Origin of the sequence: Alkalicoccus daliensis (assembly GCF_900103955.1) — a bacterium.
In the GTDB taxonomy this organism is placed as follows: Bacteria; Bacillota; Bacilli; order Bacillales; family Salisediminibacteriaceae; genus Alkalicoccus; species Alkalicoccus daliensis.
In genome coordinates this window covers 173,015-219,099 of the sequence record NZ_FNIL01000005.1, presented here as the reverse complement: position 1 = coordinate 219,099, position 46,085 = coordinate 173,015, and the positions used below count along the sequence as shown (strand labels likewise).

37 protein-coding genes and 1 riboswitch are annotated in these 46,085 nt (G+C 43.0%); of the genes, 10 read left to right on the top strand and 27 right to left on the bottom strand.

The window, feature by feature from the left end; all coding sequences use genetic code 11:
• Positions 1-208 precede the first annotated feature (208 nt).
• The 3 genes from BLP92_RS10480 to gltB all read right to left on the bottom strand — a co-directional run bounded on the left by BLP92_RS10480 (position 209) and on the right by gltB (position 7,354).
• Positions 209-433, bottom strand: a complete 225-nt coding sequence (locus tag BLP92_RS10480) for a hypothetical protein (protein ID WP_090842911.1) — start codon at positions 431-433, stop codon at positions 209-211.
• A gap of 669 nt (positions 434-1,102) precedes the next feature.
• Complete coding sequence (locus BLP92_RS10475) at positions 1,103-2,590, bottom strand: glutamate synthase subunit beta (protein WP_090842910.1); 1,488 nt, start codon at positions 2,588-2,590, stop codon at positions 1,103-1,105.
• Positions 2,591-2,761: 171 nt separating this feature from the next.
• Positions 2,762-7,354, bottom strand: a complete 4,593-nt coding sequence (gene gltB / locus BLP92_RS10470; protein WP_090842909.1) for a glutamate synthase large subunit — start codon at positions 7,352-7,354, stop codon at positions 2,762-2,764.
• Between the two features lie 839 nt (positions 7,355-8,193).
• Here gltB and BLP92_RS10465 point away from each other — a divergent pair.
• Entirely contained in the window at positions 8,194-9,624 is a 1,431-nt protein-coding gene (locus BLP92_RS10465; RefSeq protein ID WP_139148945.1) for an NAD-dependent succinate-semialdehyde dehydrogenase, read from the top strand.
• A 64-nt stretch (positions 9,625-9,688) separates the two neighbouring features.
• Here the strand turns inward: BLP92_RS10465 and BLP92_RS10460 are convergent, their stop codons facing one another.
• A complete protein-coding gene (locus tag BLP92_RS10460; protein ID WP_090842907.1) occupies positions 9,689-10,489 on the bottom strand; it encodes an ABC transporter ATP-binding protein in 801 nt (266 codons plus the stop codon).
• 227 nt (positions 10,490-10,716) lie between these two features.
• On the opposite strand from BLP92_RS10460, the gene BLP92_RS10455 reads away from it, so the two are divergent.
• Positions 10,717-11,613 carry an AEC family transporter gene (locus BLP92_RS10455; protein ID WP_090842906.1) on the top strand — a complete coding sequence of 299 codons (897 nt, stop codon included), beginning with the start codon at positions 10,717-10,719 and terminating at the stop codon, positions 11,611-11,613.
• A gap of 290 nt (positions 11,614-11,903) precedes the next feature.
• Here BLP92_RS10455 and BLP92_RS10445 read toward each other — a convergent pair whose 3' ends face one another.
• The 17 genes from BLP92_RS10445 to BLP92_RS10370 all read right to left on the bottom strand — a co-directional run bounded on the left by BLP92_RS10445 (position 11,904) and on the right by BLP92_RS10370 (position 32,179).
• The gene (locus BLP92_RS10445; protein WP_090842904.1) at positions 11,904-13,439 is read right to left on the bottom strand and encodes a methyl-accepting chemotaxis protein; all 1,536 of its coding nucleotides are present in this window, start codon (positions 13,437-13,439) and stop codon (positions 11,904-11,906) included.
• Between the two features lie 329 nt (positions 13,440-13,768).
• Entirely contained in the window at positions 13,769-14,227 is a 459-nt protein-coding gene (locus BLP92_RS10440; RefSeq protein ID WP_090842903.1) for a DinB family protein, read from the bottom strand.
• Positions 14,228-14,751: 524 nt separating this feature from the next.
• Entirely contained in the window at positions 14,752-16,188 is a 1,437-nt protein-coding gene (locus BLP92_RS10435) for an alanine/glycine:cation symporter family protein (protein ID WP_090842902.1), read from the bottom strand.
• 1,650 nt (positions 16,189-17,838) lie between these two features.
• Positions 17,839-18,912, bottom strand: a complete 1,074-nt coding sequence (locus BLP92_RS10430) for a siderophore ABC transporter substrate-binding protein (RefSeq protein ID WP_090842901.1) — start codon at positions 18,910-18,912, stop codon at positions 17,839-17,841.
• 32 nt (positions 18,913-18,944) lie between these two features.
• On the bottom strand, positions 18,945-19,703 hold the full coding sequence (locus tag BLP92_RS10425; protein WP_090842900.1) for an iron ABC transporter ATP-binding protein: 759 nt from the start codon (positions 19,701-19,703) through the stop codon (positions 18,945-18,947).
• Complete coding sequence (locus BLP92_RS10420) at positions 19,700-20,647, bottom strand: iron chelate uptake ABC transporter family permease subunit (protein ID WP_090842899.1); 948 nt, start codon at positions 20,645-20,647, stop codon at positions 19,700-19,702. Before BLP92_RS10420 ends, BLP92_RS10425 begins: the two co-directional genes overlap by 4 nt.
• The gene (locus BLP92_RS10415) at positions 20,637-21,590 is read right to left on the bottom strand and encodes an ABC transporter permease (protein ID WP_090842898.1); all 954 of its coding nucleotides are present in this window, start codon (positions 21,588-21,590) and stop codon (positions 20,637-20,639) included. Before BLP92_RS10415 ends, BLP92_RS10420 begins: the two co-directional genes overlap by 11 nt.
• A 452-nt stretch (positions 21,591-22,042) precedes the next feature.
• Entirely contained in the window at positions 22,043-23,821 is a 1,779-nt protein-coding gene (locus tag BLP92_RS10410; protein WP_090842897.1) for an ABC transporter ATP-binding protein, read from the bottom strand.
• 14 nt (positions 23,822-23,835) lie between these two features.
• Entirely contained in the window at positions 23,836-24,978 is a 1,143-nt protein-coding gene (locus BLP92_RS10405) for a nucleotidyltransferase domain-containing protein (RefSeq protein ID WP_175444249.1), read from the bottom strand.
• Positions 24,959-25,435 (bottom strand): lasso peptide biosynthesis B2 protein, encoded by a 477-nt coding sequence (locus tag BLP92_RS10400; protein WP_090842895.1) that lies wholly within the window; start codon positions 25,433-25,435, stop codon positions 24,959-24,961. The genes BLP92_RS10405 and BLP92_RS10400 overlap by 20 nt, the downstream gene beginning before the upstream one ends.
• Before the next feature lie 2 nt (positions 25,436-25,437).
• On the bottom strand, positions 25,438-25,725 hold the full coding sequence (locus BLP92_RS10395; protein WP_090842894.1) for a lasso peptide biosynthesis PqqD family chaperone: 288 nt from the start codon (positions 25,723-25,725) through the stop codon (positions 25,438-25,440).
• A gap of 2 nt (positions 25,726-25,727) precedes the next feature.
• Positions 25,728-26,645, bottom strand: coding sequence for an HPr kinase/phosphorylase (locus tag BLP92_RS10390; protein ID WP_090842893.1), 918 nt, complete (start codon positions 26,643-26,645; stop codon positions 25,728-25,730).
• Positions 26,646-26,767: 122 nt separating this feature from the next.
• Complete coding sequence (locus BLP92_RS18340; protein WP_139148944.1) at positions 26,768-26,935, bottom strand: paeninodin family lasso peptide; 168 nt, start codon at positions 26,933-26,935, stop codon at positions 26,768-26,770.
• Positions 26,936-26,940: 5 nt separating this feature from the next.
• The gene (locus BLP92_RS10385; protein ID WP_090842892.1) at positions 26,941-28,860 is read right to left on the bottom strand and encodes an asparagine synthase-related protein; all 1,920 of its coding nucleotides are present in this window, start codon (positions 28,858-28,860) and stop codon (positions 26,941-26,943) included.
• A gap of 222 nt (positions 28,861-29,082) precedes the next feature.
• On the bottom strand, positions 29,083-29,925 hold the full coding sequence (locus tag BLP92_RS10380; protein WP_090842891.1) for a hypothetical protein: 843 nt from the start codon (positions 29,923-29,925) through the stop codon (positions 29,083-29,085).
• 116 nt (positions 29,926-30,041) lie between these two features.
• Positions 30,042-30,332 carry an MTH1187 family thiamine-binding protein gene (locus BLP92_RS10375; protein ID WP_090842890.1) on the bottom strand — a complete coding sequence of 97 codons (291 nt, stop codon included), beginning with the start codon at positions 30,330-30,332 and terminating at the stop codon, positions 30,042-30,044.
• Between the two features lie 314 nt (positions 30,333-30,646).
• On the bottom strand, positions 30,647-32,179 hold the full coding sequence (locus BLP92_RS10370; RefSeq protein WP_175444248.1) for an FAD-dependent oxidoreductase: 1,533 nt from the start codon (positions 32,177-32,179) through the stop codon (positions 30,647-30,649).
• 154 nt (positions 32,180-32,333) lie between these two features.
• On the opposite strand from BLP92_RS10370, the gene adh reads away from it, so the two are divergent.
• The 3 genes from adh (at position 32,334) to BLP92_RS10355 (ending at position 34,821) form a co-directional block, all read left to right on the top strand.
• On the top strand, positions 32,334-33,854 hold the full coding sequence (gene adh, locus BLP92_RS10365) for an aldehyde dehydrogenase (RefSeq protein ID WP_090842888.1): 1,521 nt from the start codon (positions 32,334-32,336) through the stop codon (positions 33,852-33,854).
• Positions 33,855-33,919: 65 nt separating this feature from the next.
• Positions 33,920-34,276, top strand: a complete 357-nt coding sequence (locus BLP92_RS10360; protein WP_090842887.1) for a DUF779 domain-containing protein — start codon at positions 33,920-33,922, stop codon at positions 34,274-34,276.
• A gap of 41 nt (positions 34,277-34,317) precedes the next feature.
• Positions 34,318-34,420, top strand: a riboswitch (SAM riboswitch).
• A 107-nt stretch (positions 34,421-34,527) separates the two neighbouring features.
• A complete protein-coding gene (locus BLP92_RS10355; protein WP_090842886.1) occupies positions 34,528-34,821 on the top strand; it encodes a hypothetical protein in 294 nt (97 codons plus the stop codon).
• A 56-nt stretch (positions 34,822-34,877) separates the two neighbouring features.
• Here the strand turns inward: BLP92_RS10355 and BLP92_RS10350 are convergent, their stop codons facing one another.
• Positions 34,878-35,324: a hypothetical protein gene (locus BLP92_RS10350; protein WP_090842885.1), complete on the bottom strand. Its 447-nt coding sequence runs from the start codon at positions 35,322-35,324 to the stop codon at positions 34,878-34,880.
• Positions 35,325-35,804: 480 nt separating this feature from the next.
• Between BLP92_RS10350 and BLP92_RS10345 the strand changes: the two genes are divergently transcribed.
• The 3 genes from BLP92_RS10345 (at position 35,805) to BLP92_RS10335 (ending at position 39,852) form a co-directional block, all read left to right on the top strand.
• Complete coding sequence (locus tag BLP92_RS10345; RefSeq protein ID WP_090842884.1) at positions 35,805-37,559, top strand: LytS/YhcK type 5TM receptor domain-containing protein; 1,755 nt, start codon at positions 35,805-35,807, stop codon at positions 37,557-37,559.
• Positions 37,556-38,281 (top strand): LytR/AlgR family response regulator transcription factor, encoded by a 726-nt coding sequence (locus tag BLP92_RS10340; protein WP_090842883.1) that lies wholly within the window; start codon positions 37,556-37,558, stop codon positions 38,279-38,281. The genes BLP92_RS10345 and BLP92_RS10340 overlap by 4 nt, the downstream gene beginning before the upstream one ends.
• Before the next feature lie 128 nt (positions 38,282-38,409).
• A complete protein-coding gene (locus BLP92_RS10335) occupies positions 38,410-39,852 on the top strand; it encodes a carbon starvation CstA family protein (RefSeq protein ID WP_090842882.1) in 1,443 nt (480 codons plus the stop codon).
• Between the two features lie 338 nt (positions 39,853-40,190).
• Here BLP92_RS10335 and BLP92_RS10330 read toward each other — a convergent pair whose 3' ends face one another.
• Positions 40,191-41,801 (bottom strand): M20/M25/M40 family metallo-hydrolase, encoded by a 1,611-nt coding sequence (locus BLP92_RS10330; RefSeq protein ID WP_090842881.1) that lies wholly within the window; start codon positions 41,799-41,801, stop codon positions 40,191-40,193.
• A 103-nt stretch (positions 41,802-41,904) separates the two neighbouring features.
• Positions 41,905-42,330: a hypothetical protein gene (locus tag BLP92_RS10325; protein ID WP_090842880.1), complete on the bottom strand. Its 426-nt coding sequence runs from the start codon at positions 42,328-42,330 to the stop codon at positions 41,905-41,907.
• Positions 42,331-42,485: 155 nt separating this feature from the next.
• Between BLP92_RS10325 and BLP92_RS10320 the strand changes: the two genes are divergently transcribed.
• Both BLP92_RS10320 and BLP92_RS10315 read left to right on the top strand, forming a co-directional pair.
• Entirely contained in the window at positions 42,486-42,998 is a 513-nt protein-coding gene (locus BLP92_RS10320; RefSeq protein ID WP_090842879.1) for a GNAT family N-acetyltransferase, read from the top strand.
• An 81-nt stretch (positions 42,999-43,079) separates the two neighbouring features.
• A complete protein-coding gene (locus BLP92_RS10315; RefSeq protein WP_090842878.1) occupies positions 43,080-43,319 on the top strand; it encodes a hypothetical protein in 240 nt (79 codons plus the stop codon).
• 131 nt (positions 43,320-43,450) lie between these two features.
• Here the strand turns inward: BLP92_RS10315 and BLP92_RS10310 are convergent, their stop codons facing one another.
• The 3 genes from BLP92_RS10310 to ectA form a co-directional block, all read right to left on the bottom strand.
• Positions 43,451-43,846, bottom strand: a complete 396-nt coding sequence (locus tag BLP92_RS10310; RefSeq protein WP_090842877.1) for an ectoine synthase — start codon at positions 43,844-43,846, stop codon at positions 43,451-43,453.
• Between the two features lie 36 nt (positions 43,847-43,882).
• The gene (gene ectB, locus BLP92_RS10305) at positions 43,883-45,175 is read right to left on the bottom strand and encodes a diaminobutyrate--2-oxoglutarate transaminase (protein ID WP_090842876.1); all 1,293 of its coding nucleotides are present in this window, start codon (positions 45,173-45,175) and stop codon (positions 43,883-43,885) included.
• 76 nt (positions 45,176-45,251) lie between these two features.
• Entirely contained in the window at positions 45,252-45,755 is a 504-nt protein-coding gene (gene ectA, locus BLP92_RS10300) for a diaminobutyrate acetyltransferase (protein WP_090842875.1), read from the bottom strand.
• Between the last annotated feature and the right edge of the window lie 330 nt (positions 45,756-46,085).

Below are 46,085 nucleotides of genomic sequence, written 5' to 3'. Positions count from 1 at the left end.
CCTTCTGGAAGGTCACGAAGCACGAGCGGAATCGATCCTGGTTCTTCAAGACAGCATGGCGGTCTCTGCCCTGCTGTCTGTGGATCAATGGAAGCCGTGCCCTGTGAGGAGAAATTAGTCGAGAACAAGCCCTTGGGCAAGCCTCTCCGAAAGTGAAGCAGTATGATTACTTCTTTTTCGCAAAACTTTTATTTTCAAGGTAGCTTTTTTAAGAATTTTCTTCGTTTGTCCCGTTTAATTCATCGTTCTCCACGTTGATATCTACTTCGATATTGTTCGTGTTGTTCCCATCCTCAGGTTCATCATCGCTTAACATAGGCAGCAGGAAGTTTACGATAAATAATAAAACTATTACTATAAGTAATGTTATAAGTGCATATTTAATAAAAACAGTGCGGCTGCCATTTCCTTTTCCAAATGAGCTTTTCCCCATAAAGCTCCCCCCTCCCCTTTATTTATGTATATATCTATTTCTTTCCTTAATCTAATCATTCAAAACCTCTGCGGAATTGATTTTATACCTTTCAGGCTATAAAAATTTATATATGGAGCCAATTTCATAATTACATTTTTAAAGAGAATTGACGAACGTTCATTGCCATTAAACATTTAATGTTCGTTTTTAATATGTGTTCCGAAGTGACAGACGGTGACTCCCGGAGGATCAGCGCAGTCTGAAGATCCAATAGGACGAAAGTTTTTTATCGTCCTATTTAGCTGAAGACAAGCCCTCGGGAAAGCATCCGTCTATAACGAAGAAACCTTCTATTATTCGTTTTAAATTATCTGATTTCGTGTTATGAAATTGGCTCATGAGGAAGCAGCTGTTATCCGTCGATCATTCTTCTAGACTAGTTTGCTGCTTCACCGGACCTGGCTTTGACAAATTTCGATTACTGCACTAATCCTGCATTTTTCCACTATAGTGAACAATAATGCAGAATTACACTGCAGGGGTTGACTAAGACTGTGATACATTGATTATTCAGCGCTGACAGCGATCATCTTTACTCATGCTCCCGGTCCTTCGGCAAAGAAAATCCACCGGCAGAAGACCGGTGGATTTATGGCATGAAGATTTTCAAGCAATTCTATTGTAGTCCTACGGAAGCTGTGTGTGGCCCATTAGGAAGCGGTCACACTCTCTTGCAGCGCCCCTGCCTTCATTAATCGCCCATACTATGAGACTCTGTCCCCGGCGCATATCGCCTGCGGCAAATACACCGTCTACATTTGTCTTGAAATCATCATACTGTGCACGCACTGTAGAATTCGTTTTCGTTTCTACATTCAGAGCCTCTATAAGACCCTGTTCCGGTCCTTTGAAACCAATTGCAATAAGCACGAGGTCCACCGGCCATACTTTTTCTGATCCTGGAATTTCTTCACGGATCTTATTGCCTTCTTCATCAAATCGAAGAGATACATTTACTGTATGCACTTCTTTCACGTGGCCTTCTTCATCACCAACGAATTTTTTCGTCATTACTGCATAAGCACGCGGGTCATCTCCAAATACGGAAGATGCTTCTTTTTGTCCGTACTCAACGCGGTGAATTGTTGGATACTGCGGCCAAGGGTTCGCAAGCATATCACGTTCATTGCCTTTTTTATCATAAATGTCAAACTGCACAAGGCTTTTGCAGTCATGACGCACCGAAGTAGCGATACAGTCTGTTCCTGTATCTCCACCGCCGATAACAAGGACATTTTTGTCTTTTGCAGAAATATAATTTCCGTCTTCCAGTTTTGAATCCAGAAGACTCTTAGTATTTGCATGAAGGAAATCCATGGCATAGTGAATTCCTTTTAAATCTGTATTCTCTGCTGGTACATCCCGGTGGATGGTAGCTCCGCCGGCAAGAATAGTAGCGTCAAAATCTGATTGAAGCTTGTCTGCCGGAAGGTCTTTTCCTACTTCTGTGTTTGTAAAAAACTCAATGCCTTCTGCTTCAAGAATTTCAATACGGCGCTGAACTATGGAATAAGGCAGTTTCATTTCCGGAATACCGTAAGTAAGCAGTCCGCCTAAACGGTCATGACGCTCAAATACACTTACGCTATGCCCTGCTTTATTCAGCTGATCTGCTGCTGCAAGTCCTGCTGGACCTGAACCGACGACAGCTACACGCTTCCCTGTACGCTGCTTCGGCGGATTCGGCTGTACCCATCCTTCTGCAAAACCTTTTTCAATGATAGATTTCTCTACAGAACGGATCGCTACAGGCGGCTCATTAATACCGAGCACACAGGCACCTTCGCAGGGTGCCGGGCAGGCAAATCCAGTAAATTCAGGAAAGTTATTCATTTCATGTTCTTTTTCCAGTGCTTCCTTCCACTGTCCGCGGTATACCATATCATTCCATTCCGGAATAAGGTGATATACTGGACAGCCAGTCGTTACTCCTGCGATTTCCATTCCTGTATGACACGTAGGTACACCACAGTCCATACACCGGGCTCCCTGAATCTGTGCTTCTTCATCTGACATCGGAAGCGCATACTCGTCCCAATCATTTGTTCTTTCAGCAGGGTTACGCTCAGGTATCGTCTGACGATCGTATTCCATAAATCCTGTAGGCTTTCCCATCGTAGCACCCTCCTTCATTTATTTTCCCGGACGAGCCGAGTTATTTTCACACGATATCCGGGCACCCGAAAAGCATCAGGTGTCCGGCCGATAAAGTGTGCATTCTGCTATATTATGAGACAGGGGCAAAGTATTCTGCCCTGCCGCATTACTTCTGAAATCTGGTGTTGGTTATTTCGCAGCAACTTTTGGCTTTTTGCTGTCTTCAAAGGCTGCCATTTCAGCGTCAAACTGGCTGAGTCCCTGCTTGAGGTGATAGTCAATGCGTTCCTGCATTTCCTGATACGCCTGCGGGATAACTCTGATAAATTTCGGTGCATAGTAATCCCAGTTGTTCAGAATCCGCTGTCCTTTACGGCTGAGCGTGTAGTCTACGTGCTTCACGATCATTGCCTTCAGCTCTTCCATCTCTAAAGGATCATCCACCCCGGTCAGGTTCACAAGCTCTTTATTGCACTTTGCATAGAATTCGCTGGATTCATCCAGTACATAAGCAGTACCTCCGGACATTCCCGCTGCAAAGTTACGGCCTGTTTCTCCAAGGATCACCACTTTACCTCCGGTCATATATTCGCAGGCATGGTCTCCCACACCTTCTACAACCGCTTTAACACCACTGTTACGTACGCAGAAACGTTCTCCTGCGATACCGCTGATGTAAGCTTCTCCGCTGGATGCACCGTAAAATGCGACGTTACCAATGATAATGTTTTCTTCCCACTTGAACGGAGATTTACGGGAAGGACGGGCAATGATTTTACCGCCTGACAAACCTTTCCCGATAAAGTCATTTGCGTCTCCTACCAGCTTCAGCGTCATACCATTCGGCACGAAAGCACCGAAGCTCTGACCAGCAGAACCTTTGAAGGTTAAGCGGATAGTATCTTCCGGAAGTCCTTCCAGTCCATAGCGGCGTGTTACTTCACTGCCAAGAATAGTTCCTACTACCCGGTGGATGTTACGGATGGAAGAAGTCCCTTTGACAGGGGTACCATTTTCCAATGCTTCTTCACAGAATGGAAGCAGTTCCTGATGATCCAGTGATTTCTCCAGTGCATGATCCTGTTTACGGCTTGCATAAACAGTCTGGCCCGGTTTCACTGCAGGCTGATGAAGCAGCTGCTCCAGATCAAGGTACTTCCCTTTCCAGTGATCTACATTTTTATTAATTTCAAGGACATCTGTACGTCCTACCATCTCATTAATCGTACGGAACCCTAGCTCTGCCATCAGTTCACGAGTTTCCTGTGCGACAAAACGCATAAAGTTTTCCACTGCGTCTGCAGTTCCAATAAATTTCTTGCGAAGCTCCGGATTCTGTGTCGCAACCCCAACCGGACAAGTGTCCAGGTGGCATACGCGCATCATGATACAGCCAAGCACAACAAGAGGAGCAGTTGAGAAGCCATATTCTTCTGCACCGAGAAGCGTTGCAACAATTACGTCGCGCCCTGTCATCATTTTACCGTCTGTCTCTACGACTATACGGTCACGAAGTCCATTTAAAAGAAGCGTCTGGTGTGTTTCAGCTAAGCCGATTTCCCATGGGAGGCCAGCATGCTTCAGGCTTGTTCTTGGAGCAGCTCCTGTACCGCCGTCATAACCGCTGATTAATACCAGGTCTGCACGGCCTTTCGCAACACCTGCTGCGATTGTACCAACACCGCCGGAAGAAACCAGTTTTACAGAAATACGTGCCCGCGGGTTAGCATTCTTTAAGTTGTGAATTAACTCTGCAAGGTCTTCAATCGAATAAATATCGTGGTGCGGCGGTGGTGAAATCAGTTCTACTCCAGGAATAGAACCACGCACTTCTGCAATCCACGGATATACTTTCTTTCCAGGCAGGTGTCCGCCTTCTCCCGGCTTCGCACCCTGCGCTACCTTGATTTGGATTTCATCAGAGTTCACCAGATAGTGACTCTTCACTCCAAAACGACCGGATGCTACCTGTTTAATGGAGCTTCGTCGGGAATCGCCGTTTTCATCCGGAGTGAAACGTTCCGGATACTCGCCGCCTTCTCCGCTGTTGCTGGCTCCGCCAATACGGTTCATTGCAATTGCCAGCGCTTCATGCGCCTCCTGGCTGATCGCACCAAGTGACATTGCACCCGTTTTAAATCTCTTGCAGATGGACTCTACAGACTCGACTTCTTCCAAAGGCACTGCATCTCGCTTTTTAAAGGAAATCATGCCGCGGAGTGACTGCAGATTATTTTTCTCATCTGTGATTAACCGCGAATATTCTTTAAAAGCTTCATAGTCATTGGATCTTGTCGAATGCTGAAGCATGTGAATTGTTTTCGGATTGTACTGATGATCTTCTCCATTTTGTCTGTACTGGAATTCATCACCAATTTCTAACTTCTTCGCTCTTCCTCTCATTTCTTCAAACGCAGGAATGTGTCGCAGCAGTACTTCCTCTGCGATTGTTTCCAGGCCAATACCATCGAGCTTGGCAGAAGTTCTTGTGAAATGACGGTCAATTACTTCTTTCGAAATACCAACAGATTCAAAGATCTGTCCTCCACGGTAACTCTGAATAGTAGAGATACCCATTTTCGACATAACCTTTACAACACCATCTGTGACGGAATCAATATACTGCGATACAATTTCAACCATTGTATACGACTGGTCAATTTCCCCGCGGTTACGCATTTCTTCAAGGGACGCATACGCAATATAAGGGTTAATCGCCTCTGCTCCGTAGCCAAGAAGAGTAGCAAAGTGATGTACTTCACGCGCTTCTCCCGTTTCCAGTAAAAGGCTCACTTTTGTACGGTTCCCCTGGCGGATTAAGTGATGGTGCAGCGCAGAAACGGCTAACAGTGCCGGAATTGCTGCTTTTTCTTTATTCAGTCCGCGGTCGGATAGAATAATTAATGTATTGCCTTCTTCCAGTGCTTGATCTGCATCTGCAAACAATTGCTCCAGCGCAGGCTCAAGACCTTCTTTTCCAGCTGACACGTCAAATAGAATAGGAAGTGTAACAGCTTTGAATCCTTCCAGATTCTGCTGTCGAAGTGCAGCCAGCTGTTCGTTGCTGAGCACCGGCTTCTTTAAACGGATGTGACGGCAGCTTTCTGAAACAGGGTTTACCAGACTGCATTCTGCACCGATGGTAGTACCCACCTGCGTAACAATTTCCTCACGGATCGCGTCAATCGCAGGGTTGGTTACCTGGGCGAACAACTGTTTAAAGTAGTTGTAAAGCAGCTGCGGCTTTTTAGAAAGCACTGCAAGCGGAGAATCATATCCCATTGAACCAACAGGATCTTTCTTTTCTGCGACAAGCGGCTTTAAAATTTTATTCATTTCTTCATTCGTATAACCGAACGCAAGCTGCTTATCAATAAGGTTTTCCTGGTCATCCGGCAGCTGTGAAAGGTCTGCTGCTGGTACTTCTCCGAGGTCCATCATATTGTTATCCAGCCACTCGCGGTAAGGTTTTTCTTTGGCAATTGCCATTTTAATTTCTTCATCCGGAATAATTTTTCCTTGTTCCAGATCGACTAACAGCATTTTTCCTGGGTGCAGACGTTCCTTATACTCAATATCATCTGCAAAAATATCCAGGGCTCCAACTTCAGAACCGAGCACAATCATTCCGCTTTTCGTTACATAATATCTCGCTGGACGCAGGCCATTCCGGTCCAGAGTAGCACCTACATAGCGGCCGTCAGTAAAGCCGATTGCTGCCGGGCCGTCCCATGGTTCCATGAGAGTACTATGATATTCATAAAAATCACGCTTTTCGGGTTTGATTGTTTCGTCATTTGCCCAAGGTTCTGGAATCATCATCATTGCTGTATGTGCGAGGGAACGGCCGGAGAGATGCAGGAATTCAAATGCATTGTCAAACATGGATGAGTCACTGCCGTTTTTATCAATTACAGGCAGAATTTTCTCTAAGTCTTCATTTTCGAAGTACTCTGATTGACACATTTTTTCACGGGCTTTCATCCAGTTTACATTTCCACGGAGTGTATTGAACTCTCCATTATGAATTGTATACCGGTTCGGGTGCGCTCTTTTCCAGCTTGGGAAAGTGTTAGTGCTGAAGCGTGAGTGCACGAAAGCAACCGCAGTTTTGAAATCCGGGTGGTTCAGATCGATATAAAATGAATCGAGCTGTTCCGGTATTAACATCCCTTTATAAATCAGCGTTCTCGTAGACAAACTGCAGATATAGAAATCCTGGTTCTGCATTGACTTTGCTATTTCAATTTCTGTGCGTTTGCGGATAACATACAAACGACGCTCAAATTCATCCTGATCTTTTATATTTTCTGAAGGGCCAATCAGCACCTGTCGGATAAATGGCCTGGTTTTCTTTGCCTCATCCCCTACGAATGAATCGTTTACAGGAACGGTTCTCCAGCCAAGTACACGTTGTCCTTCTTCTTCTATAATACGTTCAAACACTTTACGTGTTTCTTTACGGGCCTTCTGGTCCTGTGGGAAAAACACCATTCCAATACCGTACTTTCCTTGTTCAGGTACTGCAATATCTTCTTTGTGGAACTGCTTTTCAAAAAAACGATGGGGAATCTGTGTAAGAATTCCTGCCCCATCCCCGGAACTTACATCCGCAGACTGTCCTCCGCGGTGCTCAAGGTTACAAAGAATCGTGATCGCATTTTGAACGATATCATGTGTCTTACTTCCATTGATATTCGCAATCATCCCGATTCCACAGGCTTCGTGTTCCTCTCTTGGATCATAAAGACCCTGAGCTATTGGATATCCGTGTTTCATCATGATAACGTCCCTCCTTAAAAGTACAAAATATGCACGAATGAGAACATACCGCAAATGAATTTCTGCATTATATTTAACCATTCGTTCACATTTTTATGCACATTTATTCATCTCTCCACCTTTAGAAGAATAAATAGATGTGCTGAGTGAAAAATTCAGAAATTGGTGAACTTTTCTTTTATATCATTGAATAATACCATCTTTTTGCGAAAATACAAAGGCATTAATTGGCACTTTATCTATATTTTCAGATTACAAGCGCTTTCAAACCTTAATCTGTCAAGGTTCTTCGGGTTCCGTACCTTTCGTAGATTTTCTACTAATCAGCTCCTGGCTGCAGCTGATTTTTAAAATTTATAACGAGTTTCTTCATATTTAAAATCAAAATAAAATTCAGCAGTTTCTTTAATTAATTTTGTCTATTTTCATTATAACTACTAAATATTCCCTGTTTAAAGGACGTCAGGATGTATAATCATCTGTTTTACATTGCACATGTATATTTTTTGTATACGCTTACATTAATTAATAGATGTTTTGTTTTTGTTTGCTTGTTGAAAAATTGAAGATTTTTTTACACCCCTGCTGTTTCCTTCAAACACAGATATCCGCCAGTTTTCGCTTCGTTCTTCCCTTTGTAAAATAAATGCAGGAAATGTATATTGTTTGTTTCAATGCTTTTCATGATGTCCCTATAGCTTTTCAAATTGATTTCAAAATTGTATTATCAAAGCAATTCATTCCTAAGAAACGAATAAGTGTATGATAAACCTGCTTTATGACAGTAAGTGTTTATTTTTTGAAATTTCAGGATAATTTACTAAGAGGGAGGGATCATTGTGAAAACAGAACTTTTTATTAACGGCAGCTGGTCAGGCAGTGAATTGGAACAAATAGATGTGATGAATCCCGGTACTGGAGAGAAGATAGGTACGATTCCGAAAGCCGGTAAACGAGAAGCACAGGCTTCAGTAGATGCTGCTGCAGATGCGTTAAGCGAATGGAAGAAAACATCTGCACAGGAAAGGTCTGCTTACTTAAGAGAAGTTTTTCGGCTGATGCATGAAGAGGCAGAAGAAATTGCAGAAATTATGACAAAAGAAAATGGCAAAGCGCTTGCTGATTCTAAGCAGGAAGTAGCTTACGCAGCGTCATTTCTGGACTGGTTTGCAGATGAAGCTAAAAGAATATACGGAAGAAACATTCCAGGGAAACATACGGATCATCGTATTGAGGTATTGAAACAGCCAATTGGAGTGGTAGCAGCGATTACGCCATGGAATTTCCCGGCAGCCATGATTACTCGAAAACTCGCTCCGGCACTCGCCGCCGGATGTACATTTATTATTAAGCCTGCTACTGCCACCCCGTATACTGCTATGAAAATTATCGAGCTTTGCGAAAAGGCCGGTATTCCAAAAGGAGTAGTGAATTTACTAACGGGAAGTGCTTCTGACATTACTCAGGTCTTCATGAATGACAGCCGTGTTAAAAAACTTTCCTTTACCGGTTCTACAGAAGTAGGCAAAATGCTGATCGAACAAAGTGCAGCGCAGGTGAAAAAGCTTTCTCTGGAGCTGGGCGGCCATGCCCCGCTGATTGTCTTTGATGATGCTGATCTCGACATAGCCGTGCGGGAAGCTTTACGGGCAAAGTTCAGAAATGGCGGTCAGTCCTGTATCGCTGCAAACCGCCTTTATGTACAAGAAGGAATATATGAGGAGTTTACAAAGCGCTTCAGTGCAGAAGTAAAACAGATGAAGGCCGGCAGCGGGATGGATGAAGAAAATGATATTGGCGCAATCATTGACCAGGACGGATTTGATAAAATAAAACGTCACGTAGAAGATGCAAAGAAACAGGGAGCTGAAGTGACTGCTGGCGGAAAGGGCACTGATGATAAAGGCGCCTTCTTTTATCAGCCGACAGTTTTAAAAGGTGCGACAGACGATATGCTGATTATGCAGGAAGAAACGTTCGGCCCGGTAGCTCCAATTCAAAGCTTTCATTCGGAAGAAGAAGCAATCGAGCTTGCAAACAACACGCCATATGGTTTGGCGGCTTATGTTTTTACCGAGAGTATGAGAAAGGGTACCCGCGCAGTTGAAAATCTCGACTTTGGCGTAGTGGGCTGGAATGATGGTGTTCCTTCGGCAGCGCAGGCCCCATTTGGCGGGTTAAAGGAATCTGGATTTGGCCGTGAGGGCGGTGCAGAAGGTATAGAAGATTTTCTCGAGACTAAGTACGTTGCAAAAAATATAGGAAATTAACTGTATAAAAAGGGGCAGAGGCTGATATAAAACTAGCCTCTGCCCCTTTTATCCTCTTGTCCATTTACAGCTTTTCCACTTTCACCCACGGACGGTTATTTTCCCACTCCAGTTTCACAGGTACTTGAAACGTATTAAAAATGTTTTCTTCCGTTAAAGTTTCCCGCTTCTTTCCACTTGCAGTAATTTCACCACTTTTAAGCAGCAGTGTATGAGTAATAGAAGGAATCACTTCCTCCAGATGATGTGTTACATATATAAGCGAAGGACCTTTTTCATTCATCATTTCTTCCAATGTATCCAGCAGTTCTTCCCGTGCATATATATCCAGTCCGGCACATGGCTCATCTAAAATTAATAATTTAGGTTTCGCCATCCAGGCTCTTGCCAGCATCGCTTTTTTTCGTTCTCCCTGGGAAAAATGCGCAAGCGGCTGTTCTTCCAGATGATCTATCCTGAATTTCTGCAGAAGAGATCTTGCAAATGAAACATCTTCTTCGGTCAAGGGTTCATAGATACCGATAGATGCATGCTTTCCACTTAATACAATCTCCAGTGCGGTAGTGTCTGGATGCAGCTGGTACTGCTGATCCACTGCCTGGCTTACCCAGCCAATTGATTTTTTAAGTTCCGGCATGTATGTATTTCCGTAGCGTTCTCCCAGTACATTTACTGGCCCGCTTCCTGCTTTTGGCCACATCGCTCCTGCGATTATTTTCAGCAGCGTTGTTTTACCTGATCCGTTTAATCCGAGTACGCCCCAGTGTTCCCCCTGGAGTATTTCCCAGGAAATATCATCAATTAATTTTTTCCCTTCTTTTTGCACTGTCGCGTTTTTTACACTGACTATTATCTCTGTTTCCATGCGCACGCCTCCTCTTTATGTTATTTTAACTTATGTACATAATCTGCAGGTAGGGTTTTGCAATTTCAAGCCAATTACTTCTTTTGTTTTTACTCCTGCTTTCTGCGCCGAATTTCAGCGTAAGGCGCTCGGAAAAGAAATGCTATGCTTTATGACACTGTGAAATCGATATTATTTTTTTAAATACACCCCAGTAATTAGTTTTCTGGTTGGAAGAGGTTGTTGTCATGTACATTTTTATTCAGGTTGTGCTGCCCGTATTATTAATTTTTGCTGCCGGCTACGCTATTCAGAAATGGAAAAAAGTCGACATCAAGCCAGTTTCGGTAGTAGCTCTTTATGTAGCCACCCCCGCACTCGTATTTCAAACCTTTCACAATGCGGAGCTGGATAGACAATATTTTTATATGGTGATTTTTTCATTTGCGCTGTTAGCTGCTTTAATTATCATAAATAAAATAACAGCAAAAGCACTTCATAAATCAGAGAAAACGGAAAGCGGATGGATTTTATCTACCGCCTTTATGAACGCAGGAAATTACGGCGCTCCAATTATTTTGTTTGCCTACGGACAGGAAGGTTTCGCCTACGCAGTATCTTTTATGGTAATGCAGTCAATTATCATGAACATATTCGGTGTTTATTACTCAGCCAAGGGCTATGCAGGGCCGCGGTATGCATTAAAAAGTATCGTTTCGATGCCGGTTACATATGCTTTGCTTTTAGCTGTTTTCTTTCAGATGACTCCTTACTCCATGCCTCCTAATCTCATGGGCAGTATTGATATCGTGGCTGCGGCAGCGATTCCTATTGTAATGATTATTTTAGGAATGCAGCTTGCGAACATGAAACTCGGGCAATTTGACTGGCCTTCTGTTTCCTACAGTGTCGTAGTAAGGCTTTTCATCTCTCCGCTTATCGCATATGGTCTGACTCTGCTTATGCCGATGGACCCTCTCCTAGCGAAGGTGCTGATTGTATCTGCAGCTATGCCTTCTGCTGCTACCATTGTAATGATGGCTGTGCAGTTTGATAATCAGCCGCGCTATGTTTCCAGTGTGACGCTTATTACTACACTGCTCAGTATTGTGACGATTACCGTACTGCTTGCGATATTAAACTAGAGAAATGCTTAATAAAATTAAAGAAGAAAAACCTACAGAAATTATTTCTGTGGGTTTTTCAGCGTGTTTATAAAGCAAGAAATTTTGTATATTTATGATTTGCTGTATCCAGGTTCTCCTCCGCTTACCGGCGGAAGCTTGTCGACCGGTCTTCAGCTTGAATCCCGCTGTCTCCGCCCGGCACTATGGAGAATAGTTTTTTATAGAAAAAGCAAGAGGCTGTATAAAATCTATTCTTTTTTCTCAGCTGCAGGCGCAGAAGGCACATCTTCCAGAGCGAGCTCTTCCGGCTAACCTGCCTGCACTTCTTCTATCTGCGCTTCCAGTTCTTCCGCAAGCCCTTGGAGCAGGCGGCTTATTTCCTCCAGCTTTGCATAAGTCATCATTTGTTCATCTGCACTCTCAGAAATTTCATCGGAACTATTTTTATTTTGCTCTGCAATAAATATAACGTCTTTAATTGCAGCTTCCATTTCTTTTGTTTCTTCTGACATATTTCTCGATAATTGATGAGAGTGCTTTGTTTGTTCTACTACAATATCAATATGCTCTTTTATTGTGGAGAAAATATCGTTTGCTTGTCTTACCTCCTGTGTGCCGGTACTTACATGGGTTTTGCTTTCTTCCATAACCTGATTCATTTTCTCAGAATCATGAATAAGTTCCTGGAGTACCTCTGCTATCTTTCCGGCATAGTTCTTGGATTGATCCGCGAGTTTGCGCACTTCCTCCGCTACAACTGCAAAGCCTCTTCCTGCTTCTCCTGCACGTGCTGCTTCGATAGCAGCGTTCAGTGCAAGCAAATTCGTCTGCTCAGAAATCTCTGTCATTAAATCGAGCGTTTTCTCTATGTCGGCAGATCTTTTCTCCAGCTGTCGGGAGGCTTCGTCCATCCTTGTAACTCCTTCTTCTATTTTATACATTGCCTCTTCTGACTGTTTCATTTTTACCCTGCCTGCTGCTACCTGCTCCAGCACAAGTTCTGCAGAGTCCGTACTTTGTTCCGCCTGCTCTGTGACCTGTCTGGACTTTTCACCTGCCAGTGCTGCAGCTGCCTGCGTCTGCTCTGAAGCACTCAGCTGCTGCTGCGCACCTGCCACCATATTTGTTATGGCACCTGTTATTTCCTGAGAGGAATTTGTTACTGTATCTACACCGGATTTCAACTCTTTTACACTGCCTACCACACTCCCGGCAGTAGTTTTTAATTTGTTAATTAATTCATCGATTGTACCTTTATTTTTATTTTCCTGTGCAGCTACAGCTGCATAATACCGCTGTCTGGCCACCAGCTGAATGATAATTACCCCTGCCGTAAAGATAAGAAATACTGCATGAATCATTAATAAATAAAATGGATAATCTGAAGTGCCGCAGAGCAGCTCAGGAACAGTAAAATATCCCGCAAGATGCTGAATGGCAAAAATGATCGTGCTGATAAGTACTAATCTTATACTGTCAAAATAAGCAAGACTCGCAAGTACCATAAAAATGGAAAAATGATATTCTACCATTCCATCTCCGCCGGCAATAATAGAAATGCTTCCAAAGGTAAGTGTCAGCATAATCAAAACTGGCATCCAGGCATGTTCTTTGTTCTTTAAAAAGAAAACCACTGCCGTTCCAAATATGATAAAGGGCAGAAAAAGCAGAAAATTTAATGCCGGGGTCAAGCTTGCCGGCTGGGAACTCTGCACCTGCGATAAAAGCAAATAGGTATCGAGCCACCCCACTTCCCGATGCATCACGTGAACAAAAACTGACAACAATAATACAAATCCAGCAAACCCCAGCATAATAACATTTTTTCTTCCCTGCATTTCCATTCTCCCTCTCTCCACAATTTCATCAATACTATAGTTCTAATCTTTTGTACCCTTATATTTTAATTATAAACATTTTTCGACAAAAATTACACAACTTTATGCTCATTATTTTCATTATTTTTCTTAACACTTAGAAAAACAAATCTTTTTAATGTATTTATTGCCAATAAGTAAATAATTAAGTAGTTCATAAGTATGCTAAAAACTTTCTATATATCGTAAAAGCTCTATTGCTATGCCACTGCCGGTGAAGGCTTTCCAGGAATTAACTTTAAACGATTTAATATGACACAAAAAAACCTGTTGATATTTGTCAACAGGCAGCGTGCTTACAGCTTTACGAATGAAGGCAGATGATTGTATCCCATTTCTCTTACATATACAAACAAATTTCCTTTATGGTTTATCTCATGTTCTACAGCGATTTCGACTAATCTCCAGGCAGGTGCTTTAATTCCCAGAGTTTGTGATGCATCGATAGGATGCTGCATCATTTCTTCATCGATCCCTTCCAAAAGTTTCACCGAGGTATCAGTATATCGATCTACTAATTCAAGAAGGCTCACCTTTTCTGTGTCACAGTAAAGCTTTTGATAAGGTCTCTGTGCAGCCAGACAGATAATATGGTGGGTAATATCCAGGGTATGCATGATTAGTTCTTCCGCTGTCATCGCAGTGGCAGTCGGTTTATGATTTAAGTGCGCTTCAGGGATTTTATTGACAAGTGATCTGGTCACTTTACGATGGGATAAAAATTTTTCTTTATAATATTTATTATCTTTTTTCATATTACTTTGCCTCCTTCATTCCTTTAATAACCAATTCCCCGGATTTATTATAGTAAAAACACATTTTCCCCTTCCAGATTTATCAAATAAATTCATTTGTTGCTTTTTAGTCGCTTTAGCACTAAAAAAGAATAAGTAAAAAAGACTAATACTTTAAATATCAGTTGAATTTTTATTGTTTTTTCTTTAATTCACTACTTAAGTTTCATATTTTAATAAATTATTACTTCCACGAATTTCCTGAATATATTTTTCCGGAGAGTTGCCGAATGTTTCGTCAAAATATTAATATAATGTTCGTTATGAAAGAAATCCCTACATGTAATAATACGAGATATCCTTATTACTTTTTCAACGGGGCCCAGTGCCCGGGGAAACATTTATCTCTAACGCAGCGTACTTCTTATTATCTGTAATTCGCCGTTATTAAATCACAAAAAGCTCCCTCCGCTTCCGGAGAGAGCTTTCTGCAAATTTCACAGCTGTGTTTAAGTTTCATACATTGTATTAGTTTGAACAGGGTATTACTTATCGTGCTTGGAACCCCAGCTTTCAATATTTTTAATACCTTTCACGCTGTCGCGGTAGAAAGTAGGATCGAGTCCTCTGCGCGTCTGGTTCTGATAATGACGCAGTGCTTTAATTGCAATGTGTCCAAGCAACAGAACTGCGATGAGGTTTACCAGTGCCATGGAGCCCATAAACAAGTCTGCCATTGCCCAGATGATTTCAAGATCCGCTGTCGCACCTGCAAGAATCATGAGCAGGAAAGTAATACGGAACAGCGTCAGATAGATCGGTTTCTCTGATATAAATTCTATATTTACCTGACCGTAATAATAGTTTCCAAGCAGTGAGCTGAATGCGAAGAAAAATACAGCGAGCGTAACAAATATGGTTGCGCCTTCTCCCACGTGCTCTGCCAGTGCCATCTGCGTCAGCTGAATTCCTTCCATATCTCCTACCGTATACACATCGGTTAACAGAATAATAAACGCAGTGGCAGAACAGATTACAATTGTATCTACCAGTACACCAAGTGACTGCACGAGTCCTTGTTTTACTGGATGATTTACGTAAACTGTCGCTGCAGCGTTCGGTGCACTACCCATACCAGCTTCGTTGGAGAAGAGGCCACGCTGCACCCCGGTCATAATTGCTGCACCAATACCCCCGCCGACAACTTCTTCCAAGCCGAAGGCATTGCTGAAGATAAGAGCAAATACTCCAGGAACCTGGTCAAAATTAATAATCATAATGACTAACGCTCCAATGACATATGTAACCGCAAAAATAGGCACAATTACTTCTGCTACTACTGCAATACGCCGGATGCCTCCAAAAATGATAAAGGCCATCATTGCTGCAATAATGATACCAATTACAATCGGTGGAATATCAAAAGCTCCTACAAACGCATCGGAAATAGTATGTGTCTGTACGCCGTTGAATATTAACCCAAAACAAAGGACCATGAGTACGGCAAACAGAATCCCCATTCCCCGGGAGCCCAGTCCTCTCTGCATATAGTATGCAGGACCGCCGCGGAATCCATCTTTATCTTTCACTTTGTAGATCTGTGCCAGGGTACTTTCGACAAAGCCGGTAGCAGCCCCGATCAGTGCTACAATCCACATCCAGAAGATAGCACCAGGCCCACCTACGGAGATAGCAATCGCTACACCTGCTAAGTTTCCAGTACCTACACGCGCTGCAGTACTAATTGCAAAAGCCTGAAAAGGCGTTGTTCCTTTCCCCTCTTTAAAAGGCGTGCGATCTGTTCCTTTAAACAGCTCCCGGATCATTGCAGGCAATAACCGGAATTGAACAAAGTTGGTTCGGATTGTTAAGAAAAGTCCAAGACCAAGTAAAAAGATAATAAGTACGTATGTCCAAAGTAAATCATTTCCCAGGTCTACAAGGCTTCCGAACCAGGTATCTGCAGAAAACCAGTCAGTCATATCATTTCCTCCTTTTTCCATTTCAATTACAAGAATTTTTCCCTCAGCTATTATAGCATAAACTGATTTTATTGCTGCTAAAGACTATGTAACCTTTAAAAGGGCTGTCAGCTTATATTCCATACCCTGGTCTTCAAGATTTATAACTAAGATATGTATTTATTTTTATTAATATTTAAGCTTCCTTGAAAAGAGTCCGTTTATAAGATATATATTTTGCTGCTGCCCTCTCAATGAGGCTTACTCAAGGGCTTGTTCCCGACTGATTTCTTTAACAGAGCGGGGCTTCCATCGATCCACAGACAGCAGGGTTCTACGCAGCCATTGAGAATATGGAAAAACTTCGCTTCCGCTCAGCTCGTCTTGGAGAAGATCTCCGCCGCAGGCGCGCCTTCCTTATAAAAACCCAGCTTTTACAGTGCGAATATGTAAAATCAATGCGGAAAAAGGCCATCCCCTGAAGGGACAGCCTTTTCTCAGAGTGTTTATAAAGTAAGAAATTTTGTATATTTATGATTTGCTGCGTATAGGTTCTCCTCCGCTTTTCGGCGGAAGCTTGCCGTGGGCTTGTCTTCAGCTATTTGTAATGCTTCTTGGCATTACAAAGGATCTTCAGACTGCGCTTCAATCCCACTGGCGTCACCGCCGGGCGCTATGGAGAAAATTCATTTTCGAAGAAAAAGTGTTCATATCTCTGCGGTTTCGTATAAAACCATTGCCTCCCTTAATCATGCTGCAGTCGCAGAAGAGTCGACTCCTGGAGGATTTGAACGATTCTTATATCTTCCCAGGCGTTCTTTCTGGGAAAATATAGTAAGCATGCGCGAAACCAGCCAATGATCTTGAAAGCACTGGAAAGAGCTCTTTGCTTTCGTGAAGCCATGCTTTTCTTTTAGGCTCTGTTAAAGCTAGTGTTGATATAAGAAAGGTACGCCTAAGGATCTTTTTTCTTCGCCTGCCGCGGAGAAAACCTTCAACTATCCCTTCGAAATAAGCAGGGTTCCGCGCAGCCAATCCAAGCAAGACTAAACCGTCTTTCTTGGATTCAAGAGCCCGGCTGGCTTCACACCTGCTTTACGAGTTCGTCTGCAGTGCGAGACGAACCTTCGATCTTCACGCTTTCTTTTTCCGCAGGCGTCTAAACCACCTTGGCTTCGTTTTTTATGGAGAAGAAAGTATGAAACAAAACAGTCCCTCTCTTTTGTTTTACAAAGGAAAGAACGAAGCGAAAACCGGCGGACGCCTGTATTAAAGAGAGCATTGCTCCGCTCGACCAACAGTCCTCCGCACAAAGAACGTAAAGAGGACTTTAAGAGCATTTGGTCGGCTGCACAAATGCTTTCGGCGGTGAAAGTTCATACCGCCTCTGGCAGAAGGAGGTCGGAAGATCCCGGAAGACGTTAGTCTACCCGGAGATCTCCTCCACGGCAAGCCTGCCGAGTTGCAGCGAAGTCTTCTATTATTATCAACACTGAACATTAACAGAGCTTTCTTTTAAGAAGGCAGGTTCGCGGAGAGAGTTCCCTCAGGAAAGCGACACTTCAGAGACAAAAGCATAAAATCGAATACTTATACAAAAAAAGTACTTTTTCAACAGCCTTTTCTCTATAATACGTGCTGCTTCTATTTTTTCCTGAAATCAGCGGGTTATTACTCAGAAATTCCTGCCTGTACTTCTGCAATCATTTCTTTTACTGAAGTAACACCGCCTGCTGCCAGGTACCAGTAGTCCGGTGACAAGTGTACGATATTATCATTCTGTGCTGCGTTTGTCTGGTTAATAATATCATTATCCAGTACTTCTTCAGCAGATTCTTCTTCTCCGTCACTTACTACAGCTCCCCGGTCAAGTACAAAAAGGGTGTCAGGATTTGTTTCCAGGACGTATTCAAAAGAAACGTTCTGTCCATGACTCGAGTCTTCAATATTCTCGTCGGCTGGAGTAATCCCGAATTCATTATGCAGAATTCCAAAGCGGGAGCCAGGCCCATATGCGCTTAAAGAGCCTTCATTTACCATTACCATTAAGCCGTTTTCTTCCCCTGTCTCTGCCTGCAGTGCTTCCAGGTCTTCCTGAACATCTGCTAGTGCTTCTGCGGCTGCTTCTTCTTTATCGAAGATTTCTCCTAACGTTGTTACCTGCTCTTCAAAAGTTTCAATGTAATTTTCCTGGTCTACAGCCATAAGAACTGTAGGCGCAATATCATTTAGGTCATCGTAAGCTTCTGCAGTACGGCCGCCAATAATAATTAAATCCGGCTCCCAGCCGTAGATTGCTTCAAAGTCCGGCTCGAAAAGCGTTCCTGCATTTTCATAAGTATTTGCTGCATAATCAGATAAGTAGGAAGGAACGTTTGCCTGAGGAAGCGCAATTGGTTCTTCTCCCAGTGCCTGCATCGTATCAAGTACACCGAAGTCAAAAACTACGACACGCTCCGGGTTTACAGGTACTTCTGTTTCACCAAGCTCATGGGTAATTGTTAAAGTTTCTTCCCCGGCTGCTTCGTTTTCAGCCTCATTATCTTCTGAAGAATTGTTTTCTACTTCGTTATTTTCTTCTGTTTCATTGCTTTCTGCAGCTGTATTGTTCTCTGCTTCTTCTGCAGTATTATTCGCATTACCGGCATTATCTGCTTCATTGCTGCTGGAAGAATCAGCTTCCGATCCGCATGCTCCAAGCAGTAAAACTCCTGTAAACAATGTAATTGATGTTATTTTTTTCATGATAGTTCCTCCTGAATTTTCTTTTGAATTTTTTATGAAAAGTACACACATATTTTTTGGTTATTAATCTCTTGCACCTGAAAATCCATATCATATATTTCTTTTAAATGATCCGGATGAATTACTTCCCATGTACGTCCTTCTTTCACTACTTTTCCGTTTTTCATTGCTAAAATAAAATCCGAGTAGCAGGAAGCGAAGTTAATATCATGTACAACGAGCACCACTGTCTTTCCTAAATCATCCACCAACGACCGCAGTACCTTCATAATTTGTACAGAATGGCGCATATCCAGATTATTTAAAGGCTCATCCAGCAGAATATAATCGGTATCCTGCGCGAGGATCATAGCAATAAAAGCACGTTGCCGCTGACCCCCGCTTAATTCATCCAGATATTTATTCTGCATGCTTTCCAATTCCACATAAGCGATCGACTCGTCAATTACCCGTCGATCTTCAGCGGTCAAACGTCCCCTGGAATAAGGGAAACGGCCGAACGAGACAAGATCATAGATAGAGAGGCGGACATTCATTTCATTGGACTGTTTTAAAATTGCCAATTTTTTCGCAAGCTCTTTGTCATGAAAATGCTCCATCGGCATTCCATCGATAGAAACAGAGCCTCCATCCCTTTTTAACAGCCGGCTGACCATAGAAAGAAGAGTGCTTTTCCCAGCTCCATTGGGCCCGATAAAAGTTGTCATCGTACCTTCGCGTATGGAAGCTGTGACTTCGTCTACCACGGCAGCTGCTCCATACTGCTTTGTTACTGATTCTGCTAATATCATGATTTTCTCTCCTTTAATATCAGCCAGAGGAAATACACACCCCCGACAAAGTTTATGATGACACTCAATGTAGTGTTAAAAGTAAAGACATGCTCTACTACCAGCTGCCCCAGCAGAAGCGAACTCATTCCTACCAGCATACTTGCCGGCAGCAGCACCCGATGTTCATATGTTCTCATCAGTTCGTAGGTGACATTTGCTACCAGCAGCCCGAGGAACATAATCGGTCCTACGAGAGCTGTCGCTATGGAAATAAGTGCTGCTACAAGGATGAGCAGCCTTTTGACTATTCGATCATAAGGAACTCCTAAATTAACTGCATGATCTTTTCCGAGTGCAATAACATCCAAATAAGGACGGTAACGGAGACCCAGCAGCGTCAGGATGGCAAATACAGTTCCTGTAATGAATAACAGATCTGTTTCTACACGCTGAAAGCTTGCAAACATCCTGTTCTGTACTGTCTGGAATTCATTTGGATCCATCAGCACCTGCATAAATGTCGTTAAACTCGAAAAGAAAGTTCCCAACACAAAACCTACGAGAAGCAAAAAGTAAAGCTGATGCTTTTCTCCCCGAAAGAGAAGTTTATAAAATAAAAATGCGAAACCAACCATAATGAAACTCGATAAAACAAAATTCACATTCGCAGTTGTCATTACGAAACTGAGTGACCCAAACACAAATATAATAAAGGTCTGCACCAGTAAATAAAGCGAATCCAGCCCGATAATATTCGGTGTTAAAATACGATTACCGGTAATGGTCTGGAAAACTACTGTTGAATAAGCAATTGCCCCGCCGGTCAGTGCGAAAGCTGCGAGCATTTTTCCGCGTCTCGGGAGCACGTATTCCCAATTCCCATCAGCTCCGATTGTCATAAAGACCGTAGAAAGCACAAGTGTCACCAGGATAAGTAAAATAATTTTCCATTTAGAGCCCATAGCGCTGCCTCCTCAATAAGAGATAGAGGAACAATCCGCTGCCGATGACTCCAACAGTTAAACCAATGGGAATTTCGTAAGGGTAAATAATCGTTCGTCCGAATAAATCACATACTAAGACAAAAATTGCACCGAACACTGCTGTAAAAGGAAGGTTTTTCCTCATATGATCTCCTCGAAAGATGGTAACGATATTCGGAATGATCAATCCGAGAAACGGAATCATCCCTACTGTGAGGACAATCAAAGAAGTCATTACTGCAACGAGAATTAAGCCAATATTTACTACCGTCCGATAGGATACTCCTACGTTTTTCGCGAAAGATTCTCCCATCCCTACTACAGTGATACGGTCCGCATACCAATAGGTGAATCCTACAATTGGCACGACAAACCATAAAAGCTCATACTGTCCGGTAATAATCGTTGCAAAATTCCCCTGCAGCCAGGCAGTCATGTTTTGAATCAGATCATATCTGTATGCAAAAAACATGGTGATGGACCCAAGGATATTTCCGAACATCAACCCTACCAGCGGAATAAAAATCGGGTCTTTTCCTCTTACCCGTTCTAATATGTACATGAAGATGAAGGTTCCCGCAACAGCGAAAGCAACTGCCACTGAGATCCTCACAAGGGAAGAAGCGCCGGCAAAAGCAAGCATTGATACAAGCATTCCCAGCCTCGCCGCATCCATTGTACCTGCTGTAGTAGGGGAAACGAATTTGTTCTGGGTCAGCTGCTGCATTACCAGTCCGGCAATGGCCATACCTGCGCCTGCCATAAGAATACTTAATAACCTGGGCATCCTGCTCGACCAGAAAATCTGCCGCTGCTCCTCCGTCATCTGCCACACATCAAACAGCGAAAGAGAACTGACGCCGACAAACAAACTTGAAAAGGAGAGGGCACATAGAAGTAAAACTGCGTAACGTAATTTCATGGTGCTCCTCCATTTAAAACAATAGATATACTGATTTCTTTTTTCGATAATAACTAAGCGCTTAGTTAATCTTTTGATAATGAAATTCATTCTCAATTAACCGGTTCTGTTATATACTACCATGATTCTCAATTAGTGCAAACAATATTTTAAAGTTTTTTTACATTTTTTTCTTACTGCATCGTTTGAAAACCCTGTCATATTAACATTTACCCGATCACTTAAAAATATTTTCATACAATCGTAAGGATTTTTATGCAAAATGAAATTATTTATCAATTTCTAATTGAGAATCAACAGGAGATTTTTCACATCTTCCAGTTAAACTTCCTACGAACTCCACGCACAATTTTCTATTGCTTTCAGTACCCGGCAATTCCTGGCCACACAAAAAAACCGCCTCTGTACAAAGGCGATTTTCTGACCGTTTGTTATCAAGCGGCTGCCGGCCATTAGACCTGTTGTTTCTGCAGCAGATGATGAAACGCTCCACTTGTTTCATGTGCAAGTTTTTGATAGCCACCCTGCTGAATAATTCTGCCTTCTTCCAGTACTATTACCTGATCGGCATGCCTGATAGTGGAAAGCCGATGGGCAATCACAATAACAGTCATGCGTCCGCGCATGTTTTCCAGTGCCCGCTGAATATGATATTCATTTTCAGCATCCAGGGAACTTGTTGCTTCATCCAAAATAAGAATCGGAGTTTTTCTTAACACAGCACGCGCCAGTACAAGCCGCTGCCTTTCTCCTCCTGAAAGACGGATACCCCGGTCTCCCAGCATCGTGTCCAGTCCCTGAGGCAGGTTTGCTATGAAATCAGCTGCCGAAGCAAACCGCAGTGCTTCCCATATATCTTCTTCTGTCGCTTCCGGCCTTACCAGCTGCATATTCTCTTTAACAGATCCATGGAATAAAAAAGGGTCCTGAGGAACATAGCTGATAGTCTCGCGCAGTGCGGGAATAGATTCGTTCGTCAGCTCTTTATCATCTATCAATATTGCCCCTTCCTGCGGGCGGTGCAGTCCTAATAAAAGATCTATCAACGTGCTTTTTCCTGCGCCCGATTTCCCCACTACTGCGGTCATTTGGTTTACTGGAAATGAGGCAGCTGCCTCATTCAGTGCTTTTTTATCTCCTTCATATGAAAAGCTGACCTTCTCTATACGTATTTCTTTATTAATAATTAACGCCGGAGGTACCTGTTCAGTTTCCCATTCTTTTGCTGCTTCTGCTTTTTCAGTCAGCGAGCGTACTTCTTTAAACGCAGGCAGCATCGCAGCTATCTGCTCCATAGCGCCCTGCATGGAAGTAACTCTCGGCCACAGCCTGGAAAATATTACGATAATCAGCAGCAGTTGTGCAGCCTGCGCCTGGAATAACTGTAACGCAATAAAAATTAATAAAACCGTCAGGACAGAGGATGCGATTTTATAGTACATTTGCGACGTCGACTTGAGCCTGGTATATTCCATCTGCTCACTGCGCATCTGATTTGTCACCTTTTTGTACCAGTTTAATCGCGATGTTTCGAGCGTATTGCTTTTAACATCTTTCATCCCATTTATATGATCGGTAATCCCAGCTAAATACTCTTCCCCAAGCGTAAAATTCCTGCTTCCCAGAGCAACTGATCGTTTAAGAAACCCCCTTGAAAACAGAAGCAGAATCGCCCCTGACAATATTAAAAAGACAGTTATAGATGGAGAGAGCCAGAAAGCGATGCCGATCTGAATCAATGTAAAGAAAAATTGAGAAAGCAGCTGCAAAAAAGAATGCGTTCCTGCACTTGCTCTTGCGGTCTCTGCTGTTAATATATGAATTAAATCAGAATTCCGGTGCGTTCTGAAAAACCGCCAGTTTGCTTTTAACAAGGCACCATATGTCTTTACGCGGAGGTGCTGGAAGAAACCGTGCTGTAATGCAGCATGATGAATTTGAATTCTTCTGGATAGCAGCTGCTGAAAAAAAACAAGAATTAAATAGAGAGCAAGAATACCCGGCAGGCCTCCCAGCAGCGCAGGTATTTTTTCTAAATATGTGACGATACTGCTGAGAACCGAACCTTCTATATGAAAATCAATAATGCCTGTAGTGCTGATCAGTGGAATTAACAACAGGACAGCAAATCCTTCCAGCAGACTCATTAAGCCCATAACCAGCAGTGTGATATAGAGGGCAGGCCCCGCATATTGATGAAGCTGCTTGTAGAAATACCATAAATGTGCCATGCTGTTCCCCCCTGCTACTGCGTCACTGCAGTTTTTTTGGTTTTTCGCCAAATCCACAATAATGGCCTGATCGGAATATAAAGAAAATATAGAGATTTGGGCATTTTCAGGATCGCTACATCTTCCGGATAAGGATAGAGGAAGCTGCTTACAAATAGAAGCTTCCGACGGACAGACAATAGCGAAAATAAATATTTCCTGTGATACTTTGAGACATATTCCGGAACAACCTCTGCATGCAATTCAACTTTCCTGGAAAGATAGAACATCGTATTTTCTGTTATTTTCATTACTTTTTCTGACTGCATCCAGGATGCTGTTTCTTCAGGAAGCTGCCGGTGGAAGAGTTGTTGACATAAAGCAAGTGCGGTCCCCGCTATCAGCTTTTGATCTCCCAGTATTTCCTCCAGCTTTGCCCAATGAATATCCTGCTTCAGCAGTTCATTCATGTCACACAGCCAGCGCAGCCTGGACCAGCCATGTCTCGCTCCATGTACCGCTAAAAAAGCAAATAAATGCTCTGTTCCCATTACCGGAATGTTACTTTGTCCGAAATCAACATACCGTCTTTCTTTCCACAATTTTTCAAACCCGGCCTCCCGACCTGGACCAGGGTGCATTCTCCAATGAAGCTCCACATGCACTCCGGAGTCCTGATGATAAAATGTTAAGTGATGATGCCGCCATTTCCAGTCGGGAAGCTTTTTGGAAAAGTACGGCCTCTCTTTATAACCGAGCTGCTGCAGCAACAGTGCTGCATTTTCTAATTCTTCCAACGGAACAAGCATATCAAGATCGCTCGACATTCGTGCTGAAACATCTCCGTATAAAAATTGCGCCAGCGCAGGCCCTTTCAGCACAAGCAGCCTTTGGTTGTTTGTCCGGAAAAAGTCTGCTGCTCTGGCTGTTTCTCCTGCCAGCTGTAATGTTATCAATGTATGCTGCATTACATGCTTTTGTATAGATTGCTTCCATTGTTCCGGTGGTTCCAAATGTTCTGTACTTCTGTGCAGCTGAGGAAACAGCCTGTGATGTCCTGCAAAGTCCATTACATTATCAATGTTTATTTTTTTCCAGTGAACAGGTTCCCGATTCAGCATACGTAAAATGCCGATCATTTCTTCTGGAAGCTTCCCGCTAGTCTGCCATTCTTTCATTGTTGTCTCCTTTTCCCGCCCTATCAGTGGCATATGTCATTACTACAGTGTACTTTTCCAGCTCTTCTGCTCCTGTAACATAATATTTTCCACATCGTGTCCAGGCATGTGCAACAAACTTTCCATCTTTATCTCTGCCTGTTCCCAAATATAAAGTAACCGGCTGGTTTCTTCGTGTCAGCATCTCCAGCGCTGCGGCTGCTTTTACCAGACACTCACTTTCCCACCACGCATTGTCTGCCATTGTATGAATCGCATGAGATACGTGCATAATGCTCTGTTTGTCTACTTTATCCCTGAAGCTCGTTTCTATGCCGGGTGTTCCAAATAAAGAAAGAATTTTTTCATTAGATTTTGTTTTTGCAAGTCTTCCTCTGGCGAGCGCAGCGTAAGCTTCTATATACAGTACTTTGGTCTTTAAAGGAATTTTTAGGAAAGCAGCAATTTTGTTTCGCATGCTTATTCTCCTAACACAATAAGTTCTTCTTTACGCATCATTTCCAAAAATACTTCTACTTGATATCTGCATTCTGATTCTGACACGTTATAAGTTTCCTGCAGCCGGGCAACAATATCTTTTATTTGGACAGGACCTGCCATAATATCCCATATCTCTCCGCCCGTTTCTCCCAGGTTATAATATTTTCCTCTGGCAGTATTGAACATTACTTTTTCACTGCCCATTTGACTCACAACATTTCCAGCAGCCTGCGTCACATATTGATTCGCTAAAGCTCCCATTGCCATCTTTAACTCTCTCCTTTCATTTCCCTCAAAATATACGAAGCGATTTCCTCTGCTGTGAACGTCTCTTTCGGTCGTTGAATGCTGTGAATATCTGCGGCGGCTGCCAATTTCACCATTGCCTGAAAATGCCATTCTTCCCAACCGCATGGAGCAATGAAAAAATTACGATACGTGTTCTTATACAATAGCTCTATTCCAGATAAACCGGAAATTCGTGTAACGTTAATATTTTTATTATCTGAGCAGATTAATTCAAAAATACCTCCTACCGGAAGTGGTTTGTTTTCGAATTGATCTACTACCGGCACATTAAATTTTTCTTCCCTCTCTATCACCGGCTCGAAATTATTATCTTTGATTCCAAAAGCGTCCAGACTTTTTTTCCATAACTTCTGCTGAGGATAAGCAGGGAATATCTTAGGGGTTTCTGTCTCCCAATGTACAGGGATAACATCGTCGCTTATCAGCCTGCATCCTTTTTTCATCAGTGCAGCTGCCGTCGTAGACTTTCCTGCGCCGGAATCTCCAGTGATAATAACGGCTTTCCCATAGATGTTTAAAGCACTGCCATGCATGGGCAGTATATTTCGCTGCATTAAAAGAATTCCCATGCAGCTTCCCATTAAATAAAGTCTTATTTTCGATTCAGAAGTAGAAATAAAAGGGTGAAATTCAATAAGCACTCCTCTTTCAACCGCAAAAATTCCTGCATCATCAATTTTAAAAAGTACTCTTACAGGATCAAAGACGAAATGTGTTCCCGGTGCTGCTTTTTCCTCCCATTCAGCCGCTAAATCCTTTCTCTCAATAAAAACATCCATCATATCAAAAGCTGCTTCCTTCATTCCTTTTAAAGGGAAAGAGCTGAAAATATTTAAACCAAAAGCTTGATAAGCAATTTTCTGCAGTGTTTTTTCCATAATTTCCGCCCTTTCATTTTTAAATGATAAAAAGACCGCGTCCGTGGAGATTATAGCGGCAGGAGTGCGGACGCGGAGGAAGCTGGTAAGTTATAAGTTTATTTCCAATCCGATTATGTTTGTCAGCTGCCAATATTTTTATCGCGGCAGCTTGCATTTGATTGTCCGTCATGCGTTTCACTTTTTCCTTCGGAAACGTCAAAGCAGTCAGGATTCGCATTCCCTGGTCCATTCATCGTCATTCGGATATCCAACACTTCCAACCTTGGGGCACTCCATTCTCTTTTCATTTTTCTCACCTCCCTTCATAAAGTTTTGTAAATCGATGTAATACAAGACAGCGGCTTAAAATGCGGAAGCCAGCATCCCCGGCATAAGCAGGTTCAGGTTCTTCCGGCATAGCTTTTATTAACTCTCTAATCAGATCCATATTCACCCAGGAAGCAATTCTGCCTTCCGCAGCCATCTTTTGTATTTCTTCTCGTATATCTGTCCAAATATATCTCATCCGGTGCATGATATCTGCTCCCTGAATACCTCTATATCTCATGTTAAGCCGGACATTATCCGGCAGCAGTCCTTTTGTTGCACGACGCAGGAGCGATCGTTCCAGGCCGCCTTTTACATACTGCTCTTCCGGTACAGCCAGGCAGAACTGAATTATTCGTGGATCATCTGTCGGGTCCCGATCCCATACTCCGGTACGGAGAGAGAGCGCAGTACTTGCCACCCCGCTTTTATTCCAGTGATAATTCTGCATGTAATACTGCTTTCTAAAGTGAGTAAGCTCTTCCGGTTTCAATCCGTTCATAACCACTTTATGTTCTCTTAATTTCTCAAATACTTTCGTTCTCTGAGCGAATTCAGAATGAATCCAGCTGGGAAATGCTTCATTATTTATTTTTGATTTTTTGAATGCTTTTTTCGCTATAAACGGATAAACAATTTTTTTCCCCGTCTGAAAATTTTCACAGTAGGCATCGAGCTCCTGATGCAGCTTTTTCCATTTCATTTTTTTCATAAGACTGCTGTAATAATAATAATTCAGCGTAAGCGATCCCCAGGAGATGGAGTGATTTCCTCTTGCTCCATTCAGCAGCACTTTCATACCATCTTCTGCTGCCTGTTCCTGAATTCCATGCAGCCAAAAGAAGTTTTCAATGAACTTAAATGGTGTTTCCAGCAGATGTAAATGATCATCCAGATCGCTGAAAGGATGTTTATCAGGGAGCGTCATTTTTTTAGGAATAATATTTCCTGCGTGAGCGATAGTGCTCTCAATAAACATTGATTCATCCGGCAGGTAGTAATTATCTGTCCAGTCCGCAAACCCCTCTGCTGGAATCATACTGTACGTATAAATTGGTTTAGGTGATTCTTTTGCAGCGATGCTGACCACTGTGCCTGAATCCAGCCCACCGCTTAAGTGCGCTCCCACTTTGCCTTTCGCTCTCATTTTGTTTTTGACACACTCTGACATTACTGCCATAAACGCTTCTTCATATTCCGCATCTGAACTTAAATGCACTTTATAATCCAAATCTATTAACGTAAACGGAGTGGATGTTACACCCTCCCTCGTAACGATAATATAAGTGGAAGGCGGGACCTGTTGAATGTCTTTAAAAATAGTATTCGTCATCGTCGCCGACTCCAGCATAGAAGGTATCGCGATAAACTGTGCTATCCACTCTTCGTTCCATGTGTAAGTCACTTGAGAAAGCTGAAGAAGCGGTGCTTTTGTTGTGGAAAAAGCTGTTCCTGACTTTCCTTTCCAAAAATACATAGATCTTGTACCGGAAGAATCTCTAATAAGAAATAGAGTTTCTTTTTTCTTATCCCAGATAGCTGCAGCATAGCTTCCAATCACATGATAGGCTAATTTTTCTTTCCATTTTTCGTATGCACGGGCCAGAAGCATGGAGTCAGTCATATATCTCCTTCGGTATGGATGAATATCCAGGTACCCGAATAAGTCCTGGCGATTGTCTAAAATAACATCTGCTGCTATCACATATCTTTCCTTATATTGAAACGGTAGAGCTTCTCCAATGGATTCCTCTGTCATCCACTGATGAGCACATGCAATAAAACTATGATCTTCTTTCCAGCTGTAGAGAACTTCGGATTGATAGGAAGCCAGCTGCTGCAGCATTTCAGAAGCCGACTTATCTATATCTTCTTCCCAGTGAACCAAACCGGCGACTGCGCCCATAGCAACCTGCTCCTTTCGTGCGTTTTAACGAACATCCCATGGAAAAAAGGGAGCCAACGAGAAAATGCTCGTTCGCTCACAGAAACAACTCTCTTATATAATTCTTAATAACGAACAACTTACGCTTAATTTATCACCGTTATATCGAACTGTCAATCGTTTTATGGAAATATTTTTATATTTTTTTATCCTGCCGCTGCGTGAATGATTTATGGTGACAATTCAGCTTTTAAATGTATTAAAATATGCGCTCATTTCCCGGGAAATGATTTCCGCCAATTCATAAAGAGACTCCTTCCTGCCATAAGCACCGTGACTTTTTCCGAGCTTATCTTTTCTTCCGCCCAGCCCCAAAAACTGTTCTGCCGGCTTAAAGGAAAGTACCACCGAAGGAATACCTTGAAAAGTACCGAATTTATAAGCTGCAGATGGATATTCGTGGAGGCGGCGCCATGTATCACCATGACTATATGTAACTAAAGAAGAAAATTCTTTCCCTAAAAATATGATTTTTTCCGGCTGCAGATACTCCACTCTTAAAGCAAATAAATCATGAACTTCAGCATGCTCCATCATTTCGTTTTTTCTTTTTACTTTACCTGCAGCTCTCTTTGTCGCAACTGGAAGAAAATCCATATGAATCAGTTTATCTTCCGGTCGATAAAAGGAAAGCCCCCATGCCTTCATAAACCCTTCCAGCTTTCCTCCATCCGGTTTTCCAAACCACTGGGAGTTTACCGTCATCCGCTCGAAATACTCTTCGAAATATTGCAGCATCTGCTGATAGTGTGATTTTTCCTTTACCCAAGCTGACATGGTTTCTTCTGTCCGCTTCACAGCAAACCGCTGCTTATCCTGCAGAAGAATGTTTCCGTGCCGATCCAGAAAATCACGGGGAGACGGATTTATACCAACTGTAATAGTGCTTTTTTTCTGAGAACGCCCCAGCCAGAGTACAGGAGTAGCTTCCGGAATAAAAAGATCCTCTCCAAATATATGGACAAAATTATCCTGCAGGGCTGCTGCTTTTTGCAGTAACGTATATTTGCTTTCACTTGTCTTCACTCATCCTCGCCCTTTCTTTAAAAAATCAATAAAAGTTCTTTATGTTCATTTGATTGAAATAGCTATGGAGCACTTAAAAACTCTGCGCTGATTCAGCGCAGAGTTTTCATTAAGCATTATTCATCTACATGGTCCACTTGACGGTCAAGCGTAAGCGGCTCATCTGTACGGTCATCAATTTTTATCGAAGTAACAACGCGTTTCGCGTTATTCTTTATTTCATTTAAGTGGATTACCTGTGCTACATCAAAAAGCTTATCAATGTCGCCTTCGATAATCGTAGCAGTCGGCGTTACCTGGTACTTCAAACCATTCTGCTCGATTACGGAAACAGCTCTTTCCACATCTCCGCTGAAGCTTTCAGATCCTGTTCCTACTGGTACAACGCTGATTTCTAATAATGCCATAGTTTATAGTCCTCCTTTGATTTCTTATGCTTAAATGTACTATTTCCAGTTTTCTTTTTTGTTAAACTTCTCCAGAGATTTTTACTTATTTGTCACTAACATGCAAACAAAATTCTTCTCTTAAATCAGGAGAGCTCTCCTAGCTGTTTTACTCTCGTCGCAGTCCTGTTCGAGGGCTCATCTTCCACTGGTTTCTCTCCCGCTGCGTGCCAGGCCTCAGACGATGCTGGATCCTCCAAGTTCACGCCTTCATTCTACAGCAGTGGTGGTTTTCATCGTCTATCGTTAAAAGATTCCTTCTGCATTGGCAGCTGTCATTTAGGTTCTTCTTTTTTCAGCTGTGTTAAAGGCTTTACTGCCGGTCCTTCCAGCACGGTGCCATCCACATCAAATCTGGAACCGTGACAAGGGCAGTCCCAGGATGTTTCCCCGTTGTTCCATGACAACTCGCATCCCATATGGGTGCATGTTGTATCCACAATTGTAATCTCTCCATGTTCGTTCTTATATGCTCCTGCACGGTTCCCATCAAAGTTTACTACTGCTCCTTCCCCATTTGCCAGATCTTCAAGTTTATTGCGTGATTTCCGGTCCATTTTCCCTTTCACATATGACCGTGCTACACTCATGTTTTCTTTGACAGCATTTTTTATATCCTGGGAAGGAGTGAACCTGGACGGGGTAAACAATTTTGTGTAAGGATTATTTTTTCCTGAAATATGATCTGCAATGATAGTCGCTGCTCCTACGCCCATCGCCATTCCCCATTTTCCAAATCCTGCTGCAGTAAAAATATCTTCTTTTCCAGGGGTAACTGGTCCTATATACGGCATGCCGTCCAAAGTCATAAGATCCTGCGCGGACCAGCGGTAAGGAATATCTTTTACCTTGAAATGTTCCAGCCCAAATTGACGGAGTGCCTCGTAGTTTTGCAACGTATCATCTTTCTGGCCGCTCGTATGCCCTTCCCCGCCGATCAGCAGCAGCCTGTTTCCGTCAGGATCTACAGCGTTGCGGATAGAACGCTTCGGAGATTCTGCGTTTAAATACATCCCCTGCGGTATTTTCCCTTCTATTCTAAAAGCAACTGCGTATGACCTTTCCACATGAAGCCGCGCTGCAAAAAGTGCCTGCAGATCTTTAAATGGATAATGTGTTGCCATTACCACATGGTCTGCTGTTATGACATTTCCATTTTCCATCAATACCTGCGGCCGTTTCCCGCGTTTAATATCTACTGCTTTCGTATTTTCATAGACAGGAGTATTCTCCACTTCCAAATACCGGAGTAGCTTGGATAAAAACCGCAGCGGATGGAACTGTGCCTGATCATGCATCATAATCGCTGACTCCACCGGGAATGGAAGCTCCGTTTCTTCTGATAACCGGCCATCTAACTCCAGTCTCCTGTAAGCTTCCACTTCCTTATTGATATTTTCTGCACCTTCCTGTGTTTCCGCATAAACATAGGAGGCCTGTCTCTCAAAATTACAGTCAATTGCGAGTTTTTTGCACATTCTTTCCATCCAGGCAATTGCATCCTCATTCGCATCATAATAAAGACGGGCTTCCTGCTCCCCAAAGGTGTCAATTAAGGAAGAATATTTCAGTCCATGCTGGGAGGAAATTTTTGCTGTTGTATAACCTGAGGTGCCGGCTCCCATTCTGTCTGCTTCGATTAAAGCAGCTTTGATTCCTCTTCTTGCCAGCATAAATGCTGTGCTGACGCCAACAATACCTCCTCCAATTACACATACTTCTGTATCAATGTCTTCTTTTAACGCCGGGAAAGATTGAGGCGCCTTTTCTCTCCATAAGGATTTTGATTCTGGTGGCAGATTTTTCATGTCTATCTCCCCCCTTACTAGTTTACTTTTTATTATTCCCTGCCACGAAATTACTAAAACGAAGTTATTTGAAAATTCAAGAATCTGTGTTATTATGAAAACGCTTACAGGTTTTAACATCCAGACAAATTTTAATTGGGAGAGTGATGGGAACATGAAATATGCTGTGCCTAATTCAAAAGACAGTCTCGTGCATTTCAAAGAGAAATATGATAACTACATTGGGGGAGAATATGTAGCTCCTGTAAATGGAGAGTATTTCGACAATGTCACCTCAGTCACCGGGGAAGCCTTTACAAAGATGGCCCGCTCTTCGAAAGAAGACATTGAACTGGCACTCGACGCAGCGCATGGAGCGAAAAAAGAATGGGGTATGACCTCCGTTACTGAACGGGCAAATATTTTAAATAAAATTGCCGACCGGATGGAAGCTAATCTGGAAATGCTTGCAGTCGCAGAAACATGGGAAAACGGAAAAGCAGTGCGTGAAACGCTCGCAGCAGATATCCCGCTGGCGATTGATCATTACCGTTATTTTGCCGGAGCGATCCGTGCACAGGAAGGCGGACTCAGCCAGATTGATAATGATACTGTCGCCTATCATTTCCATGAACCGATCGGCGTAGTGGGACAGATTATTCCCTGGAACTTCCCGATTCTCATGGCAGCCTGGAAGCTTGCTCCTGCACTCGCTGCAGGGAACTGTGTCATCCTGAAACCGGCCGAACAGACGCCGACTTCTATCTTTCTTTTCTTAGAACTGATCGAAGACCTGCTTCCGCCGGGTGTGCTTAATATTGTCAGTGGTTTTGGAGTAGAAGCCGGGAAGCCGCTTGCCTCCAATCCGCGGATCAATAAAGTCGCGTTTACCGGAGAAACCACTACCGGACGTCTTATCATGCAGTACGCTTCTGAAAATATCATTCCAGTTACGCTTGAGCTAGGCGGGAAATCCCCAAACCTGTTCTTTGCAGATGTAATGCAGGCACGGGACGGATATCTGGAAAAAGCACTGGAAGGTTTTGCAATGTTTGCATTAAACCAGGGGGAAGTCTGCACCTGTCCATCACGTGCACTGATTGAGGAGTCCATTTATGATGATTTTATGGAGGAAGCAGTAGCGCGGGTAAAGAAAATTAAAGTAGGAGATCCACTGGATACAGATACGATGATGGGCGCCCAGGCATCCAAAGAACAGCTTGATAAAATTCTTTCCTATCTCGATATCGGAAAACAGGAAGGAGCAAAAGTGCTCTGCGGAGGAGAGCAGGCGAAACTGGAAGGTCATCTGAGCGGTGGTTTCTATGTACAGCCTACTATTTTTGAAGGTCACAATAAGATGCGGATTTTCCAGGAGGAAATCTTCGGTCCTGTTCTTTCAGTTACCAGCTTTAAGGATAAGGAAGAGGCATTGGAAATCGCAAACGACACTTTATATGGTCTCGGCGCAGGAGTGTGGTCACGTAATATTAATACGGCTTACCACTTTGGACGCGCTATTCAATCCGGGCGCGTATGGACAAACTGCTACCACGACTATCCGGCGCACGCTGCGTTCGGCGGCTATAAAAAATCCGGAATCGGCAGAGAGAATCATTTGATGATGCTCAGTCATTACCAGCAGACGAAAAATTTGCTTGTGAGCTACAGTGAAGAACCGAAAGGATTTTTCTAAAATAAAATCTTTTAAAACAGCAGTTCCTCCTGAAAATATTTTTATTATAGAAAGGAAGTGTTATCATGACAGAGCGCGTCACGGCGACAGATGCAGCGCTGGAACTTATCGAGAAATTAAAAAAACGGCACGGACCGCTTATGTTTCACCAGTCAGGAGGCTGCTGTGATGGAAGTTCTCCCATGTGTTATCCCGACGGGGAGCTTCGTATCGGAGAAACAGATGTTCATCTCGGAGATATCGGGGAAACTTCTTTTTATATGTCAAAGGATCAATATGAATATTGGAAGCATACCCAGTTAATTATTGATGTAGTCGATGGACGGGGAGGTATGTTTTCTCTGGAAGGGCCTGAAGGAAAACGTTTCTTCACCCGCTCCCGCGTCTTCAGTGACGAAGAAAGAAAAGAACTTCAGCTGTAGACAAATACAGCAGCTCCAAGTATAATCAGGCTAACAACATACATTTATCCAGAGTGGAAAAGAGAACTGGCTCGATGACTCCACGGCAACCTGCTTCTGCAAGGTGCCCCTTCCAGCAAAGCGGAACGCTTTGAGTGATGAATGATTACGTACGGACAGTAATCCCCTCTTTCATGACTCAGGAAAGAGGGGATTTTTTCGTTCTTCTATTGGAGATGTGTGTTGAATTCAATCAGAAGGAGTTTTTACACATGAGTTTGGCATTTGGTTATTACAGTAAAGCAGCAGATCCGGAGAGTTTCTTCAAAACGACAGCCGGCATCATTAAACGAAAAGTGTCATCGAGGAATTACCGTGTGGACGCCGGCCAGTCTTTTCTTACGGGACATTTCTATATTACGGTGGAAGACGAAGCAGCGAAGTACCGGCTGATCCTTTCGAAAGAAAAATCGGCTGAATTACAAGATAAATCGCAGGACTCGCTGGAAATATTCTTATGGAGCGAGTTCGAAAAGCAGGGGCTCCCCTCCTATAAATTCCAGTAGCAGTAAGCGCGGTAAAGAAGCATCCTTTACCGCGCTTTTATTATATCCTTCTCTTTTTAAGCCCCGGCCGCTCTGCGGATGCATTGCACTACGTGCTGAATGGAGCGGTCACTTTCTCTCCTGGCGGTAAATTTCATCTTCAGCTTTCCCTTTAAATTTACAGGTTCCTTATTCCCTTCAAAAATAAGCTGTGTTTCATTTTCGTTTAATTTAATTAACTCAAAGCGGAGTTTTGTAGAAAAGGCATGCTCTTCTTTATAAATGATTTCTTTTATTTTTCGATTTGGTTCATCTTTATATAAAACTGTTTCTACCACAGCGGTGATTTTTTTCTTTCCTTCCACGTAAGTCTGCACGTGCTTGGCACCGATGGAATCTTCTTTCCCTTCTATCAGCGTATGCGCAGTTACAGACGGGTCCAGTTTCGCTGAATTTTTATCCTGGAATACCTCCCACACTACTTCAATATGAGTAGGAATCAGTGTTTCTTCTCTCCATTCCATCTTCTGTCCTGCCTCCTTACGTCATGTAGTTCTATCTTCTATTATTCACAGAAATACTGCTTTGTTTCAAGCTAACTGTTTGTGTTATTTTATGAGAAATACCCGTTTTTTATGGTCTTTCCATAGGTATTTTCTTTTATTCCCTGTTATCTTATGGTGGCAGCACTTTTCTTTCCCTGCGATTACCCGGTAGTTTAAACTGACCCTGCGTGCTGAGAGTGCCCGCCCTATTTCCTGGTCCTTCCAAGCGAACCTTAAGATAATCATAAATGACGGTAAATAGGTGAAAATAAAGGTTTCTTCTTTCTCTATCTAAGATATACTGAAACCAAAGTCTATGAAATTATGTGTCCTGAACAATAGAAGTCCCTGAGATAATTTCAAAGCAGATTCCTGCGGGCATATTGCACCTGCCTGCTTTATGCTGAAGATTTCACGTTTTCATTTAGCTGCTGCTTTATTTTAGGAGGAGGAAATCCGATGGAGTTATTCGTTATCATGCTGGAAAGATTGGGAATTATCGTAATGGTCGCTTTTCTTATGACAAGAATTCCTTTTGTCCGCAGACTGATTGATAACCATGACGTGACTTTTTTCCAGCGTTTAAGTGCTGCGTTATTATTTGGTTTCTTCGGAATTATTGGTACATATACAGGCGTGATTGTTTCTACCGGAGAAACTACTTATATCCGATGGGTCTCTGCACTCGGAGAGGAAGAAGCAATTGCGAATGCCCGTGTTATCGGTGTGGTAGTTGCCGGACTTCTTGGTGGATGGAAAGTCGGGTTGGGCGCCGGAGTGATTGCCGGCGGACACCGTCTTCTTCTCGGAGGTTTTACGGGAGTGGCCTGCGGAATTTCCACGATACTTGCCGGCTTAATGGCCGGACTGCTGCAGCGGTATGCGAAAAAAGGCGGTCAGCTTTCCCTGCCGATTACTTTTGCTGTCGGGGCACTGAGTGAAACAATGCAGATGGGGCTGATTCTTGTAGCTGCCCGGCCTTATGAGCAGGCATGGACACTTGTCGAGCTCATCGGACTTCCCATGATTTTTGCAAACGGCCTGGGCGCAGCTGTATTTATTCTGATCATTCGGAACGTACTAAAAGAAGAAGAAAAAATGGCTGCCGTACAATCCGGCAGAGCGCTGAATATTGCAGATCGAACACTTACTTATATGCGTCAGGGGCTGTCTGTAAAATCTGCAGAGCGCACCTGTGAAATCCTGCTGCAGGAAGTAAGTGCTGCAGCAGTATCTATGACGAACCGCGATACCATTCTCAGCTACCAGGGCGTTGGGGCGGACCTTTATAAAGAAGGAGGGCCTATCCGTACAGAGGTAACTAAGCAGGTCCTTGCTACTGGAAACACTTTTATTGGGGATGCAGCTTCCTTCTCAGCAGACGAACAGCTCCCTTCCGATATAAAAGCCGCAATGATTGTGCCCCTGAAGCAGAATGAACAAATCGTAGGAACACTGAAGTTCTATTTTCGTGCGGAAAAAGAAATTACTTCCCTGGAGCGTACATTGATTACCGGTACAACGAAAATTCTCAGCAACCAGCTGGAACTCGCCCAGGTCGCAGAGTTGGAAAAGCTTGCCCGGGAAACGGAAATTAAAGCACTGCAGGCGCAGGTAAGCCCTCATTTCCTGTTTAATACAATGAATATTATCGTTTCTATGATACGTACCGATCCGGAACGCGCCCGGAAGCTTTTACTTTCTCTTTCCAGCTTTTTCAGACAGAATCTGGCAGGGACTACGAAGGCGAAAGCAACTATTGCAGAAGAAGTGAAACAGATCCGTGCATATCTCGATATTCAATCCGCCCGTTTTGATGGGGCGATGGAGGTAGTATGGGACTTGGATGAAGCTGCGATGCAGTATGAACTGCCTACTATGACGCTGCAGCCGTTAGTTGAAAATGCAGTAAAGCATGGAAGAAAGCCAGGAGAGGAACCTTTGGTTATTCAAATTCGAATTCAAATGAAACATGCTGTTCCTGTCCTCTCTATTACAGACAATGGCCAGGGGATTTCCCGTGCAAGACTTGCTGCACTGACAAAGGCTCCTGTATCTTCAGAAGAGGGCACTGGTATTGGCGTTTATAATGTACACCGCAGGCTGGTTGAAATGATGTCTTCTGCAGCAGGACTGAAGATCAGCAGTGCTGCAGGAAAGGGAACTTCGATTGAATTTGCACTTGATGTGCAGGAAAAGGAGGAAGCAGGATGACAATCCGTGTATTACTTATAGATGACGAACCCTTCAGCAGGGATGAATTACGGCACCTGCTATCTATATACGAAGATATAGAAATCATCGGGGAAGCCGGCTCAGCAGAAGATGCTTTCATTAAAATTCTTGATCTTGAGCCGGATGCTCTTTTTCTTGATATTGATATGGGAGGAAAAAACGGGGTGGAACTCGCTGCTTCCATCCAAAAATTAAAAAACGTACCACACGTTATTTTTGCTACTGCGCATCCTGACTATGCAGTCAGTGCTTTTCGGGTACAGGCACTTGATTATATATTAAAACCTTTTGAAGAGGATAAAGTGGAAGAAGCAGTAGCCCGGCTGCGCAGTAATGCCGCTGCTGAAAAACCGGAAGCTTCTCCGGCACGCACAGGAAAACTCGCAGTGCAGCAGAACGATTCTATTTTTTACCTCGCACCGCAGGAAATTGATTATATTTATAGAGACGGGCCTGTTACCAAGGTGGAAAGCAGAGGAAACACCTACCTGACAAAGCTGACATTAAAAGAAATGGAAGGAAAACTATCTTCTCATTCTTTTTTCCGGCCGCATAAGGGCTACCTTGTAAATCTGGGAAGAGTAGAAGAAATGACCCCCTGGTTTAATGGCGCTTATCAGCTTTCCCTTGCAAATGTGAATGAAAAAATTCCGGTCAGCAGAAATTATGTAAAGCCGCTGCGGGCAAAACTCGAATTATAAACTGTATTTCAAAAAACTTATGCGACATCTCAGCGTATATTTTCGACATGTTAGCAAAATACTCTTTTTAAAGCGCTTTCTTCTTTTATAATTATCTTATTCAATTAAGTTTAAGGGGGAGCGCTGCAGTGATTACATTTTTAATTTCCATCGTGATTCTTGTTGTCGGTTATTTTACTTATGGAAAGTTTGTGGAAAAAGTTTTTGGTGTGAACGAGGAACGGCAGACACCTGCCATTACGCATGCTGATAATATGGATTATGTACCAATGGGTACAAAGCGGAATTCTTTAATTCAGCTGCTGAACATTGCCGGCGTGGGGCCTATTTTCGGACCGATTATGGGTGCGTTATACGGACCGGTCGCGTTTTTATGGATCGTCTTCGGTGCCATCTTTGCCGGTGCTGTACACGATTACCTCACTGGAATGATTTCCATACGAAACCGCGGTGCCCACCTTCCGGAGCTGGCAGGAAAGTTTCTTGGTAAATCTATGAAGCATATTGTAAACGCTTTCGCCGTCCTGCTTCTGCTGCTGGTTGGAACTGTGTTCGTAACTGCTCCCGCAGCTCTGCTGGCCAACATGACGCCTGTATGGATGACGCTCGGAATATTTATTGCACTTATTTTTGCTTATTATGTGGTAGCTACCATGCTTCCAATCGATAAAATTATCGGCCGCATCTATCCGGTATTCGGGGCACTGCTTTTAATCAGCGCTCTGGGAATTGGAGCGAGCCTCATCTTTACAGGAGCGCCGATTCCGGAAATGACGCTGAATAATATGCATCCGGAAGGCCTTATGATCTTCCCTCTCTTATTTTTAACGATCTCCTGTGGGGCATTGTCAGGCTTTCACGCAACACAGTCACCGATTATTTCCCGGACAACAAAGCGGGAAAAAGACGGACGCAAGATTTTTTACGGAATGATGATTACAGAAGCTGTCATTGCCATGATCTGGGCCGCTGCAGCAATGAGCCTGTTTTATGGTACTGATCTGAATGCGCTGATCAGTGAAGGCGGTCCAGCCGCTGTCGTAAGCGATGTTTCCATGATGATGCTTGGAGGCATTGGTGGAACACTTGCTGTGCTGGGTGTGATTGTACTTCCGATTACTTCCGGAGATACTGCTTTTAGAAGTGCGCGCATGATTATTGCTGACTACTTCAAGCTGAAACAGATTAAAGTGAAGAGCCGGTTAATGATCGCTGCTCCGCTGTTTGTAATTTCTTTAGCTCTTACGCAGATGGACTTCACGCTTCTCTGGAGATATTTTTCCTGGGCGAACCAGTCTACTGCGATGATTGCCCTCTGGGTAGGTGCCATGTATCTCGGGCTGCAGATGAAAAATCACTGGATTTCAAGTATCCCTGCAGCTTTCATGACGATGGTTACTTTTACTTATATTTTAAATGCACCGATCGGTTTTGGATTATCTATGCCGCTTTCCTATACTGGGGCATCTATTGGAACCATCGTAGTGATTTTCTTATTTGCAAAACGCCTTAAAAATGAAAGAGCAAAAAATGCAATTAACGTAGATGACGAAGTAGCGGATGTCGCGTAAAGTTTGTTGGAAATTTGGAAATAAAGTAAAAAGCCGTCCGGCAGGTCCGGACGGCTTTTACTATTTATGAAGATTTATAAGGGGGAAATCTTCATGAAGAAGGGAGAAAGTGTTGTTTTCTGTCCTACACCCCTACCTTAACAGATAGTTGTTAAGATCATGTTGCAGAAAAGTAAAGAAACATGAAAGCACTGTTTAAAATTGTGAAATCGAGGCGCTGAAGATATATTTAACTCAGTTTCATATACAAATTCAGTGTATCATCTGCGATTATTGGAATGTTCCTTTTTGATCGATGGAGCATTCCCGCAGGCTGGCCTTTCTCTTCCTTCTGTACTTCAGACTTTCACTTTCCCCTGCCACACCTGTAAAAGCTCATGAAGCATTTCCGGAGTATGAACAAATGCATTGGTTTTATGCAGGCGTTCAGTTCTTTGATGCGGATCTTTTCCAAAGGGGCCTACATTCAGCACCGGCGCCTGCAGCTTTCTCATATCTGTAAACGGGATAGAATACCCCTGGCCCCATAGTGGAGTATTGCTGCGGTAAATGTCCAGCTCCGCTTCCGGTTTTTGATAATTCACATAGCTCAGGTCACAGATTCCATTAAAATAATGCACATGTTTCACGTGAAACTTTGCTTTCTCCGCTACCCCTTGAATACTGGCGAGCGCTTCCGGCACTCCTGATTCATCTGAAGAATTTACCGCTGGATAATAAGGTGGCGCAAAGAAGATCACTACTGCCGGTGCAAGTTCCGGACACAGCAGCATCCACTCCCCAGCCATTCGTATGGACTGCTCTCTGTCATCCCAGCTTTTTTCTTCCAGAATTGTGCGGACCGCTTCATCTATCAGCGGCTGATCGAACTTATTTTTTACATAGTCAAAAAGTTCTTCGTAACGAATGACACGTGTTTTTCCTACCGGCGTCACTTCTTCCCGTTCACATAAACTGTAATAGTCTTTATTGCAGCGGTCTACAGCTCTTTCGACTACATTTTGAAATGTATCCATCACAGCTGCAGCATCATTTTTCATCGTGAATACATTGTATAAAGAAGCTGCCCGGTAAGGTGTCTGTGTAGAATATTCCAGTTTTAGATCGCGCAATTGCAGGGAAACTGGAAGCGGCGTAGTTTCACCCAGGTCCTCTTCCCGAAACTCCGGGTTCCACTCCATTTCCTGCGATACAAAAGATGACATATAAGTAGCGGTAATCCCGCTCAGCGGTTCTCCGACATGCGTTTCTTTTCCAAAAAATAGAGCTGCGGGCATAATCTTCCCCATGGTGCCGGAATATATATAATGAGTTTCATCTCCTGGATGCTGCGTGAAGGAAGGTTCGCTGTTTAAGAATAAAGAGTAGTCGAGGGTGTGCTTTTCCTGAATCTCCAGCATCTTTGGCACAGCAGTGCGCATCCCTACAGAGTCCACCTCTTCATCCGGAACAGTTACAAGCAGCAGATTTAACGGCCATTTTTCTGCGATCGCCTGCTCAATCAAATGCATATGTAATACGATACCCATTTTCATGTCCATTGTCCCCCGGCCGAATAAATAATTGCCGGATTCCAAATCGATTCTTGCAGCTTCCGGTAATGTTTCTGCTTCTTCCTGCAGTTTCATTGTCAGTGCACGCGGATCAAAGGCAAAAGGCTCCAGATGTCCATATTCCTCTGTCTGCACTGTATCAAAATGGCTGATTAATACAATAGTTTTCGTTACCTCCGGAGAGGGGTGCCTGTATAGTGCAGTTAATGATCTTCTTCCTTTATCTGCATCATGCAGCTGTACGTGTTCTTTGTGTTCCCAAAAATAAGGAAGCAGTTTTAATTTTTCCTGTAATTTTACCGGGAAATCTTTTTCCCCTTGAGAAAATGTCCTGCTTTCCCACCCTACCATTTCACATAACAAATCTTCCATTGCTTCTGCCGTATTCCAAAGCATATTTATTCCCAGCCTTTCTCAAATGATATCGCTTCCTTCTTCTAGTGTACCTTATCATATAAAATAAACCAGACGGAATATGGAAAATATCCGCCTGGCCTGTTTAGTCCCAAAGGTACGTTCCTTCCACCTGCAGCTTTCCTTCCTCACAAAGAGGGCAGTGAATAATTTGTGTGAATACCTCCTCATCGTCCATTTTCACAAGGAGAATTCGACACTGTCTGCAGGTGTACCGGGGGGTTAAGATCTGTCCGTTCAATTTCACTTGCATGTAAAAGTGATTATGCAGATCACCGCACCCTTCACAACGATAAACTTTATATCCGTAATCCGGCTGAAGCACTCCTCCTGATGCAGCTGCAAGTGAAAATCGCTTGTACTCTCTTTCATCATCAAGCAGATCATAAAGAATAGTTCTTTCTAAATCCTTCTGAAAAATATTTTCCTCATCAAACTTCATACCTGTTCCGACACATAAAGAAGGGCGGTAATTACAGTGTTCACACTGAAAATCAATGCCTGTACCCATAAAAAGGCCTCCTTTTATTTATTATTACCCGTTTTCTTTTAGAAAATTCCATATTTCTTTAGAAAATTCTTTGTTTTTCCTGCTGGCTTTACAGTTTCCTTGCACTCTCTTTTAAAGTAAAGTTAACTTTAACTACTTTTTAAAAGGAGCCCCTTATGACACCTGAATTTATTATTCGAAAAGCCCGGATAAGTGACGCAGCCCAGCTTGCTGCGATCGGTTCCTCCATCACTGCGGAAGGATATGGCCTTGCTGCACCCGGGGAAATTACTTTCCCTCCTAAAAAGTACAAAAAGACGATTAGACATGCGGGTAAAGACGAAGAGAATCAGCTGTTTCTTGTTGCTGCAGCCGGAGAAGAAGTGCTGGGTTCTTTATATTTCCAGCGAAGCTATCCACTCAAATACCGTCACCATGGGAGCTTCGGTATGAGTTTAAAGCAGTCTGCCCGAGGGCTTGGAATAGGCTCTCATTTAGTAGAAGCGTTAATTGAGTGGGCAGAGAAAGAAAAAACAATTGAAAAAATAACCCTGGAAGTGCTGTCAGAAAATAAAGCTGCCATTCATTTATATAAGAAGTATAAATTCTACGAAGAAGGCCGCTTGAAAAACCACGTCTTTTTCCGGAAACGCTATGACGATCTTATTCTAATGGCACGGACTATGTAATACTTTTTATTGGGAAGGTTTAAGTTAAAAATCATGTGGGAAGAGTGTGTATAGATAAGATATGAAAGGGAGATGATTGACGTGAGATCACATCGTATAAATTCATTAGAAATTGGTGCAAACTATAAAGCAAAAGAAATAGACAGCTTTGTATCTACAACGGATGTAGTAGTTTTATCTTCAAATGAAGAGCAGCTTTTTACAGACCCAGAGCGAGAATACAAAGTAGAAGGCTCTTACAAAGGTTTTTTTGAGCATTCTTCAGAAGATGGAGAAAAGCATTTTCGGGAGAAGCGTGCTTATATTATTGAAAAGGTATAAACGTCAGCCCTAAAGTACAACGGGAGGACATCGGTTTCTCTGGTGTCCTCTTTTTGAAAATAACCGCTTTTCATCCACACAAAAAAAGAAGCTGTCCCCTTAAATGGAGACAGCTTCTTTTATACAATTTTTTATTCGTCTTCCACCAGCGCATACACACCGTTTTCGTCATGTGTTTCCTGTCCTGTAATCGGCGGGTTGAACACACACACCATACGCATGTCAGAACCTTCATATGCGCGCAGATAGTGCTCATCATTTTTATCAAGCACATAGATTTCGTTGGCTTTTATCGGCCATACTTTCCCGTCAGCTACAGTTTCTACTTCGCCTTCGCCTTCAATGCAGTAAACAGATTCTAAATGGTTTTTATACCAGATGTGTGTTTCCGTACCTGCTTTAATAATTGTATCGTGTACTGAGTAGCCCATTCCGTCTTTTTTCAATACAAGACGACGGCTTTCCCAAGTATCTTCTTTCACATGCTGATCTGTATTGAGAACGTCTTCCAGTTTTACTACTTTCATCAAAAATGCCTCCTAAGCGTCTGATCGACTATTATATTATTTTGCTGTTTCTTTTTCTTTTAGATTCATGGATTCCAGTGCATCCTGGATGCTGAGCTCCAGCACTTCAAGACCAGCCTGCAGTCCTTCTTCGTCAATATTAATTGGCGGGAAGAGCTTAAATACCTGATCGTGGCCGCCGGCTGTTTCCATAATCATCTGGCGTTCAAAAGCATGTTCTGCCACTTTTTCACTGAATCCTTCAATATCAGAGGAAATACCCTGCATAAGGCCACGGCCTTTACGGAATCCTTTCATTTCAGGATACTTTGCTACCATATCTTCAAGGAAGTTCTTTACTGTTTCAGACTTTTCCTGGATACTCTTTTCAAAATTCGGATCTTCCCAGTAAGTCAATGCTTCTGTTGCAGTTACAAATGCCATATTGTTTCCGCGGAAAGTACCGTTATGCTCTCCCGGCTTCCACTGATCAAGTTCCGGCTTAATTAAAGTAATTGCAAGCGGCAGTCCGTATCCGCCAATGGATTTTGACAGGCAGACTACGTCCGGCTTGATTCCTGCCGGCTCAAACGAGAAGAAAGTACCTGTGCGGCCGACTCCTGCCTGTACATCGTCTACGATAAGCACGATGCCCCAGTCACGGCAGATTCTTTCCAGACGCTGCATCCACTCGATGCTCGCAGCGTTAATACCGCCTTCACCCTGTACTGTTTCGAAAATAACCGCTGCAGGGATTGCTACACCGCTGCCGTTATCATCCAGAAAACGCTCAAAGTAATCCAGCGTGTCCACTTCATCTTCTACAAACGTATCGTAAGGCATTGTTACCGTATTGTTCAACGGAATTCCTGCCCCTTTACGCTTCATAGAATTTCCTGTAACAGAAAGCGCACCAATTGTCATACCGTGAAAACCGTTTGTGAAGCTTACGATATCTGTACGCCCTGTCATTTTACGTGCAATTTTCAGCGCGCTTTCCACCGTGTTTGTTCCTGTTGGTCCAGGGAACATAATCTTATAGTCCATATCCCGCGGCTTCATGATTACATCTCTGAACTTCTCCATAAAAGCAACTTTCGCATCTGTTGCCATGTCAAGAGAGTGGGCTACGCCATCTTCCAGAATATAATCCACCAGCTTCTTTTTCATTGCAGGCTCGTTGTGTCCATAGTTGAGTGCTCCTGCACCAGAGAAAAAGTCGATATATTCTTTTCCGTCTTCGTCCCACATTTTATACCCGCGTGCTTTCGTAAATACTGTAGGAAAGCTTCTTACATAACTTCTTACACTGGATTCTAGCTCTTCAATCAGTTCTAGCTTTTTATTCATGGATCAAGGTCCTCCTAATTAGTAGTTGTAACCATTGTCTCTACCTGAACAGTTTAAAACTCAGCAAGTTAAAATCTTATTTTGAAATAGGCCCGATGCGGTACGTGTATTCAGCTTCTCCGTCTTCCGGGAATACATCAGCCGGGAAAGTTTCTCTTATTTCAAAAGAAGTTTCATGTTCTTTTGCTAACTTTTTAAACAGCGACTGTGAAGCAACATTGTCTTTTGTAATCGTAGCTTCCACATATTTAACATCTTTGGCAGCTTCGCGTTCCAATATTTCGGAAAGCATTTTATATGCTACTCCTTTTCCACGCTGGGAACTGTCGACCCCTACCTGCCATACAAATACTACATCTGGATTTTCCGGCTGGATAAATCCAGTAATAAAACCGACGACTTCCTCGTCTTCTTTTGCTACAACGCAGGTTTCCGAGAAGTATTCTGCCATCATAATATACTTATAGGCAGAGTTCAGATCTAAAGATGTTTTCTTTGCCAGATTCCACATTCCCTGCCCGTCTTCTTTACTTGGCTGCTCGAGCGTGAGAACGGGAGTAGCAGCAGTACTGTTACTCATAACAAAAAACCACCTTTATATTTATTTTTTCGTTGGGAAGCTGTGAAAACAGCCCCGCAATGAAGTTTCCGTTTTTACCAACACTATTAATCATAGGACGCTTTCACTTTTATCGCAAACGTACTTAAACGGCAATGACTGGTAAATACTTGTATGAATATAGCTTAATTACCTTTAGACCATTCAGCTTACAAATATCTCTCAAATAGTAGCAAATACATCAAATTCCTAGAAGTCTAACCTTTCCACCTCCTTGAAATTGGTAAAAGCATCTAATACTTTACCGCACTGCAGAAGAGGTGCAGCAGTGCGGTAAATGCGCTCATGCCG

What these genes read in the sequence shown, in the direction of transcription:
- BLP92_RS10480 (WP_090842911.1), bottom strand. Translation starts at nt 433, where the DNA reads ATGGGGAAAAGCTCATTTGGAAAAGGAAATGGCAGCCGCACTGTTTTT.
- BLP92_RS10475 (WP_090842910.1), bottom strand. Translation starts at nt 2,590, where the DNA reads ATGGGAAAGCCTACAGGATTTATGGAATACGATCGTCAGACGATACCT.
- gltB (WP_090842909.1), bottom strand. Translation starts at nt 7,354, where the DNA reads ATGATGAAACACGGATATCCAATAGCTCAGGGTCTTTATGATCCAAGA.
- BLP92_RS10460 (WP_090842907.1), bottom strand. Translation starts at nt 10,489, where the DNA reads ATGGAAACAGAGATAATAGTCAGTGTAAAAAACGCGACAGTGCAAAAA.
- BLP92_RS10455 (WP_090842906.1), top strand. Translation starts at nt 10,717, where the DNA reads ATGTACATTTTTATTCAGGTTGTGCTGCCCGTATTATTAATTTTTGCT.
- BLP92_RS10445 (WP_090842904.1), bottom strand. Translation starts at nt 13,439, where the DNA reads ATGGAAATGCAGGGAAGAAAAAATGTTATTATGCTGGGGTTTGCTGGA.
- BLP92_RS10440 (WP_090842903.1), bottom strand. Translation starts at nt 14,227, where the DNA reads ATGAAAAAAGATAATAAATATTATAAAGAAAAATTTTTATCCCATCGT.
- BLP92_RS10435 (WP_090842902.1), bottom strand. Translation starts at nt 16,188, where the DNA reads ATGACTGACTGGTTTTCTGCAGATACCTGGTTCGGAAGCCTTGTAGAC.
- BLP92_RS10430 (WP_090842901.1), bottom strand. Translation starts at nt 18,912, where the DNA reads ATGAAAAAAATAACATCAATTACATTGTTTACAGGAGTTTTACTGCTT.
- BLP92_RS10425 (WP_090842900.1), bottom strand. Translation starts at nt 19,703, where the DNA reads ATGATATTAGCAGAATCAGTAACAAAGCAGTATGGAGCAGCTGCCGTG.
- BLP92_RS10420 (WP_090842899.1), bottom strand. Translation starts at nt 20,647, where the DNA reads ATGGGCTCTAAATGGAAAATTATTTTACTTATCCTGGTGACACTTGTG.
- BLP92_RS10415 (WP_090842898.1), bottom strand. Translation starts at nt 21,590, where the DNA reads ATGAAATTACGTTACGCAGTTTTACTTCTATGTGCCCTCTCCTTTTCA.
- BLP92_RS10410 (WP_090842897.1), bottom strand. Translation starts at nt 23,821, where the DNA reads ATGGCACATTTATGGTATTTCTACAAGCAGCTTCATCAATATGCGGGG.
- BLP92_RS10405 (WP_175444249.1), bottom strand. Translation starts at nt 24,978, where the DNA reads ATGAAAGAATGGCAGACTAGCGGGAAGCTTCCAGAAGAAATGATCGGC.
- BLP92_RS10400 (WP_090842895.1), bottom strand. Translation starts at nt 25,435, where the DNA reads ATGCGAAACAAAATTGCTGCTTTCCTAAAAATTCCTTTAAAGACCAAA.
- BLP92_RS10395 (WP_090842894.1), bottom strand. Translation starts at nt 25,725, where the DNA reads ATGGCAATGGGAGCTTTAGCGAATCAATATGTGACGCAGGCTGCTGGA.
- BLP92_RS10390 (WP_090842893.1), bottom strand. Translation starts at nt 26,645, where the DNA reads ATGGAAAAAACACTGCAGAAAATTGCTTATCAAGCTTTTGGTTTAAAT.
- BLP92_RS18340 (WP_139148944.1), bottom strand. Translation starts at nt 26,935, where the DNA reads ATGAAAAGAGAATGGAGTGCCCCAAGGTTGGAAGTGTTGGATATCCGA.
- BLP92_RS10385 (WP_090842892.1), bottom strand. Translation starts at nt 28,860, where the DNA reads ATGGGCGCAGTCGCCGGTTTGGTTCACTGGGAAGAAGATATAGATAAG.
- BLP92_RS10375 (WP_090842890.1), bottom strand. Translation starts at nt 30,332, where the DNA reads ATGGCATTATTAGAAATCAGCGTTGTACCAGTAGGAACAGGATCTGAA.
- BLP92_RS10370 (WP_175444248.1), bottom strand. Translation starts at nt 32,179, where the DNA reads ATGAAAAATCTGCCACCAGAATCAAAATCCTTATGGAGAGAAAAGGCG.
- adh (WP_090842888.1), top strand. Translation starts at nt 32,334, where the DNA reads ATGAAATATGCTGTGCCTAATTCAAAAGACAGTCTCGTGCATTTCAAA.
- BLP92_RS10360 (WP_090842887.1), top strand. Translation starts at nt 33,920, where the DNA reads ATGACAGAGCGCGTCACGGCGACAGATGCAGCGCTGGAACTTATCGAG.
- BLP92_RS10355 (WP_090842886.1), top strand. Translation starts at nt 34,528, where the DNA reads ATGAGTTTGGCATTTGGTTATTACAGTAAAGCAGCAGATCCGGAGAGT.
- BLP92_RS10350 (WP_090842885.1), bottom strand. Translation starts at nt 35,324, where the DNA reads ATGGAATGGAGAGAAGAAACACTGATTCCTACTCATATTGAAGTAGTG.
- BLP92_RS10345 (WP_090842884.1), top strand. Translation starts at nt 35,805, where the DNA reads ATGGAGTTATTCGTTATCATGCTGGAAAGATTGGGAATTATCGTAATG.
- BLP92_RS10340 (WP_090842883.1), top strand. Translation starts at nt 37,556, where the DNA reads ATGACAATCCGTGTATTACTTATAGATGACGAACCCTTCAGCAGGGAT.
- BLP92_RS10330 (WP_090842881.1), bottom strand. Translation starts at nt 41,801, where the DNA reads ATGCTTTGGAATACGGCAGAAGCAATGGAAGATTTGTTATGTGAAATG.
- BLP92_RS10325 (WP_090842880.1), bottom strand. Translation starts at nt 42,330, where the DNA reads ATGGGTACAGGCATTGATTTTCAGTGTGAACACTGTAATTACCGCCCT.
- BLP92_RS10320 (WP_090842879.1), top strand. Translation starts at nt 42,486, where the DNA reads ATGACACCTGAATTTATTATTCGAAAAGCCCGGATAAGTGACGCAGCC.
- BLP92_RS10310 (WP_090842877.1), bottom strand. Translation starts at nt 43,846, where the DNA reads ATGAAAGTAGTAAAACTGGAAGACGTTCTCAATACAGATCAGCATGTG.
- ectB (WP_090842876.1), bottom strand. Translation starts at nt 45,175, where the DNA reads ATGAATAAAAAGCTAGAACTGATTGAAGAGCTAGAATCCAGTGTAAGA.
- ectA (WP_090842875.1), bottom strand. Translation starts at nt 45,755, where the DNA reads ATGAGTAACAGTACTGCTGCTACTCCCGTTCTCACGCTCGAGCAGCCA.